The organism is Leptospira perolatii, from assembly GCF_002811875.1.
Lineage (GTDB): Bacteria > Spirochaetota > Leptospiria > Leptospirales > Leptospiraceae > Leptospira_B > Leptospira_B perolatii.
Genome location: NZ_NPDZ01000003.1, coordinates 226,306 through 283,976 on the forward strand (window position 1 = coordinate 226,306; position 57,671 = coordinate 283,976).

At 42.7% G+C, this 57,671-nt stretch carries 55 protein-coding genes and 1 pseudogene (2 of these 56 only partly in view); 13 read left to right on the forward strand and 43 right to left on the reverse strand.

All coding sequences use genetic code 11. The features are described from left to right. Positions 1-910, reverse strand: partial view of an alpha/beta hydrolase gene (locus CH373_RS07185; protein ID WP_100712712.1) — the 5' portion only. It extends 38 nt beyond the left edge of the window; only the first 910 of its 948 coding nucleotides appear in the window; the start codon lies at positions 908-910; its stop codon lies beyond the left edge, outside the window. A 187-nt stretch (positions 911-1,097) separates the two neighbouring features. Between CH373_RS07185 and CH373_RS07190 the strand changes: the two genes are divergently transcribed. Beyond that, complete coding sequence (locus CH373_RS07190) at positions 1,098-2,027, forward strand: MBL fold metallo-hydrolase (RefSeq protein WP_100712713.1); 930 nt, start codon at positions 1,098-1,100, stop codon at positions 2,025-2,027. Positions 2,028-2,034: 7 nt separating this feature from the next. On the opposite strand, the gene CH373_RS07195 is transcribed toward CH373_RS07190, so the two are convergent. From CH373_RS07195 to CH373_RS07215, 4 genes are all read right to left on the reverse strand, one after another. After that, on the reverse strand, positions 2,035-2,838 hold the full coding sequence (locus CH373_RS07195; RefSeq protein WP_100712714.1) for a LamG domain-containing protein: 804 nt from the start codon (positions 2,836-2,838) through the stop codon (positions 2,035-2,037). A gap of 145 nt (positions 2,839-2,983) precedes the next feature. After that, entirely contained in the window at positions 2,984-3,682 is a 699-nt protein-coding gene (locus CH373_RS07200; RefSeq protein ID WP_165778793.1) for a DUF1554 domain-containing protein, read from the reverse strand. A 319-nt stretch (positions 3,683-4,001) separates the two neighbouring features. Further along, a complete protein-coding gene (locus CH373_RS07210; RefSeq protein WP_100712717.1) occupies positions 4,002-4,688 on the reverse strand; it encodes a class I SAM-dependent methyltransferase in 687 nt (228 codons plus the stop codon). After that, positions 4,685-6,016, reverse strand: a complete 1,332-nt coding sequence (locus tag CH373_RS07215) for an MFS transporter (RefSeq protein ID WP_100712718.1) — start codon at positions 6,014-6,016, stop codon at positions 4,685-4,687. Before CH373_RS07215 ends, CH373_RS07210 begins: the two co-directional genes overlap by 4 nt. Positions 6,017-6,133: 117 nt before the next feature. Between CH373_RS07215 and CH373_RS07220 the strand changes: the two genes are divergently transcribed. The 3 genes from CH373_RS07220 (at position 6,134) to CH373_RS07230 (ending at position 10,559) form a co-directional block, all read left to right on the forward strand. Next, on the forward strand, positions 6,134-8,146 hold the full coding sequence (locus CH373_RS07220; RefSeq protein WP_100712936.1) for a protein meaA: 2,013 nt from the start codon (positions 6,134-6,136) through the stop codon (positions 8,144-8,146). 9 nt (positions 8,147-8,155) lie between these two features. Beyond that, positions 8,156-9,118: a P-loop NTPase family protein gene (locus CH373_RS07225; RefSeq protein ID WP_100712937.1), complete on the forward strand. Its 963-nt coding sequence runs from the start codon at positions 8,156-8,158 to the stop codon at positions 9,116-9,118. A gap of 178 nt (positions 9,119-9,296) precedes the next feature. Further along, a complete protein-coding gene (locus CH373_RS07230; protein ID WP_100712719.1) occupies positions 9,297-10,559 on the forward strand; it encodes an ankyrin repeat domain-containing protein in 1,263 nt (420 codons plus the stop codon). Here the strand turns inward: CH373_RS07230 and CH373_RS07235 are convergent. Continuing rightward, the gene (locus tag CH373_RS07235) at positions 10,549-11,019 is read right to left on the reverse strand and encodes a hypothetical protein (RefSeq protein ID WP_100712720.1); all 471 of its coding nucleotides are present in this window, start codon (positions 11,017-11,019) and stop codon (positions 10,549-10,551) included. The genes CH373_RS07230 and CH373_RS07235 overlap by 11 nt on opposite strands. 307 nt (positions 11,020-11,326) lie before the next feature. Between CH373_RS07235 and CH373_RS07240 the strand changes: the two genes are divergently transcribed. Next, complete coding sequence (locus CH373_RS07240) at positions 11,327-12,133, forward strand: acyl-CoA desaturase (RefSeq protein ID WP_100712721.1); 807 nt, start codon at positions 11,327-11,329, stop codon at positions 12,131-12,133. A gap of 58 nt (positions 12,134-12,191) precedes the next feature. Here the strand turns inward: CH373_RS07240 and CH373_RS07245 are convergent, their stop codons facing one another. Together CH373_RS07245 and CH373_RS07250 are read right to left on the reverse strand one after the other, a co-directional pair. Next, the gene (locus tag CH373_RS07245; protein ID WP_100712722.1) at positions 12,192-12,674 is read right to left on the reverse strand and encodes a hypothetical protein; all 483 of its coding nucleotides are present in this window, start codon (positions 12,672-12,674) and stop codon (positions 12,192-12,194) included. Further along, positions 12,671-13,594 carry an ATP-binding protein gene (locus tag CH373_RS07250; RefSeq protein ID WP_100712938.1) on the reverse strand — a complete coding sequence of 308 codons (924 nt, stop codon included), beginning with the start codon at positions 13,592-13,594 and terminating at the stop codon, positions 12,671-12,673. The genes CH373_RS07245 and CH373_RS07250 overlap by 4 nt, the downstream gene beginning before the upstream one ends. Positions 13,595-13,951: 357 nt before the next feature. Here CH373_RS07250 and CH373_RS07255 point away from each other — a divergent pair, with 357 nt between their 5' ends. The 3 genes from CH373_RS07255 to CH373_RS07265 all read left to right on the forward strand — a co-directional run bounded on the left by CH373_RS07255 (position 13,952) and on the right by CH373_RS07265 (position 17,655). Next, complete coding sequence (locus CH373_RS07255) at positions 13,952-16,333, forward strand: SpoIIE family protein phosphatase (protein WP_100712723.1); 2,382 nt, start codon at positions 13,952-13,954, stop codon at positions 16,331-16,333. Between the two features lie 82 nt (positions 16,334-16,415). After that, positions 16,416-17,318, forward strand: a complete 903-nt coding sequence (locus tag CH373_RS07260; RefSeq protein ID WP_100712724.1) for an NAD(+)/NADH kinase — start codon at positions 16,416-16,418, stop codon at positions 17,316-17,318. Further along, positions 17,311-17,655, forward strand: a complete 345-nt coding sequence (locus CH373_RS07265) for an STAS domain-containing protein (RefSeq protein ID WP_100712725.1) — start codon at positions 17,311-17,313, stop codon at positions 17,653-17,655. Before CH373_RS07260 ends, CH373_RS07265 begins: the two co-directional genes overlap by 8 nt. A 131-nt stretch (positions 17,656-17,786) precedes the next feature. On the opposite strand, the gene CH373_RS07270 is transcribed toward CH373_RS07265, so the two are convergent. The 3 genes from CH373_RS07270 to CH373_RS07280 all read right to left on the reverse strand — a co-directional run bounded on the left by CH373_RS07270 (position 17,787) and on the right by CH373_RS07280 (position 20,975). Next, on the reverse strand, positions 17,787-18,557 hold the full coding sequence (locus CH373_RS07270) for a hypothetical protein (RefSeq protein WP_100712726.1): 771 nt from the start codon (positions 18,555-18,557) through the stop codon (positions 17,787-17,789). 210 nt (positions 18,558-18,767) lie between these two features. Next, positions 18,768-19,211 (reverse strand): hypothetical protein, encoded by a 444-nt coding sequence (locus tag CH373_RS07275; RefSeq protein WP_100712727.1) that lies wholly within the window; start codon positions 19,209-19,211, stop codon positions 18,768-18,770. A 99-nt stretch (positions 19,212-19,310) separates the two neighbouring features. After that, entirely contained in the window at positions 19,311-20,975 is a 1,665-nt protein-coding gene (locus tag CH373_RS07280) for a PhoX family protein (RefSeq protein WP_100712728.1), read from the reverse strand. A gap of 111 nt (positions 20,976-21,086) precedes the next feature. On the opposite strand from CH373_RS07280, the gene CH373_RS07285 reads away from it, so the two are divergent. After that, positions 21,087-21,590, forward strand: a complete 504-nt coding sequence (locus tag CH373_RS07285) for a hypothetical protein (RefSeq protein ID WP_100712729.1) — start codon at positions 21,087-21,089, stop codon at positions 21,588-21,590. Here CH373_RS07285 and CH373_RS07290 read toward each other — a convergent pair. The 18 genes and pseudogenes from CH373_RS07290 to CH373_RS07370 all read right to left on the reverse strand — a co-directional run bounded on the left by CH373_RS07290 (position 21,571) and on the right by CH373_RS07370 (position 38,835). After that, positions 21,571-22,089 carry a hypothetical protein gene (locus CH373_RS07290; RefSeq protein WP_100712939.1) on the reverse strand — a complete coding sequence of 173 codons (519 nt, stop codon included), beginning with the start codon at positions 22,087-22,089 and terminating at the stop codon, positions 21,571-21,573. The genes CH373_RS07285 and CH373_RS07290 overlap by 20 nt on opposite strands. Positions 22,090-22,153: 64 nt before the next feature. Continuing rightward, positions 22,154-23,983: a molecular chaperone HtpG gene (gene htpG / locus CH373_RS07295; protein ID WP_100712730.1), complete on the reverse strand. Its 1,830-nt coding sequence runs from the start codon at positions 23,981-23,983 to the stop codon at positions 22,154-22,156. Beyond that, on the reverse strand, positions 23,984-25,594 hold the full coding sequence (locus CH373_RS07300) for a BatD family protein (protein WP_207761437.1): 1,611 nt from the start codon (positions 25,592-25,594) through the stop codon (positions 23,984-23,986). Further along, positions 25,591-26,283 (reverse strand): TPR repeat-containing protein BatC, encoded by a 693-nt coding sequence (batC, locus tag CH373_RS18945; RefSeq protein ID WP_423789757.1) that lies wholly within the window; start codon positions 26,281-26,283, stop codon positions 25,591-25,593. Before batC ends, CH373_RS07300 begins: the two co-directional genes overlap by 4 nt. Positions 26,284-26,331: 48 nt before the next feature. After that, positions 26,332-27,327, reverse strand: a pseudogene (gene batB / locus CH373_RS18950) (VWA domain-containing protein BatB); the annotation flags it as partial. Further along, complete coding sequence (batA, locus tag CH373_RS07310; protein WP_100712941.1) at positions 27,324-28,268, reverse strand: VWA domain-containing protein BatA; 945 nt, start codon at positions 28,266-28,268, stop codon at positions 27,324-27,326. The pseudogene batB and the gene batA, both read right to left, overlap by 4 nt. Further along, the gene (locus CH373_RS07315; protein WP_243393300.1) at positions 28,265-29,140 is read right to left on the reverse strand and encodes an LB_053 family protein; all 876 of its coding nucleotides are present in this window, start codon (positions 29,138-29,140) and stop codon (positions 28,265-28,267) included. The genes batA and CH373_RS07315 overlap by 4 nt, the downstream gene beginning before the upstream one ends. Then, entirely contained in the window at positions 29,137-29,967 is an 831-nt protein-coding gene (locus CH373_RS07320) for a DUF58 domain-containing protein (RefSeq protein WP_100712732.1), read from the reverse strand. Before CH373_RS07320 ends, CH373_RS07315 begins: the two co-directional genes overlap by 4 nt. Before the next feature lies 1 nt (position 29,968). Next, positions 29,969-30,979 carry an AAA family ATPase gene (locus tag CH373_RS07325; RefSeq protein ID WP_100712733.1) on the reverse strand — a complete coding sequence of 337 codons (1,011 nt, stop codon included), beginning with the start codon at positions 30,977-30,979 and terminating at the stop codon, positions 29,969-29,971. Between the two features lie 18 nt (positions 30,980-30,997). Continuing rightward, positions 30,998-31,609: an LIC20036 family protein gene (locus tag CH373_RS07330; protein ID WP_100712734.1), complete on the reverse strand. Its 612-nt coding sequence runs from the start codon at positions 31,607-31,609 to the stop codon at positions 30,998-31,000. A gap of 22 nt (positions 31,610-31,631) precedes the next feature. Then, positions 31,632-32,918: an LIC20035 family adhesin gene (locus CH373_RS07335; RefSeq protein ID WP_100712943.1), complete on the reverse strand. Its 1,287-nt coding sequence runs from the start codon at positions 32,916-32,918 to the stop codon at positions 31,632-31,634. A gap of 96 nt (positions 32,919-33,014) precedes the next feature. Further along, complete coding sequence (locus CH373_RS07340) at positions 33,015-34,109, reverse strand: DUF1574 domain-containing protein (protein ID WP_100712735.1); 1,095 nt, start codon at positions 34,107-34,109, stop codon at positions 33,015-33,017. A gap of 50 nt (positions 34,110-34,159) precedes the next feature. Beyond that, positions 34,160-34,534 carry a PLU-1-like domain protein gene (locus CH373_RS07345; RefSeq protein ID WP_100712736.1) on the reverse strand — a complete coding sequence of 125 codons (375 nt, stop codon included), beginning with the start codon at positions 34,532-34,534 and terminating at the stop codon, positions 34,160-34,162. 378 nt (positions 34,535-34,912) lie between these two features. Further along, complete coding sequence (locus CH373_RS07350) at positions 34,913-35,335, reverse strand: SRPBCC family protein (protein ID WP_100712737.1); 423 nt, start codon at positions 35,333-35,335, stop codon at positions 34,913-34,915. A gap of 13 nt (positions 35,336-35,348) precedes the next feature. After that, positions 35,349-36,161, reverse strand: coding sequence for an SDR family NAD(P)-dependent oxidoreductase (locus CH373_RS07355; RefSeq protein WP_100712738.1), 813 nt, complete (start codon positions 36,159-36,161; stop codon positions 35,349-35,351). Positions 36,162-36,243: 82 nt separating this feature from the next. Further along, entirely contained in the window at positions 36,244-37,545 is a 1,302-nt protein-coding gene (locus CH373_RS07360; protein ID WP_100712739.1) for an NAD(P)/FAD-dependent oxidoreductase, read from the reverse strand. Beyond that, positions 37,546-38,061: a low molecular weight protein-tyrosine-phosphatase gene (locus tag CH373_RS07365; protein WP_100712740.1), complete on the reverse strand. Its 516-nt coding sequence runs from the start codon at positions 38,059-38,061 to the stop codon at positions 37,546-37,548. 9 nt (positions 38,062-38,070) lie between these two features. Then, positions 38,071-38,835 carry an SDR family NAD(P)-dependent oxidoreductase gene (locus tag CH373_RS07370; protein ID WP_100712741.1) on the reverse strand — a complete coding sequence of 255 codons (765 nt, stop codon included), beginning with the start codon at positions 38,833-38,835 and terminating at the stop codon, positions 38,071-38,073. 97 nt (positions 38,836-38,932) lie between these two features. On the opposite strand from CH373_RS07370, the gene CH373_RS07375 reads away from it, so the two are divergent. Next, positions 38,933-39,952 (forward strand): GGDEF domain-containing protein, encoded by a 1,020-nt coding sequence (locus tag CH373_RS07375; RefSeq protein WP_100712944.1) that lies wholly within the window; start codon positions 38,933-38,935, stop codon positions 39,950-39,952. 44 nt (positions 39,953-39,996) lie between these two features. On the opposite strand, the gene CH373_RS07380 is transcribed toward CH373_RS07375, so the two are convergent. Next, positions 39,997-40,398 (reverse strand): Crp/Fnr family transcriptional regulator, encoded by a 402-nt coding sequence (locus CH373_RS07380; RefSeq protein WP_100712742.1) that lies wholly within the window; start codon positions 40,396-40,398, stop codon positions 39,997-39,999. An 89-nt stretch (positions 40,399-40,487) separates the two neighbouring features. On the opposite strand from CH373_RS07380, the gene CH373_RS07385 reads away from it, so the two are divergent. Beyond that, entirely contained in the window at positions 40,488-41,642 is a 1,155-nt protein-coding gene (locus CH373_RS07385; protein WP_100712743.1) for an acyltransferase family protein, read from the forward strand. Positions 41,643-41,698: 56 nt separating this feature from the next. On the opposite strand, the gene CH373_RS07390 is transcribed toward CH373_RS07385, so the two are convergent. Genes CH373_RS07390 through CH373_RS07400 form a run of 3 tightly spaced genes read right to left on the reverse strand, consistent with a single transcriptional unit; the run spans position 41,699 to position 43,962 of the window. After that, positions 41,699-42,301 carry an NADPH-dependent FMN reductase gene (locus CH373_RS07390; protein ID WP_100712744.1) on the reverse strand — a complete coding sequence of 201 codons (603 nt, stop codon included), beginning with the start codon at positions 42,299-42,301 and terminating at the stop codon, positions 41,699-41,701. 49 nt (positions 42,302-42,350) lie between these two features. Next, positions 42,351-43,052, reverse strand: a complete 702-nt coding sequence (locus CH373_RS07395; RefSeq protein WP_100712745.1) for a ParB/RepB/Spo0J family partition protein — start codon at positions 43,050-43,052, stop codon at positions 42,351-42,353. Further along, positions 43,036-43,962, reverse strand: coding sequence for a ParA family protein (locus CH373_RS07400; protein WP_100712746.1), 927 nt, complete (start codon positions 43,960-43,962; stop codon positions 43,036-43,038). The genes CH373_RS07395 and CH373_RS07400 overlap by 17 nt, the downstream gene beginning before the upstream one ends. Positions 43,963-44,147: 185 nt before the next feature. Here CH373_RS07400 and CH373_RS07405 point away from each other — a divergent pair, with 185 nt between their 5' ends. Continuing rightward, on the forward strand, positions 44,148-45,257 hold the full coding sequence (locus tag CH373_RS07405; protein ID WP_100712747.1) for a putative porin: 1,110 nt from the start codon (positions 44,148-44,150) through the stop codon (positions 45,255-45,257). A 121-nt stretch (positions 45,258-45,378) separates the two neighbouring features. Further along, positions 45,379-46,512: a ferrochelatase gene (gene hemH, locus CH373_RS07410; protein ID WP_243393301.1), complete on the forward strand. Its 1,134-nt coding sequence runs from the start codon at positions 45,379-45,381 to the stop codon at positions 46,510-46,512. A 3-nt stretch (positions 46,513-46,515) separates the two neighbouring features. Here the strand turns inward: hemH and hemG are convergent, their stop codons facing one another. From hemG to CH373_RS07460, 10 genes are all read right to left on the reverse strand, one after another. After that, positions 46,516-47,802, reverse strand: coding sequence for a protoporphyrinogen oxidase (gene hemG, locus CH373_RS07415; protein WP_100712748.1), 1,287 nt, complete (start codon positions 47,800-47,802; stop codon positions 46,516-46,518). A gap of 97 nt (positions 47,803-47,899) precedes the next feature. After that, on the reverse strand, positions 47,900-48,886 hold the full coding sequence (locus CH373_RS07420) for an EamA family transporter (protein WP_125169892.1): 987 nt from the start codon (positions 48,884-48,886) through the stop codon (positions 47,900-47,902). 24 nt (positions 48,887-48,910) lie between these two features. Beyond that, positions 48,911-49,861: an LA_0442/LA_0875 N-terminal domain-containing protein gene (locus tag CH373_RS07425; protein WP_100712750.1), complete on the reverse strand. Its 951-nt coding sequence runs from the start codon at positions 49,859-49,861 to the stop codon at positions 48,911-48,913. Between the two features lie 154 nt (positions 49,862-50,015). Next, positions 50,016-51,365, reverse strand: coding sequence for an oxygen-independent coproporphyrinogen III oxidase (gene hemN, locus CH373_RS07430; RefSeq protein WP_100712751.1), 1,350 nt, complete (start codon positions 51,363-51,365; stop codon positions 50,016-50,018). Then, entirely contained in the window at positions 51,362-52,384 is a 1,023-nt protein-coding gene (locus CH373_RS07435) for a uroporphyrinogen decarboxylase family protein (protein WP_100712752.1), read from the reverse strand. Before CH373_RS07435 ends, hemN begins: the two co-directional genes overlap by 4 nt. Next, complete coding sequence (locus tag CH373_RS07440; RefSeq protein WP_100712753.1) at positions 52,374-53,069, reverse strand: response regulator transcription factor; 696 nt, start codon at positions 53,067-53,069, stop codon at positions 52,374-52,376. Before CH373_RS07440 ends, CH373_RS07435 begins: the two co-directional genes overlap by 11 nt. Beyond that, on the reverse strand, positions 53,059-53,997 hold the full coding sequence (locus tag CH373_RS07445) for a sensor histidine kinase (RefSeq protein ID WP_100712754.1): 939 nt from the start codon (positions 53,995-53,997) through the stop codon (positions 53,059-53,061). Before CH373_RS07445 ends, CH373_RS07440 begins: the two co-directional genes overlap by 11 nt. Positions 53,998-54,034: 37 nt before the next feature. Then, positions 54,035-55,336 (reverse strand): glutamate-1-semialdehyde 2,1-aminomutase, encoded by a 1,302-nt coding sequence (gene hemL, locus CH373_RS07450; RefSeq protein WP_100712755.1) that lies wholly within the window; start codon positions 55,334-55,336, stop codon positions 54,035-54,037. Continuing rightward, positions 55,333-56,304 (reverse strand): porphobilinogen synthase, encoded by a 972-nt coding sequence (hemB, locus tag CH373_RS07455; protein WP_100712756.1) that lies wholly within the window; start codon positions 56,302-56,304, stop codon positions 55,333-55,335. Before hemB ends, hemL begins: the two co-directional genes overlap by 4 nt. Continuing rightward, positions 56,301-57,671, reverse strand: partial view of a hydroxymethylbilane synthase gene (locus CH373_RS07460; RefSeq protein ID WP_100712757.1) — the 3' portion only. The gene runs 195 nt beyond the window's last position; 1,371 of the gene's 1,566 nt are visible here — the last part of the coding sequence; its start codon lies off the right edge, out of view — the gene reads right to left on this strand; its stop codon occupies positions 56,301-56,303. Before CH373_RS07460 ends, hemB begins: the two co-directional genes overlap by 4 nt.

Sequence of the window (57,671 nt, forward strand, 5' to 3'; positions counted from 1 at the left end):
GAAATTGATTCATATGTTTTTTGTATTCTTCATAGTTTACATTAAGATCACGAACATGACTAGCTCCCCAATCGTTTAAGAACAAAAGCTTCTTTGTGTGAATTAAACCTTTGTAATTTACCTCTGCGTGATAAACGGGAACGCTTTCGTCGGATTTAGAATGCGAAATAAAGACTGGACTCTGTACATCTTTAGCAACTTTCTTTGGAGAAATCTGGTCGGATTCGAAATCACACCTTAATTCTGCAATCGTCATAGAAACTGCCATCATCACTGCTGTAAGAACTGAACCGAATTTGCGACTGCCTTCGTATTGGAAGGACTCATTCATATCGCTGGGAGTCGAATCGATTGCTACAAAGGCGAGTTCGGGCTCTCTTGCGGCCGCGAGAAACACGATCGTTCCTCCCATAGATTCTCCTAAAAGTCCGATTTTTGATTTCGGAAGTCCAGTCTTTGTAGTCATCCAATAAAGGATCGACTGCATATCTTTACTTTCATGAAAACCGAACGTACCACACTGCCCTCCGGATTCTCCGTGAAATCTAGCGTCCACAGAAAGTATCGAACAACCTCGGTCCCAGAACAACGGCGCATATTTTAGGACTGCCCAACGAGTACTCTTGAATCCGTGTTGTAAAATGACTCCACACTTTGCTTGTTCGAATCTCGGATTCTTAAAAAACCAACCTTTGAGTACTTGTTTTTCCGAACCATGCGCATCCGATTCAATGGCGATAGTCTCAGGTTCAGGTAATCCTACATCGGAAACTTTTTGCAGTTCTACGTGAACTCTGTCTTCCTCTAACGTGCGTTTGCTGAAGTGTATGATATCTTCCGAGAAAAACCATCCCGCGGCGATATACAAACCTATGATCACTAATAGAGCGATAATGCATTTTTTTATCATTGAGCTTCTCTTCAATAAATCTTAACACGGGTTTATGCGAAATTCCCGTTTCGCAGATTGATTCGAAGAAAGTCATAAAATTCAGAACATTATGGATCAAGCACAATCCGATACGTCCGACTAATCTGAAAGGTCTAAGATAGAATTCAAATTGCAAAATATCGCCCACCTGACCAAATTCATCATTATGCGATATTTGTTATTCTTATCTATTCTGCTTTGTGCTTCTTATTGTTCTGTTACGGTTACTACCCACAAGTCTTCTGTAATTTCCAAAGGACAGAGCTCTTCCCTTTTGAAGATAAAACCGAATGAAAAGGGACCGATTCGATTTCAAAAAATTTCGGCTGCAGATTGGGTAGCAGAACGCGATGGGTTGATTGATTTTGGAGATCCAAAGGCTAAATCGGCAAAATTAGACTCCGGTCTTGAACCTATACAAATCTACTACTATATATTAGAACATCCTAAGTTTGGTACTTATTTAATCGATTCCGGAATAGCAGAAGTTTTTAGGAAAGATCCGAAAGAATGGCCACTTTCTAGCTTCGTTCAATCGATCATGAATTTGTCCCATTTGAAAATCAAAGAGACCTTATCTGAAAAGCTCAAAAAAACGCCGACTGAAATTGGGGGAATTTTTCTCACTCACTCTCATCTGGATCATATATTAGGAATTCTTGACATTGCAGAAGGAGTGCCCATTTACGCCGGACCCACGGAGCTTACGCATAAAAGGTTTATCAATCAATTCGTACAAGGGGCCACGGATACGATGCTCGGGAAACAGCCTTCGCTTTTCGAGTTATCCTTCTCAGAAGGTTCTCCCGGGTCGAAGTTTAGAGTCCTAGATTTTTTTGGAGACCAGTCCTTGTTCATTATTCACGTTCCAGGACACACAAGCGGCAGCCTTGCCTTCGTTGTGAATAGCACTGAGGGACTGCAACTAGTTACCGGAGATACTTGTCATACGAGCTGGGGATGGAAGAACAATGTTACGCCTGGAGGTTATACGGATAATATTTCCAATAACAGAGAAAGTCTGAACTTCTTGCAACAAATCGCAGAGACTTTTCCGAAAATCGTAATCCATCCGGGGCACCAACCTTTGAACTAGTTGGAAATTACTGCAAACTTAGGAGCTGAATCTCTGTAGACGATAGCGCCCTGTTATAGATTCGCACTTCATCGATTGCCCCGTCAAAAATATATCCTGAATTGAGTGAGCTGGTAGCAAGTTGAAAGGATGCGAGAGTACCCCAGGGGTAGTTCAAGCCGCCAGATCCGCTTGTAATTTGAGATCCGTTTACATAAAAAGTCGCTCTTTTGGTGGGCAGTTCCCATACAAATGCGATATGGTACCAAGTATTGTTTGAGTAAACTCCACACGCGCTAGAGACATCCACATCTCCGGAGGATCCATCATTCGTAAATCCTCTCAACCTACCAGTGCATACTCCAATATTATAATATTGTAAACCGAATCCATTCCCCTGAGACAAAAAGATCCCGTTGAGCCCAGAAGGTACTGCTGGAAAATTGCCGCTCGCCCAAGCGCTGACAGTAAAGGACGAAATATTTCCGGCCAGGAAGTCTTCTCCATTTTGGGAAGAAGAATGGAAAGCAGTTCCATGGTAGTGAAATGCCCCGGAAGGAACTCCATCGTGTCCAGTCACAGAAGTCATACCAGATCCGAAAGCGCTCAGGTTTAGAGTTCCAACGGAGTCTTGCGCATTTCCATCAAGTGGCCAATGGTGCAATAAACCTTGGCTTAGAGTAGAATTTCCCAATAGCGAGGCCAAGATGAGATAGTTCTGTTTGCTAGAATCTACCTGGAGTAGATCATACAGAATGATAATCGTTCCACAATTTCCGAAAACCAGAGATAGAAATAGAGGAAGAAGAGCTTTAAGTTTGATTCGATTCATCTTCCTTTTTTCATCCGACTTTTTTTAAAATCCCATTCTCTCGACCGAAGGGTTTCGATTTCAGTCGGATTCCAGGTCGGTCTTAGAGAATCATAACCGTTCAGAATAATTTTTATTTCAAGAAAATTTCATACAATGCAGTCGTTTATTGGCTCACACATAATATCGGATATGCGGGACTGGCACATCCAAATAGGCCAGTACTCGCGGAGACGCTCGTGTTAGTCGTAGATATCATGTCCCCTGCACCCGCGGTTCCACCTACTGCAGTCCAGCCGACGCACTCTCCTCCGGAGAGCCAACTTGTAGTCAGACCCGACCAAAAGAAATTCGTAGGGCTTCCGGGTGTAGGACTAAATCCCGCACTTAACGGAAAGTTAAACAACGCAGATGCATTTGTTGTTCCGACAACCGTGGTCTTATTCTGCTGGTAATAGGTGGCGTTCGGTTTTAATACCCAATTTAAATTCTCTGCAATCCCACCGGAACAGTTTGCAGTAGTACATGCATGGCGAGCGGTTCCGATCCCGGAAGTATTATTTAGTAGCGCCCTATATTGGCCAGTCCCAGCAAGACTAGGTGGAATACTGGAATTACAAGTTATATCTGCACCGTCAATTCCGCTCAATCCAGAACCATTGAAGAGCGAACTAGTAACATACACATACCCCACAAAGCCAGGATTGACTAATGGCGGAATGGAAATAATCCCTGAATTCGAAAGTACCTGCGCCTTTAACAAACCTTCCGGCGTAGAAGGATCCAAATCGTTTGGTTCAAATTTCAGACAGTGAATCGTGAATATTATCAAGGAGGAAAAAATTGCAATGTTTGTGAATTTCATAATGATGCCCATTTTTTGGCCCTTTTAAACCTATCCATTTGTCCGTTAATATTGGCCATTAAAAGAATCGGCAAAGATACAAAATTCTTTCTTCCGGATGAAATACAGAGCGAATCGCGGCTTCCGGGCGGTTCGACTAGGAGAGTCCCCGCCCTACTGGGCGGGGGCTGGTGCGGTGGAAGTACCGAGCTCCGATTTCGCCGAGATATCAGAATTGTTCCGAAAATGCAAGCGCGATTCGGAAGACATCCTTGTAGGAGCTCCTACAGAAATATTGAAATAATTCGAGCGCTCTCGTACGAGCCGGGAATCTTAGGCTTCAATCTGTCAGATAAAATTCGTCGCAAAAAGGAGATCCAGTGACCAATCTGCTCTCTAATAAGTTGAATGAAACTCTTCTGAAATATTTTAATATCACTTTTTCATAAAATCTTCTAGAGCGTGCGTGTGCATACGGATCCACAAAAAAGATTTCTTTCTTCATTCTGTCGTAGTCCTTATTTGTCGGGACAGAAAAATACAAATACTTAACGATTTTATGAAGTTTCTCGAATATTGGCTTTATATCCGAGTCTTCCACATATTGAACAACCGAGTTGCAGATTCCCAAGTCAAAAGGTGACCCTATAAAGTATTTCGAATCCAAGTCCTGGATCGTAGAGTGTAAAAAGGAAAGATTATACGAATGAATCCATTTCTGCAAAGCCATTGCGTCTATCATTTCTTCCGAAGGATCGATGGCAAAGACTCTCGAAGGCCTGAGCGCTTTTACAACTTCTTTGAGTAGAATTCCTTTCCCGAATCCGAAATCTGCTACGCTATAAATCTGAAGCTGCATTAGCTCGAAAACGGACTTCATGTAATTTGCATGTTCTTTTGCATTGAACGAAGCATCTACATCGATCCCGGATCCATATATCTCTTTCCAGTAAGACGATTCAAAGGGAAGGCCGTTCGCGCCGTATGCTATGTAATCCGAATCCTCTTTTTTTCTTCTAAGTCTCATGCCTGAGGATTCTTGGATGAAGCAATGAGCTGAATTAAGAATATTCTTAATTTGTCATATGGTTTATCTGTTTCTAATTTGCCCATTGTAATCGCGACTTTTGGATTGAAACTCTTCAAGCTTGGATCCACTTCTATCTGCTTTAAAAGAGCTCCGCTCGATAATATCCTTTCTTCTGATAGAAAAAGATAAGGAGTATTTCTGCCTTTTACGTTTTTCAGCAGAATCTTCTTATCTACCGGCCAAACATCTTCCAATAAAAGATAATCCTTATCTTTGATTGTCTTTGGTGCTCGGAAGGAAAACTTCTGTTTCGTTTTGAAATAGAGATATGCAGCCGTAGGAGCCGGAATATAAACTTTCTCATCTGGATTGATCACGCCCCTGCCCCTTAGCGATAGAATATCCTTAGAGAGAGAGCTGGACCGATTTGCATCGATCTCTGAGAGAGGTCGAACCGTAAAATATCCCGAAACTACGATGAGCAAAAACAACACTACGGAGGCGGCAATTGTACTGAGCTCTTTTTCAGATTTGAGTAGAAAAGTGCTGACTCCCAAAATTGCGATAAGGGATCCAAAACTAATTAGATACAACCACAATTGATATGCGAGATAGTGCAAAGAATTCTCTCCGTAAAAGTCGAGACCAGTAAATAATACGATCGAGAACACAAAAAAAGAGAGATATGCGACTAGGAATAACTTCGGAATATTTCTTCTCTTAAAAAAAACCGATTGCTGTTTTTTCTTTTCCCGAATCCCAACTGTTCCCGCCTTGATTACAAAAATCGTAAATCCAATCCAGAAAAACGTAAAGTGAGACAAGAACCCAAACGCCGTACACGCAACGAGCACCAAGATGTCGAGAACGGTTTCCATTCGGAAGGAGATAAAAAGGATCAGCAAAAAGCACAGACTCACTAGCTCCGGCATGAACTGAATTGCGATCGGATAAACGAGCGGATTGATTGCTGTTAAATAACAGACCAGATAGTGATTTAACTTCCAGGTTTCTCTTTGCATTAAATAAGCGCAAAGGTGGATCGCAAGACTTAAGAAAAAAGCTCCGAAGGAAAGTGCTGCAGGGACATAGTTTAAACCGAAAACAGACTTCCAACCCAGCAATAGCAAGAAGCTGAGAGGTTCATTTGGCGAAAAGAACTTACCGTCCTCTAATAGAGATCTTAATTCTGCTAAAACTCGAACCCCGTTTTCCGTGGACGGTTCACCATGCCACTGATAGAGAAAGCTCAAAAGTGCAGTTAAAAAAATGAGGGAGGCCGTAATAAAGATCGGATTTGCTTTTCTATTGCGTTCTAAGTCCATTCAGCGGGTACTTTAGGCTTTACCGGATTTCGAAGCAATGTTAAAAATTTAGGTGAAATTATACCAACACATTTTGAAGTAAACTTGAAGAGGCAACTCTTCTCGGGGATGATCGAGATGGAAAAAAAAGCACATATCCTATACGACAAAAGTGGAAGTCCTACAAAGGAACCGGCCTGGATCTTCCGGACCTACGCGGGCCACACAAATGCGAGAGAGTCCAACGAACTATTCCGTAAAAATCTCGCAAAAGGCCAAACAGGACTCTCTATCGCTTTCGACCTGCCCACCCAATGCGGATACAGCTCGGATCATTCCATCGCAAAACCGGAAATCGGAAAAGTAGGAGTTCCTATCAACACTCTCGAGGATTTCCGAATTCTATTCGACCAAATCCCGATCGAAGAAATGAACACATCAATGACCATCAATGGAACTTCCATGTGGTTACTCTCTCTCTATGTTGCTTTAGCGGAAGAAAGAGGAGTGGACATTTCTCTTTTGCAAGGAACCACCCAAAACGACATAATCAAAGAATACTTGGCGCGCGGAACCTATATTTTTCCACCGGAGCATTCGATTCGTATCATCGTGGACATGTACGAGTACTGTCTGAAGCATATTCCGAAATGGAATCCTTCGAATATCTGCTCTTACCATCTTCAAGAAGCAGGTGCCACTCCTGTACAGGAGCTCGCATTTGCTCTCGCTACCGCCATGGCGATCTTGGATGCAATCAAAGATCGAAATTGTTTTACGCATGAGGAATTCGAGCAATGCGTAGGAAGGATCTCCTTCTTCGTAAACGCCGGAATTCGTTTCGTGGAAGAAATGAGCAAAATGAGAGCCTTTACCGATATGTGGGATCGCATTACGACAGACACATATTCGGTGAAGAGCGAAAAGTACAGAAGATTCCGCTACGGAGTTCAGGTCAATTCGCTCGGCCTAACCGAAGAGCAACCGGAGAATAACGCCTGGAGGATCTTAATCGAAGCGCTAGGAGTCACATTGAGTCGAGACGCGAGATGCAGAGCGCTGCAATTACCTGCTTGGAACGAAGCACTTTCGCTGCCTAGGCCTTGGGACCAACAATGGTCACTTCGTTTGCAACAAGTTCTAGCGTATGAAACGGATCTTTTAGAATATCCGGATATATTCGAAGGATCTAAAGTAATCGAGAGCAAGGTAAAAGATCTGATCGAATTTGCTAATGTAGAGATCGATAAAATCAAGCAAATGGGCGGAGCAATCAAGGCAATCGATAACGGATATATGAAATCTCAGCTCGTAAAATCCCAAGCAGAGAGGCTCGCAAAAATCAACAATAACGAATTGGTTATCGTCGGTAAGAACAAGTGGAAAGAAGGGATCACCTCCCCTCTCACCAGTGATCCGGACGGAGGTATCTTTAAAGTGGATCCTAAATCCGCGGAAGAAACCTTACGAGTGTTAGCTGAAGTCAAATCCAGACGTGATGCCAAGAAGGTATCGGAGTCATTGACTCGTTTGGAAGAAGACGCAAAAGCTGGTAAAAACCTAATGTATGCTTCGATCCAATGCGCAAAAGCGTTAGTGTCCACTGGAGAATGGGCGGATGTTCTGCGCAAAGTTTTCGGAGAATACAGACCAGCCACAGGAGTCGAAGGACAAAAACTGAATTTAGAAACTGACAAAGTTTCTAAAGTGCGATCCAAAGTGGAAAAATACCTGAAAGAATCCGGTGCTCGCCCGAAAATCGTGGTCGGCAAACCGGGGTTAGACGGCCATTCCAACGGTGCTGAGATGATCGCAGTTTCCGCAAAACATGCCGGCTTTGATGTGATCTATTCCGGAATTCGTCTCACTCCCGAAGAAATCGTACAATCCGCGGTAGAAGAAAACGCGGACGTAATCGGTGTTTCCATTCTCTCCGGTTCTCACGTCGAGTTAGCAGAACAAATCTTCGCGGAACTAAAACACTACAAAGCAGACATACCTGTAGTTTTTGGCGGAATCATTCCGCAACCAGACTTCGAGGTTCTGACTAAAATCGGAGTAAAAGCTATTTTTACACCGAAAGATTATGACCTAATGGACGTAATGGACAGAATTATCGATATCGTTGCGAAAGCTCCGATCGCAGTATAATCTATGGCAGTGAGGTTCGCAGAACCAGAACTAAAAGCCTTAATCCAAGAAGCAGGAGCTGGCGAAAAGTTTCCGTTATCAAAGCTGATCACTGAGTTGGAAAGACCCAACTCTATCGAATTCCGAAGATTATTATTTCGTGAATTAGGAAAACTAGGATATTCCGGAAAAGACTCTCTTACAATCGGATTGACCGGGACTCCGGGTGCCGGCAAGTCTTCTCTACTCGGAGAACTTTCTACCGAATTCTTAAAGATTCCAAATGGTAAGAAAATGGCCGTAGTGGCAATCGATCCATCGAGTCATATCAGCGGAGGATCCTTGTTAGGCGACCGAACCCGCCTGACTCTTCCGACTCGCGAAAAAAGAATCTACTTTCGATCCCAGCCAAGTCAGCTGGAACTAGGAGGAGTCAATCCTTATACCTACCACGTAATTCGGTTATTGAGATGCTTTTTTGATGTCGTCTTTGTGGAAACAGTCGGGATAGGACAAAGCGAAATCGAAGTATCAAAATTTTCTGATATATCCTTTTTGGTTATGGTTCCTTTGGGAGGAGACCAAATCCAATTTATGAAAAGCGGGATCATGGAAGTCCCGGATGCATTTATTTTAAATAAATGCGATGAAGAAACTCTTGCTCAGTCTAGCTATCATACCCTTACTCATACCTTGGAATTCTTAAGAGATCTAACTCCCGGTGGCAAAGTTCCTCCCGTTTTCATGACCAGTGTAAAAACAAAAAGAGGGATCAAAGAGCTTCTTGAATATATGCTCTCTCAAAAACCGGGAGAAAAGAGAGAATCCGAAATGGATCTGCAGATTCGGAAATGGATCAAAAATGAATACGGAAATTTAGGTCTCAGAATTCTGGATCATTCCAAGCTGGATCTTTTGCCAACAGACTCCTTCGAGGATCGAGAACAGAAAATCGTCTCTCAAATTCAGTCCGAAATTCGGAATTCCATTTAGAAAAATTCAAACCCCGTTTTTCGAATTTTACAGAATGAGTTCTGCGAAATTTTTATATTTCTAAAATCCTATTTTTTGCATCGAACTCATTCTATTTCGATTGCGAACGATTCTTAATTTGGACTTACGTTATGATTCCCCTCTTGACAAACATCTTTTCTAGGCTAAGATCCACCGAATGAAATTTCTTTCCGACACTCTCATTTTGCGTTTGTTTATCAGTTTTTCGTTATTTGTCTTTTCCTATGGGGTACTCTCTCAAGAAGGAGAGTTTGTTCACGCCAAGAAACCAGTCGGAGAAAGTCTTTCCGGGATCAAAAAGAGAGCCGATTTGCCTCCTGCAAAAATTTCTGGGACCGGCTTAAAAGCAATCGCGATCGTTGGAGAAGTAGATGGAGAAGACGGTCCTCAAACTAGCACATACGTGAACAATATCAAAGGTGTTTCTAAAGTGCTACGTGATAGAGGAGTTACGGTAATTGAATTCTATCCGCCGGCAAATCGATGGAAGGATATCAAGGATGCTTCCAAAGGAGCAAACTTCATTTTATACGCTGGCCATGGAGTAGGAACAAACTTGGATAAATCTCCGTACGACCAACGAGAAGTAGGAGGCTTTGCATTAGGAAAAGATTTTGTATCTAACGAAATGCTTCGCTCTGATTTGAAACCTGCCGATGGTGCAGTCGTACTCTTTCTAGGTGCTTGTTTTACCGCGGGAAATATGGCTTACGATATGGGGGTCATCCGAGACGAGGAAGTGAAAAAAAGAATTTCCATGTATTCACAACCCTTTATCAAAACAGGCTTTAAAGGATATTTTGCCACTTGGGCACCCTGGACAGCTCAGACTATCATCGCTCAACTATTTGCTGGAAAATCTTACGGAGAAACCTATCTATCCCAAACCTCTGCACCTGAAGTTACCAAGTTATCCCATCCTTCTTTTGAAAATTCAGAGCTCTGGTACCATACAAAGCCCCCCATGACAAAACCGATTTACGATTATGCATTTGTAGGATCTCCTAATATACTAATCCAGAATTCGGCGCCTACGAACAGCGGCACAGATACGGAACCAGAGATAAAGCCTAGCCCAAGCTTGAGCCCTGCAGAGTTGCAAAAGAAAAACAAACAGCTCTTTGTTGCAATTTATTCCAAGCAAGAGGATAAAGCATTACAATTTCTGCAAGAAGGAGCAGACCCAAATGCAGACTACCAAGGCTGGAGGCCTTTGCATCTTTCTATCGTTTTCGATCTTCCGAATTTAGTAAAGGAACTGGTCCGTAGAAAAGCTTCCCTTAACTTCCAAGTAGACGGGTACACTCCCCTATCCTTAGCAACTGTGTATGAGAAACCTGAGCTGGTTGCAATTTTGGAAAACGCGGGCGCGACCAAGAGCAGAGCCGTCTCTAAAAAGCCTACAGCTCCTAAACTGTAACCGAAAACTCTAATACGATATGATCTCCCTCTTTCAATCGATTCCATCGAGAAACGAGATCATCGTATTGGAGGTATAATTCCCATACATCTTCATTGGAAATTTCTAATGGATAAGAGATAGAATAAATTCTGAACTCACTTTGGATCAGTACTTGGAATTCATGATCGGTGCATGCGCCCGACCAAAGCGATTGAAGTGTTCTTGCAAGTAGTTCTGAAACCAAGGACTCAATAGGCAGAGTTCGTATAATTTCTTTGGTAGATAATTCGCTGACTGAATATCCTTGGTAGATATTCCCGAAAAACCCTTGCTTCAAACCGAAATAGCTTTCTACTATAAAGTGAGCAAGATCGTGGATTGGCGTGTTCGGACCTAGATCCGATTTTTCAAAAGAGCCGTCCTGTTTCGTACAAACAAGTAGATTCCGTTTTTCTCTTTTAAAGATTTTGATTTCCATACTAAATTTTTAGTTCTAAGTAGGACTGGTTAAATCTAATTTCTAGATTTTCCTGTTCCACAAGGGACAGTTTGGCTCAAGACAAAATCGGGCTGATACCGAGTACTTGCCATACTTTTGCCTTTTCCTGCTCGATCCATTCTAACCCCTTTTATTTATCCTTTCCCAGTTACTAGTTTTCTTAGAATTTTTCCAAACTTTTTTGCAACCTCCCGGAGAGATTCGACTCAGATCTAATAAATAGAGAGCACCAAGCGAAAGTTGCTTTAAAGACTTTTCTTAGGTGCTGGGTTCAAGGAGCGCTTCAATGGCGATCATTTTAAGTTTTTTTGTAGGACATTGGGTTTTGTCCGCCTTTGCACAGTCCTTCTATTTGCATAGATACTCTGCACACCAGATGTTTAAGTTAAATAAATTCTGGGAAAAGTTTTTCTACTTCTTTACGTTCTTTGCTCAGGGTTCCTCGTTTTTGAATCCGAGAGCTTACGCAATATTGCATAGAAAACACCACGCATATAGCGATACAGAAAAGGACCCGCATTCTCCAGTGGCATCCAAAGGGTTTTTCGATATGATGTGGACTACCGCCGTTGTATATGAAGATATTCTAAATAAAAAAACCGAAGTAGAAAAAGAATTCAAAGGGAACTATCCTGAAATTCCATTCTTCGATAGATTTGCAGATTCTTGGTTTATTCGCCTCTTCTTTGGAACAGGTTATACATTATTCTATATGTATTTTGTTCCTGCAAATGCACTCTGGTTATATGCATTGTTACCTATCCATTATTTAATGGGACCGGTCCATGGAGCTATCGTAAACTGGTGCGGGCATATGTATGGATACAGAAACCACGGAAAGAATCCGGATAATTCCAAGAACACTCTTCCGGTGGATATTCTAGTACTCGGTGAATTATACCAAAACAACCACCACGCTCATCCGAACTCTCCGAACTTCGCGTTCCGTTGGTTCGAATTAGATTTGACTTATCAGGTAATGAGAGTTCTTCACTTTTTAAGGATCATCAAAATCCAAAGAGCTGTCTGGACTGAAAAGGGACGCCAAGAAATTCCAGGAGCATTGAAGTCTCCTCTGGAAAACGTAGCCTAATCAAATAGTCTAATCGAGTGAAACGATAGGATCGCAATCGATCAAAAAGATTGTGGTCCTATTCTTTTTTGTTTCCTAAGTCCAAATCCCCTAACATCTCAGTTTCGTATTCCTTCTTTAGAAAAGAGTAAAATTCAACCGGCAGGACGATTTTATGATTCAGGACCTGCTCGAATAGCTTTCTGACCAGATCTTCGTTTTCAAATCCTGTAAAGATCCATTCAATTAATTCGAGTGCAAAATCTAGTCTGCCGTCTTGGGCAATGATGTTATGAAATACCTCGACTACTTCGGAAGTTTTATCTGCTTGCAGTAAGCCGCGAATTTCTACCGGGACGGTCTGCAGCAAAATCTGTTTTTTTGCGTTCGGAGTGCAGATAAACTCCTTTTGTCCAGGTTTAAGGTTGGAACGAATTGCGGAGTCGATTTCCTCTTTTGGAATACCAAATTTTTCTAATGTTTTGGCAAGGATCTCCCCTAAAATGAAATCCTGCAAAGGATGAAAAGGATATCCAGCTTTTTCAGGTTCGCTATTTGTCATTCATCCTTCTCGACGCTCGCCTGTTTTCTCACTTTATCAAATAGCCTTTCCAGTTCCTCGGAACTGTGCTCCTTGTTCGGTTGAAAAGAGCAAAATACCGCCTTAAAATATCTGTCCTTATGAATCAAATCGAAGCCGGCAGATTGCATCATGGAAGCGATCTTATTTTCTCTTCCAATATGCACTACCAAAGTGACGGAAGACAATTTACTTTTTCTATGATCTAGGTGAAAATAACAGATTGGTTCATCCGGGTCTAGCCGATCGATTTCTTGACGAAGATCGTCAAAACTGGTAACCGCTCGAATTCCTTTGGGGTCCCTGTAGTGGATTAATACTCTCTTAAAATAATAAACCTTATCTCCGTTTTCCCGAATCTCTACACCATTTAAGATTCTTCTTTCATCGGAGAGTTCCTTCATGAGATATTCTCCCCTGCCCCTAGGGCTCTCAATATCGAAAAGATCCGAAGTAACGTCACCTCTTCTCACATTTTCGTTCACTTGAGATAGAGTATATTTCATCCCAGGTTGCATCTCGTGTTTAAACGACATTTTGAAATAAGGATTGGAGGTTTCCGTAAAAATTTCAAATTCCACTTCGGCGTACTTTCCATATCCGTGCTCTACGATATTCTGAATCGCTTCTGTAGTCACAATCCTCATTCTATCCGGATCAATTCCTACAATCGAAGCATATCGAAATGCAAAATTTTTGAGCTCGAACAAAGTGCCCAGGGAGGAATCTACCCTTGCATGAATTTCTTTATTAAGAATTTCCTCTCGAAGCAACGTGGTCTGAAACTTCATATAAGATAAACTTTTTTTCAAATACGGAGATCGATCTGTGTTTTCCAATTGCATTCGCAATTTATGATTTTGCTCTTCCAGATCTTTAAGTTTCTTTTCCAACGTTAGCATAGTTTTTATCGCTCCCTTTCCAAAAGGATCTGCTTTTGAATCTGAGTCGCTTTCAGGCGTGTAATTTCTTCCGCGTGCCTGGATATATCCAGTCCGGAATAAGCATTCAGTATTACAACTAATATCGGGTGACGACTCCCGGAAATTTGCCAATTCGTGCAAATCTTTTTCTAGTTTCTCGGTTTTCTTTTGCCTCCTTAGATGTAACGCATTTTTCACAGATTCTTAGTACATTTTATAATTTCATAGCCTAACATCTAACATATCCATAAGCGAATCACAAAACCCACTCAATTGAAAAGTCCTTAAAAAACCAAATTTCCATAAATTAATAATATATCCGCCGGGGCAAATTTTATGAGCTTTAGACAAAAGATTTTCCTAATATTAGGAGCAAGTCAGTTATTACTCGTAGTCATACTCGCGATCACTTTCATTCAAATGATTGACCGAGTAAAGAACGAACCGCAGGACAAGCGGGCGCAAGACAGATCTTCGGAATTTAGAAGCGAATTAAAGCACAAAGAAGAAGTCATTCGACTCTTGTTAAAAGAAATCGAAAGGAACGCAAAAACGAAATCGATTTTGGAGTCCGGAATAAGATCTAGAAGCATATTAGAAGCCAATCTTGATTATTTCAAAGGAATCATGAGCCAGTACGATCTTTCTATATTCGAAATATTGGATACGAAAGGGAAGGTCTTTTACAGGTTCCATCGACCTAAAGATTTTGGAGACGATAAATCAGGACAAAAGATAGTAATGGAAGCTCTAAACGGAAGAGTCGCATCAACTTTAGAGATCGGGCACAGCGGCTTAGGACTTAGAGTGACTTCTCCCCTAAACAATGGCGGACTGATTTTGGTCGGGCAAGTAGTTGATGAGAAATTTCTTCATTCGATTACCGGCGAAGACGTTCATATGGCTATATTCGAAAAAGGAAAATTAGTTTCCTCGTCCGACAGAACAATCTCCGAATTTTTGAGCGAAATAAACCATTCCAAGGTACAGGACGGCTCGCGACTTAAATTCTCTGGAAAGCATTTTTACATTTCAAAAATCCCTTATGAATCAAAAGGTTTGAGCGAATTAAGATTAGATTTTATTCTAATGATCGACGAAACCGAGTTACATGAATCTACCAGAAACCTTTGGATTTATTGCGGTCTTATTGCCTTGATCGTGTTCAGTGGAATTCTGATCGCTTCCTATCTATTTTCCAGAGACATTATTCATGCGGTCAAAGCATTGAACTTCGCGATGAAAAATCCGGAAGAAGATGAGACGATGATCATTGATCTAAATCGATCCGACGAACTCGGAGAAATGGGAGAAGTGTTTATCCAGATGAAAAAGGATTTGATGGAGCACCAGAGTTCTCTCGAATCTAAAGTAATCGAAAAGACCAAGGAACTACAAGAAACCTTGGGCGAGGTACAGACTTTGAAAGAAAAACAAGACGGTGACTACTATCTCACTTCCTTGCTTTTAAAGCCTTTGGCTTCCCTACTCTACCAAAGCCAAGTTACCAAAATAGAATCTGTTCTGAAGCAAAAGAAGAACTTCAAATTCAGAAACAGATTCTCTGAGATCGGAGGGGATCTAGTTTCCATCCAAGAAATTACTCTTTATGGAAAAAAATATTTAGTACTGATGAACTCCGATGCAATGGGTAAATCCATTCAAGGAGCAGGTGGTGCGCTGGTAATGGGTACAGTATTTAAGGCGATTATCACTCGGACCAATCTCTCTAGAACCAACCAGAAAAAATTCCCAGAGAAGTGGCTCAAAGATTGCTACACCGAACTTCAGAACGTCTTCGTAACCTTTGACGGGACGATGTTAGTTTCCGCCGTTATATGCCTGTTAGATGAAGAACTAGGAGCTCTCTATTATGTGAATGCGGAACATCCTAGCATGGTCCTTTATCGAGATGGAAAGGCTAGCTTCATAGATCAGAACATGACGGAAAGAAAGCTCGGATTTACCGAAAATTCTATCGAGCCTCGAATTGGAGTCTTTAAAATAGAATCTAGGGATTTGATTTTCATAGGTTCCGACGGAAAGGACGACTTACTGATAGAATCTCCTGAGTCCGGCGATACAGTCATGAACGAAGACGAGTATCTATTCTTAAGATTTATAGAAATCTCAAACGGAAATCTTCACGATCTAGAAAGATTGCTCGAAACCAGTGGAGAAATTTCCGACGACTTAAGTTTGATGAGAATTGGATACAAAGAGAATAATGTTCCGGTTGCTCCGAGTGTGCCTGCAGAGTATACTTTACTAGTTCAGGAAGGAATTCGAGAATACAAGAACGGAAATCTTGAAGCGACCAAGTCTTTCTTTCACCAAGCTTTGGAAATAGAAAATTCGGATCCCACTCTCCTCAAACAGTTGGCAAGGATCTCTTTGAATTCGCGGGAGTTCGAGCAAGCTATAGAATACTGTAATGCGTATCTGAATAAATTCCCATTCGACAACGAATACATTTACTATGTTTCTTATGCGTATCGAAAGACCAAGGATTACAATAGGGCGATAGAATTCTCCGAAAAACTCCGTTCTAGAGAACCGGAAAATATTCGAAACTTGAAACATTTGGTGGAACTCTATCGCCTTACAGGAAGTAGATTGAAATTCAAAAACACCATCACTTTCCTCAAAATACTGGTTTCAAAAACGGAGCTCATGGAAGAGGAGAAGAAAACTCCGGAAGGAGCATTGCTTGCTTAGGTTGAAAACCCGATAAGATTTCGAGAAAACGATTTCTTTTTTCCTTTCCGGAGCGTCAAATACCTACCGATATTGGTATTCAATGCTTTCGGAAAGGCTTAAGCACTTAGACTCCGTTTTAGTAGTATTCAAAAGAACCAAGTTCGAATTGGATCTAGACCAGTATGGCTCCCTAGAGGAATTCAAAAGAGTGGCCTCGATTCAGAACGATTCATTCAAACGAGTCTATAATTCCCATATAAGACAATTGGAAAGTAGAGAAGAAGTAATGCGTCTCTTTCCAAAAGGCACTTTCATTTTTAGAGAAGGTTTGGACGAGAGGGATATTTCCCATTTCGATTTGGTCATCTGTCTAGGCGGAGACAATCATTTTACATACGTGGCTCACCACGCAGCAGAGAACCTTGTTCTGGGTTGCAATTCGGATCCGGAGACCTCTGTGGGAGCTCTACTGTCCTTCCATTCGGATGATTTGAGAAAGAGCCTGTCCTCTAATTGGTCAGACTCACATATCGAAGAATGGCCCTTGATCAGTGTCAGAATCGAGTACCCCGATGGTAGGCAGGTTCGGACTTTCCAAGGAATCAGCGAAATCTCGATTCGAAATAATAGCCCGGACCTTACTAGCCGATTCTTAATTTCACATGGAAATGAGAGCGAAGAGCAAAAATGTTCCGGACTTTTAGTTTACACTGGTGCTGGATCCACAGGATGGGTTATGTCTTGCGAAAATCGAGACGTAAGTTTTGACAAGCAAGCGCCTTATTTCAAAGTGTACTGTAGAGAGCTTAGAAAAAAAGAGCATATTAAATATAAACTAGACCACTTTACGGTGACCGATTCCTTTCGTCTAATTTCAGAGATGCGAGGAGGAATTTCGATCGATTCGTTAGCCGAGCGAATCTACGATTTCCCACCTGGAGCCATCGCAGAGTTCTCAGTTTCACCAAAAAGATTACAAGTGGTCGTCAGGAACAATGGATAGTTTGAGAATTATAAAACAAGAAGCAGGACGAGATATCACAGTATATTTATTGTCCGGAAGACTGGACGAATCCACATTCCCTTCTTTTAAGGAAACCATTTTAGATGCAACTCACACTGCTAATACAGTGATGAATCTCTCAGAGTTGAAGTATGTTTCTAGTTCTGGCATCCGAGCAGTATTCGAGCTCAAAAACCGACTCAGTCACGAGGGCAAAAAGCTAATCCTTACCGAGGCCGGAGAAAAAGTGATTCAGATCTTCAATCTACTCGGACTTTGGAAGCCATTCACTCACTTTGAAAAAGAAGAGGACGCAATCGCTTCTTGTCTTAGGTAACTTTTTCTAAGATCGGATTCGATCCCTTGCGAAATTTTGCCGAAGATCAAGCAGGGATTACGTAAGCAAAACCGAAGCACTGCGTTAACGCCGATAGTAATCGGCGTGAGTGTACAGATTCAAACGTTTTTCTAAGGAAGAATCTCTGTTCTATATAATTTGATACTGCCTTCTTTGAGCGACCAAAGAATCAAATTAAAGAAGGTATTAGGTCTTACCTCTTTATCGTACTTTTCAGAATACCAAGGAATCTTTTCCAAGATTCTTAGATGATCAATTTCCTCAGGTTTATCTATAAAAAAGATTATTTCAGTATTAGCTGGTTTGTCCTCTTGATATTTCCTTAACGGCAGTTGCCTATTTTTATCTCTTATCTTTTCTACTACGTCAAAATTTCCAGAATCAGGTGAGTAGATTTGGCAATTATGTATGCTTAGAGGCTGGCAATCTTTCTGAACAAAGAGTAATCGATCAACATCAACATGTCTTTTTTCCCCACCGATCGAAGAATGAAAGCGGAATCTCCAGAAGCTTTTGCCCTTAGTAGGATCGCTTCCAAATGGATTAATAATAATTTCTTTTCCGATATTAGGGTTCAGTACACCCAAACTATCAAAAGAAAGACATTTTCCTAGTACCCATACAGCAGCATCCTCTTTAACTTTAGGAATTATTTCCGAAGCCCTTTCATAAAACTTCTTATAAGCGGCCTCATCATCAAGAAAATTAGGAATTTCTAATCGTTTATCAAAGAAATGTTCTTTATTTTTCCGGAGAAATTCAGCTGTGGATTCATTTGTTGCAAATTCATATATTGAGAATTCCTGTTTATTAATGCTTAAATATATTTTCTTCATTATTAAGTTATTTAAATGACGCCGATTAATAGCGCCTACCTTCATCTGAGTGAATTCTCTCCAAATCTCTGCTGCTTAGGTTTCCGCCTTGCTTCATAAGACCGGATAAGGAAATTCGCAAGGCCCGAGAGTGGGCCAGGGATGGCCAAACGTCCTGGAGCTTGATACAGGATGTATCAGCGGAAGGCGAGGGTTGCGATTTCCGCATCCGACTTAATAAATGTACACAGCAAAGCTGAGCGAAAAGGCTTCTGCCTATTTACCTAAATTCTTTTGAATCGCATTGGTTAAGAGGTCAGGCTGGTCTGTGCCGATTCTAAACTTGCTTCCATTTCGAAGAGATACTTCTACTGCATCCAGACCATAGATATTGAACATCCAACCGTGTGGAGTGTACCTGACTCCCCATCCATACCACCAAGAATTCCGTACAGCCTTCGCGTTTATGATGTCCGGCATCTGAATCCTGCGAAAAATCAGGCCAAGTCCGAAACGAACCAGAACTTGCTTTTGGTCAACAGAAACTCTCAAGTCCCAAAAAAGTACCAAGCAAGCGAAGATCAAAGCAGAAACTGACCACATCGCCCACCGATAGGATTCTGCGTGCGCAGGATTAAAAAATCCGGCAACGCCTGGGAATAGGGTACCTAGTAACAACGGAATTCTAAACCACCAGCTGGATTGAGTGTGTTCGTACATTGTAATCCTTGAATATTCGAAGAAAGACTTGTTCTTTCCGAATAGATCATAAAAAGGAAAAAGAAAGTTACAAGCCAGATTCGGAAAGTCGAACCTTTTTCAGCTTCTTCGAATCGCGACGACTCCGGGTCTTGGGATATCTCCCTTCTTTCTTCTTGGCCAACGACTTGACGGATTGGAATAATCTTTTGTAGTTTCGCCCGGGTGTTGTACTGAAAGAAACAGTACTTTATCCTTCTCCGCGAACCAAGGCCCTGTGAGTTCGGATCCTACTGGAGCAGACGCAAACTGGAATGCTTTTCCTTGGTGCCTTCCTGCAGTCGGTAAATAGAACAGACCATTATTTCCAAATTTTGCATATTGGTGATTTCCGATCAGTTTAGTTGTAATATCGGTGACCATCCAGAGATTGGCTAACCTATCAAATGCTAGATTGTCGGGAGAAGCAAATCCGGATTTTCCACCGCCGGCGGCAAACACTTCGAATTCAAATTCGATTCCTTCGTGGTCATGATCTTTTTCTACGATTCGAACAATTTGTCCGAATAAGTTCCCATGCTTATCGTTGTTGGTAAAGGACACATAAATGCTCTTATCGATCGGATGTATTTCCAGATCCTCAGGTCTGTCCATTGGAGTAGCTCCCACACATTCTGCGGCAAGCCTGCAATGTACTAGTACGTCAGCTTGATTCTTAAAAAGTACGTTTCCGTTTTTGGCTTTGGCATTCCTTAGATCCTGATTCTTTTCATAATCTAAAGCGATCCACTTTCCAAATTCAAAATTAGCGGCAAATAATGTTCCGGAATCTAATAAAGAAGAATTTAATTTTCCACTATCCGGGTCGTACGTGCCGTTCGAAACATACTTGTATACGTACTGATCCTTTGAATCGTCTCCCATGTACACTACAAGCCTTCCGGACTTAGAAAGAGTAAGCGCGGTGTTCTCGTGCTCGAACCTTCCCAAGGCTGTATGTTTGATCGGAGTCGAGTCTGGAGAGAAAGGATCTACCTCTACTACCCAGCCGTACTCTTTCGGATTCGTAAGATAGCAGTCTTCGATCATCCAGCTTACGTTCTCTTCGCAGGAAAGAACCGTATCCCAAAGAGTGATTCCTCCGGAACAATTTCCAAAAGTACCATAGGTTTCCGTTTTTCCGTCTAACGCTTCGGACCCGGATGCTGGTCCTGCAAATCGAATCGGCGTTCTGCCATGAATTCTCCGACCGAATTTCGAGTCCGGATCCAATTTCCAAATACCATTTACTTTTCTAAGATGTGTAACGGAACCGCCGAGATTGTAGAGATAAGTCTCTATTTGGGAGTCGGTTCTTTTTTGAGAAGATGATTTTTTATAATCGAATCCGTTCACATAATATTCAAGATCTCTTAAATACTCATGATTCGTCCAAAGTAGACCGCTATCCTTTTTACCAGGAAAAGGGAGAAAACAATTAAAGTCCGCGTTGAATCCAAAAGTATCGCCTTTGCGATTCACTCTGTCACCGAACAGAGCAATAATATCGTACTGAAATCCTTCCGGCAAAATCAGATCGTCCTCGGTATTAGGTCGGATCGGAGTAAAAGGAAGTCCGTTTTCTAAGGCAGTGGATAAGGAACGACTTCGGCTTCTTGGAGTAGGAATCGGAAAGGATGATGTCAGAATCTCGCTTTTGGATAAGAGAGACCCTGATTTGACCGCGGCGAGAGCAAGCGCCCCCTTGCCTACGTAGCGTAGGAACTCCGACCGAGTGACCTTCATAGTTCAACTTTGAAAAGTGTGATTAGGGCTTCTATTCGTTTTTTAGTCGAATTGAAAAAGGAAACTTAGTTGTAATAATCTGCACTCGGTTCAAGTTGAGAACCTTATAAGATGAAAGCGCCCACGGCACCTTCCACTCCGTTCTTTCGTATCTTATTTGTAATGGGATTTCTTTCCCTCGTGTTCTTTGTCCCACTCTATCTGGTAGTCCGCGGCGAGAATGTACACCAAGCCGAGCTCTACAAATCGTTAACGGGACCTGGGAAAAAAGAATTCGGCGTACTTACAGAAAAAACCAATCTAGAAAAGCTCGGAAGAACAGTACATCTCTACACTTACCTTGTTTCCGACGAATTCGGCAAAAAGCACGAAGTCACAGAAGAGGTCGATGAGCAAACACACTTAAGATTAAGGGTCGGAGATACGGTTAACGTTCGTTGTAAAACGTGGACCTCCTTGGGAAAAAGGAGATTGATTGCCCGAATCCTTGGGAACAAGGCCCCCACACCTAACTTTCATTTTATGGAGATACTGTTTTTGAACGGAATCGCCTACTCCTTGTTAATCATCGGAATCGGTACGTATTACCGAATTTTCAAGGCGGCGGAAGAATAGTCGTAAAAGGATTTTCCTTTTGAAAAATCAATTGTACTTGGTAAGGCTCCTGCACATATTTTGCGGGATTCATCTCGTACGATATATAACAATAGTATTTTTCATACACTACGATGTACATATAGTCTTGGAATTTAATTTCCTGCATCTGATTGCGGATCCCTCTCATCCAGATAGAGTCTTCGTACACTCTTTCGTACCGAATTGTTCCCGGAGTGACTTTTTTGAGTTCCTCGAGAGTCATTTTTTGGGGGTCTCTTTTTCTCAGCTCGAGCTTTAGGGATCGTATAATATTATATTCTAATTTTGCTTTTGCGATGAGCTCGGTATTCGGTAAAGTCTTGAAGTAATACTCGTAGTATTCTTTATCGAGGGCAGACCCCTCTCTGTGAACCTCTCCCTCTTCGGCTGCAACTTTCTCTTTTTCGGAGCCTTGGGCACTAAGCAGGCTCGCGTACATAAATAAAATTGCTAAAATCGAATAGAAGGGTGTCCGCATTCTCGGTACCATTATACGTATCGGTACGAACCCGAAATTTCACCCTCCTTTTTTTATTGCTGGATCAAGCTTCTGTGAGCTCTTCTAGGAGTTCCTTCTGCCTTTTGAGTGAATTTGCGATTTCTTCCTCACCTAACAGTTTTGCCCCGAGCATGGCCATGTCGTACACAGACCGAGCTATTTTTTCGGCCTTTTCCGGTCTTAAGCCCTTGGAAAGGTTGAGAATGTTCCGGACCAGCTTGGACTTTCGATTGACCAAGAGTGTATGATTTCTCAAAAGTTCCGTGGATTTTTGACCGTACCTTTCGCTCATTTCTGCGATTCGACGCAGATGCTCGGGCAAAAGAATCACTGCCGGGACATCCTCTGATTTAAGCGCTTCGGTCCGGATCTCTACACCTTCCCTCGCAATCGCTCTTTGAAAGATTTCCTTAATCCGATCTTCTTCCGTTTTGTTTTCGGAATCCGCTAGTCCAGGACTAGCATCTTTATCCAAAATCGGATCTGCTAGTTCGGAATCTACTCTTTGGAATTTCCACTCTGGGTGTTTGGTTTCTAAGAATTGCAAAAAGTGAGAATCAATCTTTGAGTCCACTAAGATCGCCTCCAATCCGTGAGACTTCAACAGATCCATGTACACGGAAGACATTTCGCTTTCTCCGGCGTAATAGATCTTTTCTCCGTTCTTTTCCTTATTTCTAGAAATATAATCTTCCAAGCGGATCAATTCTCCGTTCGAAGATTTGAAAAATACGAGATCCCTTGCGGCTTCGTAGAATTTCTCGTCCGTCATCAGTCCGTATTTCAAGAACAAGGCGATTTCATCCCAGTTTTTTCGAAAGGATTCCTCGTTGGATTTGAATTCCTCGAGTAGCTTGTCGGAGACTTTCTTTACGATATGTGCTGAGATTTTCTTTACCAAAGGATCGTTCTGGAGAGAAGATCTGGATACGTTCAAAGGTAAATCCGGAATATCCAGAGTACCTTGCAAAACCGTCAAGAATTGCGGTACCAACTCCTTGGCATCGTCGGAAACGAACACATGATTGCAGTAGAGTTTGATTCCCATTCTGCTGATATCCAGTTCGTGACGAAGTTTCGGAAAATATAATATACCTTGGAGTTTAAAAGGATAATCTACATTCAAGTGAATGTGAAACAGAGGTTCTCCCGCGAAAGGGAACAGATAGTTATAGAATTCCTCATACTGCTCTTTCTTTACAGAAGCAGGTGTTTCGCTCCACAGTGGTGTTTGTTTGTTCGCCTTTTCTTCTTTTACGTAAATTGGTACTGGAAGAAAATCACAGTATCTACGAATCAGCTCCTTTAATTTCCAGGCATCCAGGTATTCTCCCGAATCCGAATCTAAGAATAAAGTTATCTTAGTGCCTCGATCCTTTAAGTCGTTAGGCTTGAGTGAAAATTCGGTTCCGGATTCGCTCTCCCAAGTAACTCCTACGGTATCTTTTCGAAAAGATTTGGTTTCTATTCTTACCTTAGAAGAAACCATAAAACAGGAGTAAAAGCCGAGCCCGAAATGGCCGATGATTTCGGGCATATCTCCTTCTTTTTGGTATTTTTTTACGAATTCCTCCGCACCTGAAAAAGCGATCTGATTGATATACTTTTGCACTTCCTCTCCGGTCATTCCGATTCCGTTGTCCTTGATCGTGAGAGTGCGCTCTTTTTGGTCAAAATCTAGATCGATCCTGTAATCCGTTCCACCTTCAAATTCTTCTCTGAGAGAAACCTTTTTTAGTTTGGCGACCGCATCACAAGCATTAGATACCAATTCCCTTAAGAATATATCTTTTTCAGAATATAACCATTTTTTAATAATCGGAAATATATTCTCGGTCTCGACCGAAATCCTACCTTTGGTTTCTTCGTTCATTCAGATCAAATCCTCCCGTATTTTGTCCAGAATCCTATAACTAGACTTTAAAAGTTCTGATTTATTTTTGGAATCAAATCCTCGATACGCCTCGTAAAGAGATTTCGTACCGGACTTGGATTGAGAAAGCAAACTCGCGTCCTCCTCAGACCCGCCCTTCGCAAGGATAGCATGCTTCAATACCAAACCTCTTTTGGAACCGATCCACTCGTCAAGTCGATTCAAATTTCTAGACACCTTGGTTTCGGCGCGCATCCGAATCGTAATCCAGAAGAATCCGGCACCTATACCTAAAATTCCAAGTCCGATCAGCACAGAAATATAGAATTTGGAAGTCTTCACAAAACTACTTGCATCGAGGTCTTGAGATTGCTTTGGCCTAGGAGGTTCGATTTTCATAGCCGGCAAAAATATTTCTGCGATCGCGTATTTTCCAGATTCCGGATCGAAGTAATGAAAACTATGTTTCGCTGGATTCCACTTACCCGCTTTTTTCGGAACCACAGAGTAGAGATACGTGTAAGCAATATGAAATCCATATTCTCCAGGGTCCAACTCTCTAAATTCTCTTTGTGGTAAGACCTGGACGAGAGTCGCCTCGGGAAAACAATCCTCCGAAGCACATCCTTCCTTGAGCGGATCTCTGACTGGAGAAAGATTTCCTTTTCCCTTGACCACGATCCTTAGAGCAAACGGCTCCCCTTCCCATCCGGTGTTTTGCGGATTGTCCGCATAGGCCTCGAATTTTCCGACCGCCCCTTGAAATCCAGAAGGAGAAGGTCGTGGGAGATCCTTCACGATCACATTACTCGGAACTGTACGAATTGTCCTCATATGAAAATAGGACTGCAACTGACCTTCCAAGTGGAATGTGGTAGAGCCGAGGGAAAATTCTCCCGCCTTCAAAGGAGTTAACACGTAGAACTCCTTGTTGTACGGCGCGGCTTCATACGGAGAACCGTTGTATACTACCGATTCAGGAATGCTAAGACTCATCCCGGAGAGAATCTCACTTCGAAAGTAAGGGAATTCAATCGAATTAGAAGGATCCCGATCAAAGTATGGGCGAATTACATTTCTATAATATAGAGCGAAAAAGCCCAGAACAGGTTGTCCCACCCAAATCTGCTTTTTGTCCATTTGAAAGACTACTTTCAGATCTTCGTCCGAAGGCCCCATGTCCTCTTCGGTGGAAAAAAATCGATTCCACAATGAACCGGGAGAATTGCTATTGGCCTTTGCCTTTCTTGCCCCAAATTCCACTATCAGTTTTCCTGAATGGATTTCTTTTCCGTCGGACTCTAGTACAATTTCGGGGACCTCATACTTTCCCGGATTTGCTGCCACCAATCTATATTTCAGCAATTTCCTTCGTAAAACTTTATAGTTCAGTATGCTTGTATTGTCCTCCATTCCCCAATATACTGCCTTGATCCCTTGTCCTATAAATTCTTTTTCTAATATTCTAACCTGGGATTTTCCTTCTAATTCGCATACTGCAAAAACTGGATCTCCCAAATCTGCGTAGGATTGTGTTAGATAGAACCTAGGATCCGCCGCGAGTAAAGGAGACGCGCTCAAAAAAAGAAAGAATGCAAGTCTGAATTTCACCAGAACACCTCTCTGTTTCTGGAGCCCTGGCTTTTTCGTTTCACGGATTCCAAATCTAAAGCATCCATCATTCGATCTAACTCCGCCTCTGATTTAGACCTACTTTTGGACTTGGATTCTTTTCCGATTCCGGATTTATCGTTACCTCTTTGCTCCAAATTTCCGGACTGGTTTTTTTCTTGAGATGAGCCTTGCTGACCTTCTTTGCCTTGTTCCTCCTCCTGGTTTTGGGAGCTTCCGGAAGGCGGAGGAGGCGGAGGCATTTTTCTAAGCCATTCCAGGTTTTTGCGAGCAGCCTCCATATTAGGATTTTCTTTCAAGGAACGTAGATAGTGTTCCGCTGCCCGTTTTCTATCGCCTAATCTCAAATAGGTGTTTCCTAAATTAAAATGGGCTTTGGATCTTAGCTCGGCGTCCTTGGACTCTAGCGATTTTTCAAAATGACGAAGTGCTTTGTCGAGTCCGCCCGATTTGTATTCTGCACTTCCACGGTTGAATTCCATCCTCGGATCTCCGGGAAAATAAGGCTCGGCTTCTTTATATTTTTCCAAGGATCCCGAAAAATTCCCATCTTCATAAGCGGATCTTCCTTCCTTGACCCGATTTCCACCCGGATCCAACTCAAATGCGCTCAAATTAGAGAATGTCGGCAAAAGCAGAAAGGTCAGAAATAAGACAGAACCGACCACCGGCAGCTTCCATTTCCCAAAGCGAAATCCTTTCTTAAGCTTTCCAATAAATTCTAATATTAGAAAATCAAAAAGTAAGAATAAAAATCCTGGTAGAAGCGTATTTCTGTAACCTTCCGCCCTTCTCAAATTCTTGATTCTCTGTGCGGTATTCTTATCCAATCCGCTAACCCACCGGAGTATCTCTTTTGCTGTAATAGATTCTCTATCTAAGGAAATAAATTTCCCACTGTTTTCTGCGGCGATCGAGTGCAGAAATGCCTCATTCGCTTTCGAATGAATTACACCGGGAGAATTTTCATACGGAGCCAAAGACCCATCCGTACTCAAAAAGCCGCTATTTCCGAGTCCCTCGTCTCGATACGCGATCGGACCTCCTTGCGTAGTTCCTACCGACCAAACCATCACTTCCGCAGGAAATTGAAATACTCCAGGATTTTCTACATCCTCCCCATCCGAAATCAGAATCAAAACTCGGTTTCGAAACACTTTATTCGACTCTAAAACCTCTTCTGACTTCCGAAAAGCTGCAGCTAAATCCGTGCCCCTATCCCCTACCATGTCCACATCCAGTCCGCGGACATAGTCGGAAAAAGCTCCCACATCGGAGGTCATCGGGCAGTACATGAAGGGGGAAGCCGCAAAAACGATCATTCCAAAACGATTTCCGGTCAATCCAGGCAAAAGTCTAAGCAGAGTTTCTTTGACTCTGACCAATCGATTCGGGGGAGTATCTACCGCATGCATGGAAAGACTTACATCTACAAGGAAAAGGAAGTCCACTCCGTGTATGGATTGTTCTTCTTTGGAAGGAACACCCTCCGGTTCTCTAAAACTCATCAGGCAAAGAAGGATTCCGGCTCCAAGGCAGAGGAATCTGGTCAGGAAAAAAAGGGTGGAAGGAACACCTGCCTCGCTCTCCAATCCCGGATAACCAGACTTCCAATTTCTCCAGTAAATAAGGAATCCAGTCCTGGAGAATAGATACACCAAGTAAGAAAGCGCGCAGACAAGAAATAGCAGCTTTAAAAAATCAAAACTCATACATAGTACCGAGTTAGAAAAACCCTAAAAATCAGGTCTAGAGAGATCAGAAGCAACCCTAGGATCAAATATATTAGAGCATCCGTCTCCCGAATCTCTTCCGGCGGTAAAGAAAGCGGGTCCCTTTCCAAGGAATCAATCGAAGCCAAAACTTCCCGGAGCTGCCCTGTATCCTCCGCTCGATAGAAAACTCCACCGGTCTTTTCGGAAAGCTGCGCGAGAATATCAAAATTGATTTCATACGACTGATCCTCTTTCCCGATTCCAATACAATAGATCTTAATTCCAATTCCGTCAGCTATTTCCGTAGCGGTTACTGGATCTATTCGACCCGTATTCGACACTCCGTCGGTGATCAAAACAATCACTCTGGATCTTGCCGGAGAACGTCGCAATCTATAGGAAGATAGGATCACCGCGTCCCCGATTGCGGTTCCTTGTTCCGGAACAGTTTCTTCTTCTACGACCGCGAGAATTTCTTCTAAAGTGGATCGATCAGAAGTCAAGGGAGATTGCAGATACGCTCCTCCTGCAAATACCACGAGCCCGATTCTATCCCTTTCTCTCTTTCTGATGAATTCTCTTAACAATTTCTTGGAAACTCCGAGTCTCGTTTCCGGTAAAAAATCCCGACTTCTTGACATCGATCCCGAAACGTCCAAAGCAATCATGATATCCACGCCCTCTGTTTCCCTAGGTAAAAAACGATATGTTTTACCTGGGCCAGAGAGAGAGACCACGATCAAGCTCAATGCAATGGGTCTGAGTAAAGGCACTGCATATTGAAAGAATTCAAAAATTCGATCTTTACTCTCTGGTTTCGCGCCAGGAAATCGAATTCGAAAAGAAAGCGAGGGTTCTCCCTTCCAATAGGAATACGCTGTCCAGAGCCATATTGGAATCAGAATGAATAAGTAACCTGGTGCCTCCCAATCTCTCATCTTTTGAGTAGTTCCTTCCAATAATCCAAAGCCATTTCCGCTGCCTCTTTCGGAATTTCGGATTCCTTGGACGCATACTGGGATACTCTTAGCAGCTCTTCCCATCTTTCTGCATCCTGTTGGGAAACAGGAAAAGAATTGTAGAGTCTATCAAACAACTCTGCTTCCGTTAGGTGAGAAGTAGGAGCTCCTATTTTCTTGGACATTGCTTCTCGAATATAGCCGGAAAGAGCTCTATAAAATTCCCGCGAACGAATTGGAGCAGCCGAAAGCAAATTCTCCAATCGATTTTCGTAAAGTTGGATCCTTTCAATCAATGGATCCAGTTGTACAATTGCGTCCACCGGATTTCTGTATTTGGTTTTGTATAAATAATAAACGTAAGCACCTCCGAGCAAAAGCGAAAGAACTCCTGCAATCATCGCAGTCAACTTCCAGCCATAGGGGCCTGAAAATTCTAGAGGTGGTTGTATGTCCTCAGGTGTCTTGTCGGAATCTTTTAAGGAGGATTCAACGACGATAGATTTAGAGGATCGGACCAACACTCCCGAACTATTTTTCCAGTCCAAGGGTAAAGTTTGTATTCCAGATTCATAATATATAACTCTTACTTCGATTTTTTGCTCTTCGTGCTTGATCGAAAGAATCTCCATCCAAGGCAAATCGGGGGCCTTTGGATCGGGATGCACTCCTTTTGCTGGGATTTCTGGGTCATTCACTTCACCGATTTGAAATTCTAGTGTATAGATCGATTCCTGTCCGATCAAAACTTTTTCGGGATTCCAGGATTCGGTCACTCCGAAAAGATCGCAAAAAGCTCCCGACAAAAAAGCAAATAGAAAGAAGAATTTAGTCCGGTTCGAACTACTCATCTGGTTTTCCGCCAGTATGCAAAAATTTTAGAAGGATCATCTTCGCTTCCTTCCAAATCCAAAATGCGGTCCTTGAATAGATTTTCCAAATTTCGACGCGCATTTACCTGCGCGGATGGTTCTAGGTGAGTTTTTCCTATTTCAGGATCGGAGGTTAGGAAAAAGGAAAAAAGCCACTTAGGAGCTCCTTCTTCCAATGGATCTATAAATCGAATCGCATGAAGATTATGAACTTTTCTTAATATGGATAACTTTTTCAAGGAGCGAGTTCCGATAAAATCGGACAGGATATAAGTATCTGTGTATCTGCGCACACGATTCTTCAAAATAGAAAAAGGTAGTTCCGGATTCGTCTTTTTACCGGAATGCGAAAACATTCTTACTTTTTCCAGCGCGGGAAGCGCCTCCGGTACCGTTCTCAAAAATCCTGTTTCGTATTCCAACTCATCCGAATACAATAAAATCTTAGCAGGGTTTCCGTTCCTTACATAAAGAAGTACTAATAAAGCCAATACTTGAAATGCATTCTCCGATTTTTTCCATTTTCCGGAACCCCAGTCCATAGATTCGGAGACATCTAAGAAAAAAATTCCCAGCCTTTCTTTTTCTTCGTAAAATTCTCGGACGTGCAGTTCTCCGAGTCTGGAGGTAACATTCCAATCGATTAGACGTGTGTCGTCACCGACCGTATAAGGCCGTACGTCTTTGAAGTCCAGCCCCCTCCCCTTTTTGGTGCTGGTCGCCCAACCTTGCTTTTCTCTTACCGAAAACCCTTTCTCCTTAAATTCTAGAAGTCGAATTAGGTTTTGGTACTCTTTGCGAAGCATACTAGAGGACCTGCGTGGCCTCCGAAACGGTTTGTATCACCGAATCGATGCTGACTTCTTCCGAAATCGCTTCAAAGGAAAGTAAGATTCTGTGCCTCAGAATTTCAGGTAAGCAGGCCTTGACGTCTTCTGGAGCGACGTAGTTCCTTCCTTCCCATAATGCCAAAGCCTTGGCTGCCTTCAATAGACTCAAACTCGCCCTAGGAGACGCGCCGTGTTTTACGTAAGGTTGTAAATCCGGAATCGCTGCCTCTTCCGGACGAGTGTTCCGAACCAGTCGAATGATATAACTTTTCAACTTTGGTTCCACGTGAATCTTGTCCACTAAGGAAGAAAGTTTTAGAATTTCACGACCTGAGGAAACTTTTCGGATTCTTTTTTGCGTATCTGATAATTGTCCGTGCTGGTCCAAGATCGCGAGTTCTTCCTGGTAGTCTGGATATTCTACGAGTACCTTCATAAAGAAACGATCCATCTGTGCTTCTGGCAATGGATAGGTCCCGTCTTGATCGATCGGATTCTCGGTTGCTAAAACCAAAAAGGGTCGATCCAAAGAAAAAGTATTTTCTCCAATCGTTACTGTCCTTTCTTCCATACATTCCAGAAGGGCAGATTGCACTTTTGCAGGAGCTCGGTTGATCTCATCTGCAAGAAGTACGCTCGTAAAGATCGGACCTTTTCTAGTATTGAACTCTCCGTTCTTCGGATTAAAGACTACAGTACCGACCAAATCCGCAGGGAGCAAGTCGGGTGTAAATTGGATACGTTTGAAATCTAGTTCTAAAGTAGACGCCAAGGATTTTGCCAATAAGGTTTTTGCAAGACCTGGCATCCCCTCTAATAGCACGTGTCCTTGGCAAGCCAAGGAAATCAAAAGGTTGCGAATCACTGCATCTTGGCCGGTTATTTCCTGAGCTAATTCGTTTCTAATCTTTTGAAAAGTTTGTTTAGCAAAAATCAGATCCTCTTCTGAAAGAGCTCCTGATTCCGTTCGCGAGATTTTAGATTCCATTTGGATCCCTGTCTTCCATTAACGTTCTGCGATCCATCTTCCGGAACTATTCGTTCCTTGATATGCACCTTGAATTTTTCTACTCTCCAGTTCTCCCGAATACGTTTGCTGGAAAGGAACCGTGCTGCCTATCTCCGCACACCTTTGCCCGGAGCACGAGCGAATAAATCGAATTTGTTTTCCGGAAATTCTCAATCCGGAAAGTATTTCGTTTGCCCCCTTCCCCCAATTCGTAAACCGAATTGTACCTCCAATTCCTCCGGATTTTCTCGGAAACAAAATTAGAATTCCTTTATGCGATCCAACTTGAAGTTTATAAGTTCCTACAAAGGCCTTTTCTTGATCGGACAATTGAACTTCCGTCGATGTCTCATCTGGCAAAAATTCGATTTTCTCAACGGAGGATAGGGAAATCGTACGATCCGGATCTTTTAGAACTACGCTTTCCTTGTCTATCGAAACTAGAGTGCCGTCTGTAAAGGAACCGCTAAAAGTTACTTTAGCCTGCCTCCCAATGTTTTCACATCCTTTCAACCACCACCCGAGTAGAAAAAATATCGGTGCAGTAAGAAGGACCGCAAATGCGGTCCCTTTTTGTAATTTGAGATTTAGCTTTAGTTTTTCGGACATACCTGTCCTGCATCCTTATGGATTATTTGCAACCTTGCATTTCTCCCATTTTTTTGTTCTCTTTACCATTGATATAGTAAGTCTTACCTTGGGTAGTAGTCCAGCATCCGTTCTTAGTATTCGGACCTACCATGATTGGACCTTCTCCAATTTTAGCTCCTGAGTTTTCGTCATACTCGATCGCCTTATTTTCGTTGATAATCTCGAAGGTCTTTTTTCCGTTCTTGAAGAATGTAAAAGGAATATCCGGCTTGAACTTTGCTTTTAACTCGTCCGCCTTATCGTCTATCAAGAGTAAGTCGAAACTCATTTTCCCCTTACCTATGATCGAACCTTCCTTATCATAAACTTCTGCGGAAGACATCATGAATTCGTTCGCCATTGCACCCTTGTAGGCAAGATTTCCGTTACTCCAGTAGAACTTCCAGTCACCCTTTCTAGTGTGTTCTCTCGGACCTTCGGCGAACATTTTTCCATTTTTATAATATTCTTTCCAGTATCCGGAGCGGAGAGCCTTTCTCTCTGTACCTGAGCCCTTAGGACTATAAGCTCCTTCTGCCTGCATACCACCATTGTCATAGAATGATTTCCAGTTTCCGGTCTTTAAATCTTCAGAGTAATTTCCTTCTGAAGAAACGGTTTTTCCGTCTTTATGATAGTTGACTTCGTGGCCGCTCTTTTGACCGTTTTTGAATTCAGTTACGGATTTTGGAACTCCATCTTCCGCGTAGTATTCTTTCCAAGTGCCTACCTTTTTGTCATCGGTGTAAGCACCTTCTTCTTCCAAAATTCCTTTATCTGTCTTTTTCCAGTACGGCCCGTTCTTTTTGTCTGCCTTGTACTGAGTGCTCTCGGTCTGTGTTGTATCCTTTAAGAGTTTCTTTTCTTCTCCTTCCTTCATCCCATTCGTATAAGGAGTTTCTCTCAAAGTTTCTCCCGTTTCATACAAGGTCTTCCAAATTCCTTCTTTTTTATCGTCCTTGTAATCGCCTACGCGCACCAATACGCTGAACTTTCCTTTACCTGGATCTTCTTTCTCGGCGTATTCTTTCCACGGTCCGTTTTTCTTAAATTTCTTGATTTGATCGGGTTTTAATGCAGCGAGCTGATCAGCGGAGCAAGGTTTGCCGCTACAATCAATCGTTACCGGACCTTCTGCTTTCATATTGAATGTATCTTTAAATTTCTCCACACGAATGTTCGGAGGAATAATTTGCAGTTCTTGGTTTTTTCCTTTGTCAGTCACACCTGCAGAGGCGCACTCGATAAAAAAGGATAAAGTGAGGCCGAAAAAAATGAGACGTTTCATGAATTCCCTAGGTTCCTTAGAAAAAATGTCCACCCAAGGCTAATGATTTAGTTCAAACCCGTCAACCTCCTTTCCCACCGGAATCGGACTTCGAGATTAGGGATTCGGGTATCTCATCCGCAAAAATCGCAGAAAAGGTCTGTAGCAATCCACCGCCATATGCCCGCTGTCTGCAAATGTATTGCAATCGTAGTCCGGAGTCTCTGCCATATCCACGATCGGAATCGAGTAGGATTCATTGATCGGACGGATTTTTTCCCACCAAGGTTTCGGGATATCTAAGTCCGAAAGCAGATCTTCCAAGGGACTTGAAACCTCCGGTCTGACCACCAAAGTGGAGATTTGCTCTTGTTTGATTAATTTTAGAATTTTCTCATAAAAGTTAAATTGCATGGGGGACATTACATAATTCGGATAAATCCATCCGATGGTTCGGATCGAACTGTCTTCCAATTTGCCAAAGTCTTTCTCTACGAATCCTCCAGCAGGAGACAAAGCATTCCCCTTATTCGAAAATAGAGTACTCACAGTCAATTGCTTGATAAGTTCGGCTGTTTCGTACTTGCTAGTATTCGTAATTCGATTGATTACATTTGCTATATAAGGCTTATTCCTGCTTACACCGAAAAACTTGTTTGCCAAGAAATAAGTAACATTATCCTTTCCTAATGCCCATGAATGAGACAAGATGAATCTTAGATCGAAACTATTTGCTAAATTCGATTTTTTGAATGTAGTGCTGTTTAAGTTGAACTGAAAAGGGTCTGCTTCTAGCACCAAAAAGTCTGGTTTGACTCCCCCTTCGATCATTCTTTCCAGAAAATAAAGATAATAGGCAGGCGTAGTGACCGCAGAAGAAAAGTTATAAACTTCCCAGTCCGGATAGTAATCTTGAATTTCGTCGTACTTGAAATAAAGAAGGCGAGAAGAACCGAGTAAAACCACTAGTTTCTTTTCCGGCTTGTTTTTGGAAGCAGATCCAAACTTTTCGATTAGGTCTTCTAACAGTTGTTGTTTTACGTCGTAGTAAATATACGTATACTCGGCTTTTACGTAATCCCGGACTTTGTCTAAGAAAAAGATTTTATCGAATAAAAAAACGAAAAGAAAAAGAATAACTGGATAAAAAAGAAAAGGCTTGGTTCTGAAATTTAGAATCTCAGGGGAGGACGACGATTCCCGGTTTGACACCGATTCAGGCTCTCGGACTTCCTCCCCCTTGTCAATCCTAAACGATTTGCTTAGGCAGTAGGAGCCAGCGAAGTGTCCGGAATTGATTTTCTACGCTTTTTCATTTCCGCTAACCACTCTTCGGCGTTTTTAAGATAACCAACCAATCTTTTTACGTAGCCTCTACGTTCGGGGTGAAGGATCTCCCTCGCTTCGCGAATGATCTCTTCCACAATCTTCGCATGAAAAGAAAAGTGACTAGTAAATAGATCGAAAAATTCCCTATCCTTTGACAACCAATCCTTAGATTGAATATCTCTAAAAAACTCGTCCATGCGATCTATATCCGAATCAAAATCCCCATCATACGGAGAATTCAATACTGCAATTGTATCCGTAAGATCCGTGAGACTTTGGAAGTAGGCTTCTAGTTCTGCAATCTCCATTAGCGTTACCACCTCGAAAAACAATCCAAAGCGATTGATCCGTTATTTCGTAACTTCTCAGAATCGGATCAGATCGCCGCCGACGCTAAGTCGCCAGCCTTAAAACCATTTTTTTTTAGGGGCCTAAGGGATCAATCGGAAATCGGCATTCAGAAAGAAATTGCTTGTGACAGGTTTTTTGAGACTTTTTTTGGGGGCCCCACCCTGCTCTGGGTGGGGGGATGGGTGGTGGGACCAACGCAGGTCGCAATTCGTCCCTGTTTCACAAATTCGATTGACTGACGATCACTTTTTAGAGAAGCCTTTTTGTAGGAGCTCCTACAAAAAGGCTTCGATTGACTAACGCTACCCGGCTTGATATATAATCTTTTTAGAATATTACCTTTTTTGCAAGTAGTCCAAAAGATGGCTGCTCTCCTCGTCCCAGCCTTCTGAGGCTGCCTCTATCCAAAAATCATATTTCTCGCCTATAGGGTACCCTGAATTTGTTAAACGAAGCAAAGAAGAACTCTTCCCATTTTCTTCAAATTCCAGTCGAAGCTCTATCGCGCCCGCAGGGTGATCTTGCCACTCCAAAATCAATTCTTTGAACGGAACTATTTTTTTATAAATTCCGGTGGAGGTCAGCTCTCCTTCAGGTCCCAAGTTCCAAGTCCATGAGAAGGTCCCACCTACCTTTGGCCGACCAGTCACTTTGTCCACGAGCCAATGTATCAGTTCCTCATTTACCGTGACTGCACTCCAAACTCTTTCTAACGGATGATCGAATTTATATTCTTTTACGATACTTCTTGTTTCCATACCAGAAGGTCCTCTAGTGAAAATCCTTATAAAGTTTCTTAAAAAGTATTCTTTCTAATAACGCCGGCCAAACCGTACGCAGCCATTTTAGCAAGAACCCGCTCGAGTCTATAAGGACCAGTCTTGAATTCTTATTTTCGACTGATTCTATCATCTTTCGCGCTACATCTTCAGGACTTCGGCTTTTTCCTTGGTACTGCCCTTCTCTTAACAAATTTCCGTCCCCATCTATTCCGTGGGATCTTAAATTCGTTTTTGTATAAGGCGGACAAAATGTAATAAATCTTAGTCCCTGCTCAGATAACTCGATCCTGGCAGAATCCATAGCAGCGTGTAAAGCAGCTTTTGAAGAAGAATAGACCGACCTTCCTGGTATTCCATACAACCCACTTACAGTAGAAGTCACTAAAACGACTCCCTTTGCCTTTTTTAGATATGGCAATAACCTTAAGTTTAAATGGATTGGACCAAAAAAGTTGATCGCAAATGCTTTATGGAAAGTTTCAACTCTGGTCTCGTCAAAACGGGAATGCGTAGTAATTCCTGCGTTATTAAATAGGACATTCACTTCATCCGTAATCTTTGCAATCTTACTTACAGCTTTATCAATATCTTTCTCAGAAGAAAGATCTGTCGTAATATGAAAAATTTCTGCGGATCGTTTTTCTTTCTTCTTACCGATCTTAGTGACCAGCTCTGGTTCCGTTCTAGATAAATTGATGATCCTACATTGAATCCGAGAAAGCAGCTCTAAAAGTGCTTCTCCAATACCAGAAGATCCACCTGTGAGAACAATCGTCTTACCCGCCCAAGCTTCTGCGTGCATCAAAACGAATTCTTAATCGGATAAGCCAAGGTTCAAGGACTTTTTCGATTTGGCGAGAATGCTAAAATTGCAGCCGGATTTTTTATTTAAGGAGACCTGCAGATTCATTTTCCGAACTTACTTCATCTTGTATCAATCGAGCCTCTGCGCGAAAAGTCGTAAACGACCAAACCCACGTAATCAAAATGGAAATTTTATTCTTGAAGCCAACTTGATAAAACAAGTGCACGAATAACCATGCAAGCCAACCCAAAAAGCCTTTCATCTTTAAGGGACCAACTTGTGCCACCGCATCTTTTCTACCTATCGTCGCCATGCTTCCTTTATCAATATAATGAAAAGGTTTCCGCTGTTTGCCTTTAAGATCGGACTTGATCATAGAGGCAACATATCTGCCTTGTTGCATCGCCACTGGAGAAACTCCTGGCAAAGATCTTTCTAATCCTTTAGAAAACGAGGCGATATCTCCAATCACAAATACTTCAGGATGTCCCTCTACTGTGCAGAATTCGTCAACAATGACCCTGCCCATCTTATCCACAGGAACTCCTAATGCGCCAGCAACTGGATTGGCTTGCACTCCTGCAGCCCAAATTATATTAGAAGAACGTATTATTCTTCCTTCTAGATGAACTCCTTGTTCGTCTATATCCACAACTCTTGTGTTGGTTAATACTTCTACTCCCCTTTTCTCTAGTCTCTTCTTGGTAAATTCCCCGAGTTTTGGGTCAAAAGTCATCAGCAGTCTTGGTGCAGCTTCAATCAAAGTAATTTTAGAGAGAGCGGGATCGATCGTATGAAATTCATTTCGTATAATTTCGTGGGAAAGCTCCGCAATAGAACCGGCTAGTTCGACCCCTGTCGGACCACCTCCGATGATCACATAATTCAATATTGCTTTTGCGGCTTCGACGTCGCCGATCAATTCCGCTTGTTCAAAAGACAAAAGCATTTTTGTTCTGATTTGAAGAGCATCTCTAAGATTTTTGAGCCCCGTAACGTGCTTCTTCCAGTGGTCATTGCCGAAATAGCTAGTCCTTGCTCCTGCAGCTAATATTAAGTAATCATAATCTAATATATGGTCTCTAAAATAGGCTTTTCGGTTTTTAAGATCTATTTTGTCTACCTCTCCCAAAAAAACTGTCACATTATTTTTGTGCCCGATTAGAGATCGAGTCGGTATCGCGATATCTGCAGGGCTAAGGACCGCAGTGGCCACTTGGTAAAGCAAAGGCTGGAAAAGATGGTGATTCTTTTTATCAACCACCGTAATTTCTACTTTATCATAATTTGATAGTTTCTTAATCGCCTGAAGTCCGCCAAACCCTGCTCCGATTACCACTACGTTCTTTTTCACTGCTTTTTGAGCGGATCGATCACTCATTCATTGCTCCGTTTTACTTAATGCAAACTCGATAAAACCTTCGGAAGCTTCGATAACTATTTGGAGTACTTCCTCGAAGTCCTTTAACGTTCCATAATATGGATCTGGGACTTCCGACTCTTTTGGTTGGCCTTTTTGAAATTTCCGAAAAAGATGTACCTTCTTCCTATCCTCTTCTGCGGAAGCAAGGCCAAATAAATCTTTCAAGTTTGATCTATCCATCGCGAGTATGTAATCGAACTCGGAAAAATCTCGTTTGGTAAATTGCCTCGCAGTATGAACCAATTCGAATCCTTTTTTTCTGGCCGCCTGTCTAGCCCTCGGATCCGGGAGCTCTCCGATATGATATCTGGAGGTCCCGCAAGAATCTATCTCGAATAAGTGTTCCAAATTTCTCTTTTTCACTAAATCGAGAAACGCACCCTCAGCGGCAGGAGATCTACAAATATTACCGAGACATACAAATAAAACCCTAATCCTGGAATTGCTTGTATTCTGTTCTTCTAATGAGCTCATGCTTCGATATTACTTATATTGAATTTTCTCCCAAAGAAATTCAGGTACCCTTTTCATAAACCAAACTATAAAAGTCCAGGGAAACCAAGGAACAATCGCTGATCTAACTTTCTTTTCAATTTTTCGAAATATGATGCGTGCCCCTTTCTCCACTGAAATGACGAAGGGCCTAGATTCCATTTTCTGGTTGATCGGAGTATCGATAAACCCCGGAAAAATAGCTGTAACCTTAATTCCAAATCTTCGAACTTCTGCTCTCAAGGCCTCCAAGTACGCAGATAGTCCAGCCTTCGAGGAACTATAACTGGCGGATCCGGGTAACCCTCTAAAGCCAGCCACGGACGAAATACCAACGATCTGTCCGCTCCCCTGCTCTCTGAAAAAAGGGACTACTGCTGCAATTCCTGCGATAGCCCCGATTAAATTTGTCTCAATAACTTTTTGATCTGCTTCAAAACTTTTTCCTCCGAAAGAAGAAGAAGTCGAAATTCCGGCATTTGCGATAAAAAGATCCAGTCCGCCCATCTCTGCAATCAAACCGGAAATAACTTTTAAATTTTGCTCCGACACGGATACATCCAAAGATTGGACATACACCTTTGCACCCGAATTCAATGCTTTGATTTCGGAAGCAAGTTTCTCTAAGCTTTCTTTTCGACGGGACGTAATCGCGATATCGTGCCCTGTTTTTCCGTACAAGAGTGCCAATTCTCTGCCGATTCCAGAACTTGCTCCGGTAATTATGACTTTTTTGCGAGTTTCAGGAGTCGACATGAGATAAACCGTCCGTTGCATCATTTATTTGGTTTACCACCTAAAGCGCAAAGGATTTATTTTACCAGTAAAATCGCAAGGCTGGCTTGGGGCGAGAATGCGCAATTGGGAAGACGAACTAGAAAATAAAAACAGTCAAATCGAAAGACTAAATCAAATCATCGAGTTGTATGACAGAATTTCGAGGCTCTCTGAGATGGAACTACGAGAGGCGGAAAGAACTCTCGAAGCACAAGAGTCTGCTGCGGGTATGGCAAGAAGCGAACTCTTGGAAATGCGAGAGAGATTCAAAGGACTGGGACAAATTTCATCCGAGAGGAAGAATGCTATTCTGGGCCTGGTCAATGACAGAGATGCATCTCTCAACGGTTTGGCACATAAATTCGAAGAGCTAGGAAAGAAAGATGACTTCTTTTTTTCTGACTTTTTCAGGATTACTGCGAATTTGGACCTACCGGAAACCGAGGCAAGAATCCTGTGGAGGGAAGTCTATGCTCACGCTGAGGCATTAAATCACTCAGTAGGAAGGACCACGAACTTCATGGTGGCTCTTCTAGATTACATTTATCTAAAAAACAGATTGATAGAGTACCCCAAGATCGTGGATATCTACTCCTTCGAAGAGATCATTTTGAATACGGTCATAGATGAAACTACCGGGATTTACAACCGCCGTTATTTTAACGTGATTCTAGCAAAGGAGATAACGCGTAGCAAACGATACGGCAGATCCTTTTGTTTATTCCTGTTTGATCTGGACAATTTTAAGAAAATTAATGATACCAAAGGCCACTTGTTCGGAGACGATATCCTGAGACTGATAGCGGGAACTCTACTGTATTCGTTCCGCACCGAAGATGTCAGCTGCAGAGTAGGGGGTGAGGAATTTGCAGTTCTGCTTCCTGAAACGAATCGCCCAAATGCAAAAATTGCAATTGAAAGGTTTAGGACCCACCTTAAAAACTCGTCAAAAAGTGAGTTCGGCTTAGAGGTCACAGTTTCAGGGGGCCTATCCGAGTATCCTACTGATTCTGATGAGCCAAATAGACTTTATTCGATAGCCGACTCTAAACTTTACAAGGCGAAAAATAGCGGAAAAGATCGCATAACGTACTAAAGCAAGACGGTTGAATCGAGCCCCTAACTCGAATCATTCGAAAATCAGGGACTGCCCTCGATCTGATACTCAATTTCCTTAGTAGTTATTTCATTCAATTTTGAGATCAGTAATTCGTTTGTGTTCGCCAAACGATCTGCCAAAATTCTGACCATTTTTGCCGCAAATTCCGAATTACTCAGCAGATATTTCTCGAGCTGCTGCTTGCTCTCGATGATGGCCAATTCGCAATTCAAAACTGCTCTAGCTGTTGCGCTTCGCGGTCTAGCCCTAAATAAAGCCATCTCTCCGAAAAAATCACCCTTTTTCATGAGGGCCAATCTAGTTGCAGTTCCCTTATGTGTAAAAAAGATCTCAACGGTTCCGGAAATAACAATATACATTGCATTGTTGTTATCTCCTTCTCGGAAGATCACTTGTCCGGCCGGAACGGTGATCTTATTCATCTAACCTCCTGAGCAAAGCATAAAAGCTTTCGGTCCCTTTTCGGATTACAAGTTGCAAAGTTTCCAAGTAAAATAGACTATTCAAATTAATGAATTCATTCCTATCTCTTTCACAAGATTCCCTCGGAATCGTATTTTTATTTATCCTTTTCGCCTTCTTTCCAGCTTTTCGAAATCTATTCAATAAGGCAGACCAAGCGTCATTGAAGAAGTCGAGAGGAGAATCGATCGATTTTATTCGCGGAGTCTCAATCACTGGGATCGTCTCCATTCATCTTTCATCATATTATAATTTTTTTAGCCCGGAAAGTCCCTTTTCTACTTTTGCACTAACCGTTTCTAACCTCGCAAGGTTTTCGGTCCCTGCGTTCATAATATCATCGGGAATCTACCTTTCTTACTCGAGTTTTTACTCTTACTGGAAAGGAAAGATATCTGGATTGCTCCTCCCCTACTCTATAGTTTTTGCGATCGGCGCCTGGATAAAATTCGGCTGGAGCATTGATCTTTCGGAGCTATTTTTCTCTTTTGTCTTGGGGAATCTATATGCACCCTACTATTTTGTTCCTTTGTTAATGCAGGCTTATTTCATTTTTCCGGCGCTTAGAATTCTTTCACAGAAACTGCATTGGGGAATTCTTTTTGCTTTTTCTCTAATCATTACATTCGCATCGAATCACATCTTTGATTATGTCGACCTCGAGTTTGGAAAATGGGAATCGATATTGTTGTCTCATTTCTTATTCTTTTTCGTAATTGGACACATATCCTCAACTCAGTTTAAAAACCAAGATGGGATTGGAACTGTCTTTGAACGTGGAGAGAAGAACGGCTTTTTTTGGAGGCTCTTGAGCTTTTTCCTGGTGTCATATATTGCTCTAACTGTTTTTCTTTCCTGGAAGTTTAGAATGGATATTTCGAACCATTTGGTCTTCTATCCATTAGCAGTATTTTTATTCTTAAATCAACAGGGCAGGGGACTCGAGCAAAGGAAACCTTCAAATAAAGTATTTCAGCTTTTTTGTATGTTAGGCAGAGACAGTCTGGGAATTTTTCTACTCCACCCAATCGTGATTCACTTGTTTCACTCAATCAATCCGTATGACTTAGGCTGGGCCCATATTCCATTCTACTTTCTAGTTTGGGGACTAAACCTCGCGATCCCCTGGGCTCTGTGGAAAGCGGCTACAAAAATTCTGAGTTCGCTAAAAGCCAAGCAAACCGCGGCTACAAATCTATCTTAAAAGGATTTGATTCTAATTTGTACGATCATTATTCGAATCGCAAAAAACAGAACGAATTACATTCCGTTCTTAAAGCGCGGGTCATTGGTGACCCCTGTTTCTCGCACTTCGGAGAGAGCTTCTGAATAAGCGATTAGCACCTTTAATGCGAAAATACTTCTAGATCGGATATACTCATCATCCTTAGACGATGGCTCTCCTGCGTTCATCATATGATCTGCGTCCCGCACGATGATATGTTCTGGAATGTAGCAAATCCTAGTATTTTTGTAGCTGCTTTCTCTCAGTTCTGCTACTGGATAAGCACCTCCCCGAGTCGAAGACACGCCTACAATCAGAGCCGGTTTGTGTCCAACGTGGACGGGTCCTAAATATAAAAAAAAGTTCTTCAGCGCCGGGCTCGCCATCCCGGAATACTCGGGAGACACAATAACAAACGAATCACAAGTAAGTAATTCTTGTTCTATCGGTTTCCAGATCTTATCCCAATATTCCCCTCCGTCCCAAAAAGAATCATCCCAAATCGGTAATGGATTTTTTCCTAGATCATAAACCCAGGTCTGCACGGACATATCCTTTAAAACCCCGTTTAGCCAGCCCCCTACCTTTGCCGACTGAGACTCCTTTCTATGAGAGGAGATAATAATTCCTACCTTCACTTTTTCCTTCTTTTCAATTCTAAGATTTGGATTTCTGTTTTTACAGCTTTTAGTTAATTCCGTATTTCTTCTTCAAAGAATTTAATTCTTTGAAAAAAGAATCCTTTGCCTTCCCGGTCAAATTCTTCAAATCCAGGACAACACGATCTGGGAGCTTCCGGGGTGAAATCGTTTCACCCCCCCTACCTTCTTTTTTCTTTAAGAGAGATTCAAGATTCTTGATCGATGGCTCTGCGCCAGATTTTATAAGCTCTGCGACCGAATTCTTATCTAGTCGCGCAATCGAACTAAGCTGCTTTACATATCTTTCCGTGTATCCCAGAAGTTTCGAAACTTCCTCTGCGGTCTTCTTTTTTTCTTTTCGCAAAAATTGAATTGCACGACCTACTTCCCACGGGTTCAGGCTTTTTCTCTTCTCGTTTTCAGCAAGCGCCATCTCATAGCACCGGTCTTCAGAGGCATCGGTTTCTATTGCAGGAATAGACTTCCAGCCCAGCAATTTTGCGGCTTGATACCTCCGCTCCCCAGCAACTATCTGATACCTTTTACCGGAGCGTCTGACCACGATCGGCTCGATCAAACCTAAACGGCGCATTGATTCAACGAGATCGGTTACCTCTTCTTTACCGAAAATCCTGGGTTGCTCCGGATTCGGAAAAATATCGGATAACAGTATCTCCTTATTGGTAGAGTCTTCACTCCCAAATGCGGTCAGAAGATCCAAACCCGCGAATTCAGCTCTCTTTGCCATTTGCCCTCCTTACAACCTCGTCGGCTAATGAATTAAACATTTGCATCGCTTTTGCATCATATTCTGATAACAACTTTCGTTTAGCTTGCGATTGCGGAATCGCTTCGCGCCGGTAAATGACAGTTTCAAAAACCGGAAAATACTTTCTAATCGTGTCTGCCAATCCAGAAAGCGCGCGAGCGTCCTCAAACTGATTTAGCACCGCACCGAGCAAACCGAGATTCGTATTGGCCTTGCGTCGAATTTTTTCGATCGTTCCGTGCAAGTCTTTCAACCCCTGTACGCTAAAGGCTCTAGTCTGAATCGGAACCAGGACCTGGTCTGCAGCTATAAGTGCATTCTCCAATATCAATCCGAGAGAAGGCGGACAATCAATGATGATGTATTCATATGAAGAACGAATCGGAATAAGCGCATCCTTGAGTAGCTCAAAGTCGTCCCTCTCGTACGGAGTAGTGAAGTTTGCTAAATGAATGGATGAAGGAACGAGATCCAAGTTGGGTGCCAAGTTAACAATAATTTCTCGGATCGGAACTGGAGCTCCACCTCTATAGCCGAGCGTATGAAAGACAGATTTTTCGGCTTGCCCGAGATATAACTGAGTTATGTTTGCTTGCGCATCCCAATCCACGAGGAGCACCGGCTTTCCAGATTTAGCCAAGGCCTCAGCCAATGCTATAGATACAGTAGTTTTTCCCTCTCCTCCCTTTTGATTCGAAACGGCAATGACTACTGAATTTGCTAGCTTCTTTCGTCTCTTCTCGAAATACTTTTCGATAACTAGCTGCCTATACTTGCCATCTAGTTCTGCTGGAATCTTCCAGCTCTCCGCCTTTTCTCGAAAAGCTTCCTTCGAAGGAAGGCCATACTCTTCGACAATTTCCTCAACGCCCAACACCCTGTCTTTCATTGACAAATACCTTTAATAGAAGTCCTTTCTTAAACTCAATTTGTCAAGAAAACCTATGTCTCATTGACCTTTAATTGGCGAAAAAACAAGGTTGATACAACCAGATATGCCTAGAATTATAGGCATCCCTTTCCTATAGAAAGGGTGAAACCATTTCACCCCAGAACAATGAGAAACAAGAATAAATGAACAACTACCGCAGACTCTACTCGGGATTTGCATGGGCAATTTTTGTCCTCTTACTCCCCGGTTCCTTATTCCCTCAAGGCTCCACCAATTTTTCGGAAAAAAATCCAGGATCAGTTGAGGAAAAGAAATCATATAGCTCAGGCTTGAACAGCTTTCTATCGAGATCTTCAGCGACGATATTATTCGGGCTCAATGGCGGTGAGCACATTTTCGAATCTGGGACCAAATATCCAAACTTATCCGGGGTAAAAGCTGGGTCCAGAATCAGTTACAACCGGGATTTCACATACGCCGGTCTGGAATTTAAGCACTGGCTGGATCAATGGGAGGTACAAGTTGGGTATAGGTCTACCGGTGGATACAAAAGAGTAGGGGAGGGTAGAGACGAAGATTTTGCTCTCGGAGATCCCACTGTCGAACGGGGTTCGAAGATTGCCTTCCGAGAATTTGCATTCTACGATACGCCATATACTTTCACCGGATCTAGAAATTTTGCCGATGGGAAGGGCAGACTTTCTATGAAGCAAGATCGAATCAGTCTTCAGATCCGAAAGTACTTCGGATCTTCAAACCCAGATAGCAGAAAGAGCGGACATGGCATTTTTTGGGCTGGGGGAATCCATTATACTTTTTTCAAATATTATTTGTATGACGTCATGCAATGGGTCGCATCCGACCCTGTATTTTATGATCGCATCGGACTCGGGTTGAGTTTCTCGAATACTACTTGGGAATTTCCGGTAGGGATCGGTTACCGTTATTCAAATGGAGGCTGGGTCGTTGACACAAGCTTTCTCGGATTATCGTGGTATTCGCATTTTCGAGACTACCATTACCATCGCACTTTAAATTTTATCGGTAACGCCGGGGGTTACGGATTCGAAGCCTCCCTAGGGTTAGGTTACAATTGGAGTCGCTGGCTTGCTTTCCTCAAGCTGACAGAACACAGACTGTATGGCTCGGGAAGTTTTTCCACCAAGGGCGGCTTAAGCAACGAAGATCTTATTTCAGGTTCCGCAGGAAGGTTTCGAAATTATCTGAATACCAAGCAATATAATATAGAACTATCGATGACAAGCTACTTGGATTGGGCTGCTGGGAATTGAATCTTAGTCAAGTCCCAGGTTTCCGCCAAGATTCAGTTTCACTTTCATTAAGAGATTCGTAAATATCAAGGGAAACGACGAGGCCATATTTCCACTTGTAAGCAAATGCTACCGGAGTATTTTGTTAGAATCTGTGCAAAAAGTATCTAAGAACCGACTTCTTTTATTAAATCTGGGCGGACCGAGAGCCGCTTCAGAAATTCCTAAATTCTTAATGGATCTTTTTGAGGATCCACTTGTATTTGATCTGCCGATTCCAGAGGCCCTTCGTTTGTATTTGGCCCGCAAAATCGCAGAATCCAGATCCAAAAAAGTACAAGAAGTCTACGCTTCTATGGGCTTCGGAGGAGGTTCCCCACTAGTTTCCGAAACCGAACGTCAGGCAAAGGAACTACAGAAGCTCCTTGAAAAGAGCGGAGAAAAATGGGAGATCAAAATTGCGATGGCTTGTGGGTATCCGCATATCAGGGAGATCGATCCTGAATGGTTAGACCCAAGAAACGGAGTTATAATTTTACCTTTGTTCCCGCATTTTTCGCGATCAACCGTACTTTCGACGGCAATGATATTAAAGAGCAAACTCGGATTTTGTCCGATCTCTTACGAAGGGTGGATACAACCCTTTTTTGACAAATCAGAATACCTTGAATCGGTGCGCGATCTGATTCTAGATTTCTTTAACGGTCATCTGGAAAATTCCAAATTCCTTCACTTACATAACAAAAAAGTAAAGGACTGGCAGAATATCGATATAGTATTTAGCGCACACGGGATTCCGATGCGGTTAGTCCATAAAGGAGACGACTATGTCCGAGAAATTGAAAGAAATACGAATGAGCTAGTCTCTCTATTGAGAGAGGCCGGCTATCGCGGAAATACTCACCTTGCATTCCAAAGTAGGGTAGGTCCGAGTAAATGGACCACTCCGAATACTTTAAATCTGTTAGAAGAGCTTTCCAAAGCCAAAGTTTCCAGGGTTGCGATTTACCCTATAAGTTTTGTGAGTGATCACTTAGAAACCTTAGAAGAAATCGGCGTACAAATGCGAGACAAAGCAAAGTCATTGGGTTTTCAGGATTATTATAGAATACCAACACCTGGAACCTATCCTCCGTTTATTCGGGCACTTGCTACGATTATAGAAAGAGCAAAGGCCGCCTCGAATAAGGGAACTAACGTTAGGACAGTCTGCACCTGCAAATCATTGGGCGGATTTGACCCAAGCAAAGAAAAAGTTCTTTGCTCTTCGCACTAATTTCTAGAGAGAGTGCTGCGCAAAGGCTCTCTCTATGATTGACTTTAACCCGATTCCGTATCGAAAATTTCCTTCGACTCGCAAATCCTCGGGCAAAATCCGATCTAAATCCCGATTAAAAGAAAGTAATTGCGGGCTATATTCCGGGAGAGCGTCCTTCCAGATCGTTACGTAATGGTTTAAGGGAGAACTGCTTTCAGGAAATATTTTCTTTCTGTCTTCTTCAACAATCGAGATAATTTCTGCCTCTGATTTAGTTGCAATCTCTCGATCTCCGGCTCCTCCGTAGATGTAGGTCTCGGAATTGATCCCGTTCACAGATCTACCGGGAAAGATAAAGTTATTGAATAGGATTCCCCTTACCCGGATCCCCATTTCCGAAGAATATGTTTTGTGGTCCTTGGGGAAAAGGATTCCAAAACCTTTGCCAGTACCCAAAATAGAATCTTTTCCGAAACGAGTGACAGACACGACTGGTAATGTCTGTAACATTCCTTGGTATACTTTGAGTTCAGAAAACTCGGCTCTCAGTAGCTTCAGACTAGAACTTAGATTGGTAGCAAGAGTGATCTTCGCCCTAGGATACTTTCCACGAAGTTGCTTTAAGCTTCCGATCTCTTCTTCGTACTTGATTTTGCCTTCCTTTTTTACTCTTGCTTCGAGAGCGGCCACAAGCGATCCGATCCCTCCGCGAAAACTAACTGTTCCTCTTCTGGTTTTGACAGGTTTGGAAGTATTCTCCGAAGCATAATGTTTTAGGTTTTTCCAAGTCGGTTGATTCAATTGGAAAAACTTTCCTAGTACCAATTCCGCTGACATTGTATCCAAATCTCCTGCGTAAATTCCACCCAAAGCAGGCTCTAACAATTTCTCGGCTGCCGACTCACCTAACACTCGTTTGCCCCAATGTAAAACCGATTCTCCCTCTAATGGCTTGGATGGCACAGTAAATGCTTTATAGGCAAGAGAGACCGCTTCAAAAAAGGTGAGCGGAATTCTCCTAGGTTTGCCACGAGTAAAAATAAAACGTCTTTTGGCCGCAGGATCGGCCACGAGAATATCAAGCCCCAATTTGGATGAAAGCAATTCCAATTCTCGACAGTTCAAAATCCCGTTCGCAGCAGTTTCTACAATTCCGTATTCGGTAGGAACAGATCGAATCAATCCACCACCGCGGTCTGCTTTTTCAAGGACTAATACAGATTCGCCTTTGGAAAGTGCGAGATACGCATGCAACAAGCCAGTAAACCCGGCGCCTATGACAATTCTATCTGGATGTGGAGTTGGCACGGATACAGTTTGCGGGGCCCGGATTGTTTGACAATTCGGATCTTATTATTTTTAGCTCGTTTCCTGCGGTTTGAACTAGCAAGAAATCGAGATCCTACTAATCATCGTTTGTCGCTGTTAGTGGCGAAACTTTTTTCTCTACAGAAATTGGTGAACCCTGCTTTCGAAGCACTTGATTTCCTAAAATAAAGTATACACCGAGTAAAATAGCGAGACTAGCAGGAATTAGTTGCAACTTCAAATTCTCTCCGCCGAGCCAAGCGCCCACTAGAATCGCTATGATCGGATTTATATAAGTGTAGGAATAGACCCGATTGGGGGGTTCCACTCTTACAATAAAAGAGTAAGCGGTGTGCCCGATCGTCGAACCGAAAACAACTAAATAGCAAAGCGCCCACCATGTCCCAGGTGTCATCGCAACAAATGCCTGGGAACTCCATCCTCCCGAAAATAATGAGAACGCCAAAAAAACAAAAGAGGCGCCTAACATCTGAAAGCCGCCCACTGCTAAAGGATCTTTCATCTTAATTTGATTTCTCGTGAAGTAGGAAAATCCTCCGTACAGCATACTACCCAAAAAGGCGAAAAAAATTCCGACCCCAGTTTCTGTAAGCGTAAACCTTTGAAAAATAATTAGGATTTCTTCGTAGGAAAGTATTGCGATCCCGAGAATGCCTAGACCCATACCATAGGCTTCTTGGATAGAAAGGCTCCATTTTTCTCCTGACATTGCTTGCATAATAACAATATAAATAGGAGTTCCCGCGATCACCACAGCCGCCATATGAGAGTCCACATAACGCATAGAAAGCGAAGTCAGTCCCTGGCCGCTCACGATGATCAGTGCGCCGATGATTGCCACTTTGAGGGCTTCCTGCAGATTTTCTCTAGTGAATAAAGGAAATTTATTTCTAATCAATGCATAAGAGATTGCAAAATTTAAGAATGCGGCCAAGAACAATCGAATCCCTAAGAACAGATCGATGGACATCGACTTTTGGCCTTCCTTTAGCGCCAGATAGGTGGATCCCCAGATAATGTACAGAGAAACGTAAGCGAATAGAATTTTCGGATCTCGCGGCATTTCTACCACTGAGTTCAGGATGGCTTAAAATTGGAATCTATATCCTAAGGAGTAACGGATTTCTAAAGAAGTTTGCGAGCCGCTTCCTTGCGCAGTGGAGGAATTCACGTAAGCCGGCGTTGCATTCAATTCAAGTCCAGTATTCTTTTCTAATTTACTAGCCTCCGCAACACTGGGCGCGCTACCGGCAAACAAATACGCATCTAAGAGATTGACCAAATAAATCGCACCGATAACGTATAACGCACCTTGGTACTCATGAAAATCTCGCGCTGCCAGGATCTGCTTGTGTCGAATCGGGCTTATATATTTGTCATAAAGATAAGCATCGGTCGGATTCGAAAAAGAGGGAGGGGTAATGGTCGGAATTCCAACCGCCGATCCTAACATCGCCGACTTTGTATACGGGTTCCCCTCGTTATTGTATAAATTTACAGATACTTGATAGTCTTTAAATTTTTGATAACCGACGTATCCTGCAGCAAGGAGTAGGGCAGGGAATAGAACGCCTTGAAATTTTCTTTCGCTATACCATTGACCCCAACCCGGCAAAATAGCTGATCTCAATAGCGCTTTTTTTGGATCGATCGCTGGAGGTTTTTTCTTTTCGGCGAGTTCTCTTCTTCTCGCTTCCTCTTCTGCGGCAAGTCTCTCCTCTTCTTTCTGTTGCATTTCTCGCTGCTCCGCTTCTATCTTGCTTCTAGCGAGTTTGTTTTCCTCTTCCTTGCGGATTCTGGCTTCTTCGGCTTCATTAACTTCTTTATACAAAACCTTTAAGACTGTATTTTTGCTGATCGATCTACGGCCAGCTTCGGTTTGTAAAACGATTACGGATTGGTTTTGCGTGATAATCTTGCCTTTGACAGCTCCGCCTTGCCTCATCAATACAGTGGCGGAGTCCACACCTGCAATCGGAGATAGAACGATCAGTAAAAATGCGAAGAGCCAAGAAATATGTAAATTCGATCGATTCATTCTAATTCGCAAACAACCTAATCCCTTCCTCAAGATAATAACTGTCATCCTATCATTGGACTTAAAAATTGATTATTTCTAGCGTTTTTAGGCTAATAACTCCTTCTAAAATACAAGGGTTTTACTCCACTTTACCGATTCTAAATTCTGAATTTCAAATCGACTGAGAGAAAACTTTTGCTTCGGGACTTTTCCTACGGAGACGAAGATCCAAACCGGTGCAAACGTTGCGAAGAAAAGGTTTTCCAGCCTCTGTGATTGTCAGAGTTTTCCCTTTCCACTCGATTAGATTATCGTCTTCCATAGTCGCCAAATACAGTTTCACATCTTCGAAAATTTCCTCCGGAAGAGCAGCGCTTCCAGTAGTAGAAAGAGCCAATATTAAGGCCCTCTGACGAAGATCTTCCTCGTTTAATTTATGTCCCCTGAGCAACGCATGACCATCTTCTGAAATCCTTCTCTGGTATTTTTTCAAAATTTTCTCATTCTGATAAAAACAATCCCAGGTATCCGAAATTGCGGACACTCCTAAGCCCAAAAGTAGGTCGGTTGTTCTGGTAGTATAGCCCATAAAATTCCGATGCAACGTACCATCGACCGACGCTAAATACAAGGAGTCGTCGGAAAGGGCAAAATGGTCCATTCCAATTTCCTTATATCCCGCATTGATAAACATTTCTCTACCGATCTCGTATAACTCGCGTTTTTCGGCGCCCTTGGGCAAATCCTCTTCCGTGAATAATCTTTGAGCAGCCTTGATCCAAGGAACATGTGCATAGCTGTAAAAAGCAATTCTATCTGGCCTCAAGGCCAATGTTTTTTGAATTGTTTCTTCGATACTCTTGCTCGTTTGCTTTGGTAATCCGTAGATCAGGTCAAAATTTACAGAATTGTAACCTAGTTTTCTCGCACCTTCAGTGATTCCCGCGGTCAATTCGTAAGGCTGGATTCGATTCACCAACCTTTGCACTTCTGAATCGAAATCCTGGACTCCGAGACTGATTCTCTTAAATCCGAAATCTTTGAGCAAATCTAGTTGGGTCAACCTAGTGCGTCTAGGATCCACTTCGATGGAAAACTCAGGAGACTCTGCAATCGTCAACGCACTCAAAATCGGCTTTAAGATAGACTCCAAGTTTTTCTCGGACAAATAAGTAGGCGAGCCTCCGCCCAAATGCAATTCTCGTAATTCCCTTTTTCCAAGCTCCGGAACAGCCTTTAAATAATTTGAATATTCGGTTAACAAAGATTCGACGTACGGCTCTTCGACGGAGTGATTCTTTGTAATCGATGTATTGCATCCACAAAACGAACATAAAGTTTCGCAAAATGGGATATGCAGATACAAGGCGAGGGAAGAGCCAACTGGTTGAATTCGATTTCGAATAGACGAAATCCATTCTTCGCGAGTAGGATCCGATTCCCAATAAGGCACCGTAGGATAACTAGTGTACCGAGGTGCAGGTACATCATACTTTCCGATTAGGCTCAGTTCCGATTTCATTGGAATACCTCTCTCACTGTTTCTACGAATGTTCTGACGTTTTCTTCCGGTGTTTTTGGAAGCACTCCATGGCCTAGGCCGCAGATCCAACCGGTTCTTCTTTCCGGCGATAGTTCTAGGAAAGGATGTAACCACTTTAGTAAATAATGACGAAATTCTGCGGGCTCTAAGAACAACATCGCCTGATCAAAATTTCCCTGAACAAAATGTTTGCCGTTTCCCAAAAATTGGGGGAGCTCCCACCGGTGATCCAACCCGAATCCGAGCAATCCTTCGACTGAGGTTAAAAGTTCGAGGCTTCCTTTGGGAAGAGCTTTCGCATAATAACCAATTTTTCCCGGAAAAGTTTTAATCAACTCTCGAACGGGAGGTAGAATAAAATCTTTAAAGAAGGAAGGAGAAGCGTCACCTCCGGCAGTGTCGAAGATCATTACGATCTCGGCGCCCCCCTCTAACTGCAGCCGAATATTCTCTTTTAATAAAGGAACTAACTTCTTATAAAAACCTTCTCTGAGGAGGGAGGCAACTTTGGGTTGGACAAGATTTCCATCATGTTTTCCTAAATTCGCATAGCAAAACAGAGTCCACGGTCCTCCGATAAAGCCGATTAAGGAGCGATCGGAAGGAATTTTCTTTCTGGTAAGCTGCATCGCCTCTTTTTGAAATTTCAAAAAATCCACGGCTTCCTCTAAGATATGAAATCGAGCAAGGTCTCCTGGATGTTCCAAGTGCCAGCCCAAGCGAGGTCCATCTTCTCCAAATCTTAAGCCCATTCCCAAAGCTTCTAAAGGGAAAAGTATATCCGAAAATAAAATCGCGGCATCGAAACCAAAATCGTCGACTGGTCCAAAAGCGACCTCAGCCGAAAGCTCAGGCACTTTGCAAAGTTCTTCAAAAGAATATTTCTTTCGCAAGTTTTGATAGTGCGAATGGTATCTTCCGGCTTGGCGCATCATCCAAATCGGAGGAATAGATTGTTTTTTTAAAGCAAGTGCATTGCCGAATCTCTCATTGTGCATTCCTCAGTTCTCCAGTCCATTGGTAGCCTACGCCTCGAACAGAACGAATCGCTTCTTCACCTTTTTCATCGAAGGCCTGGCGTAATCTTACAATGGAATTATCTATAGTTCTATTTGTAGGGAATCGTTCTTCTCCCCATAATTTATCTAGTATTTCGTCTCTGCTAATCGCTCTATCCCTTTCTTCGACGAGCAAACTTAACAGTGCGCAGTCTCTCTTCGACAATCGGATCTCTTCTCCATTCGGCTTACGGATAGAATAGCCGAAAAAGTCCAGAGTATACCCTTCATAAATGAAGCGACTTGATTTCAATTGATGCTTGTGAGATTCGAGTACGTGCTTTACTCTAATTAACAATTCCTTTAAATGAAATGGCTTCGGAATAAACTCTTCAGCTCCAAGCTCAAATCCCCGCAATCTCTCTGGAGCTCCAGAATGTGCAGTTAAAAATAAAAATGGAGGACAATCCTTTCGCTCTTTTAACTCCTGAGCTAACTCGAAACCGTCTCCGTCCGGAAGTCGAACATCTAACAGAATCAAGTCGAGAGCAGAATCTGAGGCTAAAACTTTCGCAGATTGGGCGGATACGGTCCAAACGATCTCGTACCCCTCTTTTTCCAATCTCTCCTTCAGAGTTTCCCCCAGAGATCGATCATCCTCAACTAATAAAAGTTTAGCTTTCACGACCTTCGCCCTCTAGGGTCGTGTCGGAGGAGGGTAGGGTCCACTGAGCCCAAAACCCGCCAGATGGAGAATTTCCGACAGAAAATGTTCCATTCATTTTTTCTAATAATTGCCGAATGATGTAGAGGCCAATTCCTGTGCCACTCGTGCTTGTGTGTCTAAAAAAAGGTCTTCCTAAATTCTGAAGATCTCCGGCAAATCCCTTCCCATTATCCACAAACTCGAATTCTACTCGATTGCCACCTATCATTCTAGAACTAATTTTAACTTCGGTAGCTGAGCCGTGCTGCAGAGAGTTCTCCAGCAAATTCTTAATTACGCTCTCAAGCGCCCTACGATCCGCTCGGACTCTTTTAACCTTCCAATCGGTACGAATCTGTAGTTCTCCCCAGTCTTCTCTCAAACTGCTCTCTAATTCTGACAAATCAGTTTCTTCTAGATACAGACCTTCTGATCTCATCAGACTAGCGAGATACATTGCCTTGTTCATCTGGGATTCAATTCGAACTGAATCCTTCAATAGTCGAACCAAGAGGCGATCTTTTGCCGGATCCAGTCTTTCCTCCAACAAGCTTTCGGCTTGAAGCCTAAGACTCGCAAGAGGGGTTTTCATTTCATGAGTGACAGTAGAGAAAAAATCATGAATCAGCTTGTTCCTTTGGTCTTCCCGAAAGGTGAGCCAGACTAAAGTAACGCCGCCGACGGTTAGAAGCACAAGAAAGAAGGCACCTTCCATCTTGATCATCCTGCTCTGACGATCCAATTTTTCTAATACTTCGGCTTTCACATTCGTTTGCAGATGTCCTGCCAACTCGGAGGCAAACCGATTTTGTTTTAGACCTAGAAAAAACCACCAGACGCCGAGCGAAACTGTGGTAATGAGCCAAAGCACAGGTAGAAGAATTTTTCTCAAATTAGATAACAACATACGATTTGCCTAAATTGAACTTCCTTCTCTTCTAAGTTTAAGCTTTTTTAAAAGAAGCCTCTGCTTTTTCCAAGGTCTGAGCTATAATCTCCGAAGTGTGGGCCAAGCTTAAAAAGCCTACCTCGTAGCCGGATGGCGCCAGATACACTCCTTCCCCCAGAAGCAAATGGAAGACCTTTGCAAAAGCTTCCTTATGACCATTCGGAATCGAATCTACAGTCCGAATTGGGCTTGCACTCTTTCTGTGGAACCAAAACAGGGAGCCTTGAGTCGTGCAGGCCCACTCAGATTCTACATCATATTTTCTGAATATAGAAAGTAACCCTTGAGTCAGCTGAAGTGTCTTTTCCTCCAATGAGGCATAGACATTATCTCGTTCACATTTTTTTAAGGTAGCTAGACCAGCCCTCATCCCAAACGGATTCGCGCTCAAGGTGCCCGCCTGATAGACCGGTCCTTGTGGAGCGACTAAGTCCAGGAATTCCGCCTTACCTGCGTAAGCTCCCACCGGAAATCCACCTCCGATAATTTTTCCATAGGTGACCAAGTCCGGTTCGATTCCTAGCATTCCGCTCATACCGGTTAGACCCATCCTAAAACCGCTAATTACCTCGTCAAAGATCAATAGCGCTCCGTGCTTTTTCGCAACCGATGCAAGCTTTTGTAGGAATTCCTTCCTTTGTACCAAAAGCCCATAATTCGCTGGCAGAGGTTCGATAATAACCGCAGCGATATTCTTTCCTTCTTTGGAAAAAAGCTCTTCGACAAGATTTTCATTATCCAAGGGCAAAACTAAAGTATTTCGAATCATCTCGGATCCAATTCCTGCGCTGTCCGAGGAAGATTCTCCCGCTAACCCAGAACCTGCCTTCACCAAAAGTGCATCCAAGTGCCCGTGATAACATCCATCGAATTTCAAAATCTTATCTCTGCCAGTTGCCGCCTTCGCTACTCTAAGCGCGCTCATCACAGCTTCTGTACCGCTGTTTACAAATCTGATTTTCTCTACCCAGGGAATTTTACTCACAATCCATTCAGCGAGCTCCAAGGAATAAGGCTCCGCGGCTCCGAAGCTCCAAGCAGTTTCCACAGTCTGCTTAACCACTTCTTCAATTTCAGGATCTCTGTGACCCAAAATCAGAGGTCCAAAACTAAGACAATAGTCTAGGTAGCTTTTCCCTTCTACATCGGTGAGAACTGCGCCTTGGGCAGATTTAAAAAAAACAGGATTCCCTCCAACCGAGCGAAAAGACCGAACAGGGGAGTGCACACCTCCCGGGGAAACCTTCTTTGATCTTTCAAAAAGTTCTTTTGATGTAATTGTCTGAGAGACAGTCATGAGAATATTTCCTTTCCTCTTCTTGCGGCGTAGGTGATTAAATAAGAAGCCCCGGCTCGCGAGAATACATTCCAAGTTTCTAATAAACCATCTTCAAATTTACAAAATCCGTTTTGCGCGAGCATCGCTAGAGATGCGTATTCGCCGCTTACTTGATAAGCTCCAACCGGAAGCCCAGTTTTGTCCCGAATCGGCTGAATTAAATCGATAGAAGTAATGCCGGGTTTTACCATCAATAGATCCGCGCCTTCTTGCGCGTCTCGAATCGATGAGAGAATCGAATCTTCCCTATTTCGAACATCTATTTGGTAGGAAGACCTATCTCCGTGCCCCGGAGCAGATTCTGCGGCTTCGCGGAACGGCCCGTAAAAGTTGCTTTTGAATTTCGTAGAATAGCTCATCACCGGAACGTGAGCAAAGCCGTTCTGGTCCAAGATTTTCCTGTGACTAGCAACTCGGCCGTCCATCATATCCGAAGGTGAAATTCCGTCCGCGCCAGATTGCGCATAACAGAGAGCGATATCCGACAAACGCACTACGGAACTTGCATTATCGATCTCGCCCTTCTTGCCCAAAAGCCCGCAATGTCCGTGAGTCGTCAAAGAACAAAGACAAGTATCCAACCAAAGAAAAATCTCCGGAAATCTTTGCTTAATTCCACCGATTGCACTTTCATAAAACGATTTAGGAATCGAATCGTTTGATTTTGTTCCCGGTACTAAAAAAAGAAGAAAATGCTTCACTCCTGATTTCAGGTCGAATTCTATCTGGGCCAGCACCGATTCCTTGGAATCACGGTATACCCCGGGAAGAGATTGCATCTCCTCTCTTTCTTTCAGGGATTCGCTTACAAAAATAGGCTGTATAAGCTTTTTTGCATTTAAAGATTCGGAAGAAAGCAAATCACGGAGCTGAGGAAGCGTCCGATTTCTGCGCAGCTCCAATCCATAAGAAGATTGTAATGTCATTTCGATCCTTGTTTGGAAGAAAATAAAAGTTGCTCTCCCTTGCAGGCATGCACCCAGGACTCGTAATTCGGAAAAGCATAGACCTTAGCTTCATTCCCTAATGTTTTCTTAATGATTTTATAAGTAGACCCTGCACCGCAAGAGTGCACTTTGTCAGAGATACCGGGATTAGATCGCAAAGCTCTTTCAAACTGGGAACCGCTCATCCAAAAGAAATGAGTAAATTTAGAAAGATCCGGCTGCTTTTCGCTAAACTCCACTTTATAGGTAGGGTATCTCTCCCAAACACCTTCCGCTATTTCGCTGTCCTCGTGAGTTAGTTTAACAAATTTCGGAACCCTACCGAGCAGAGTATCAATACTTGTAGCATTTTCTTCGCCGATTCCATCCGTTGAACTGTGAACCCAAAAGTCTCTACTAGCCAACTTCTTCCAGGTTTTTGTACCCGCGACTGACAGTATTGTATCGGGATTCGGAGGAGTCCAAGAGTCCGGAATTGCATCCGCCTTTGATACAAACCATTCCTTAGCTGCCGGAGGGGAAGATGAGAGGGGGACCCTTCGCAGTTCGAAGCCTTGCTTGGGCTGAGGAAAAACATCTTCCCAAGAATTAGGACGCGGAAATGCACTGCGATTTTCCAAGCGAACATTCGAATTCAGCACTTCTCCAGAGTCCGATTTTCCCCTCAGAAAAAGATAGGTTTCTTCCTCGACGTTGATGCAAGCCACACCGATTTTCTGGTGACAACCGCCTCCAAAGTAGGAAAGAATCTTTCTTTCTTCGATCACATTCTTCTCTTCTGAATGCATTCTCAAAGGAGCTAAATAAGAAAGAACTTTAGAATCACCCGACCTATATTCGGCAGCAAGCGCACCTTGAGCAGGAGCATTCGGATTTACCGAAAGCGGAAGGATCATGAATAAATTTTCATCTAAAACTGAACGTAAATAATTTCGTATTTCAGAATATTCTGATTCTTGCGAAAAGGAAAAATTGTCAGCCAGGAGCCTGTCTAATGCCGCCTTCGCGACCACGATGCCCGAGACTCCAGAATCTTCTAACCACTTACGAACCCTAGTCTGGACATTTCCACGCACCGGTCGAAACTCCAACGGCTTCCCTTGCAATCTGGCAGGCAACGCATAAGAGAGAAATCCTGTCAGATTATATTCGCGCCTCGGAGAAGAAGAATGAATTCTCAGAAGCTCCGGAGGTTCCAAAAAAGAGGATTTCTTCCAAAGTAAAACATCTCTTTGGTCCGCTCTAGGAAGCGCCATTACAATCTCAGTTCCAGGATGTCCTTCTAGATCCAGGTCCTTGTAAGAGTGAACCACTAAGTCAACGTTGCCATCGACCAATTCTTTTGT

Coding starts and splice junctions, on each gene's coding strand:
- hemB (WP_100712756.1), bottom strand. CDS start 56,304: ATGACATTACAATCTTCTTATGGATTGGAGCTGCGCAGAAATCGGACG.
- CH373_RS07220 (WP_100712936.1), top strand. CDS start 6,134: ATGGAAAAAAAAGCACATATCCTATACGACAAAAGTGGAAGTCCTACA.
- hemN (WP_100712751.1), bottom strand. CDS start 51,365: ATGAAATCGGAACTGAGCCTAATCGGAAAGTATGATGTACCTGCACCT.
- CH373_RS07400 (WP_100712746.1), bottom strand. CDS start 43,962: ATGAAAGACAGGGTGTTGGGCGTTGAGGAAATTGTCGAAGAGTATGGC.
- CH373_RS07265 (WP_100712725.1), top strand. CDS start 17,311: ATGGATAGTTTGAGAATTATAAAACAAGAAGCAGGACGAGATATCACA.
- CH373_RS07420 (WP_125169892.1), bottom strand. CDS start 48,886: ATGCCGCGAGATCCGAAAATTCTATTCGCTTACGTTTCTCTGTACATT.
- CH373_RS07190 (WP_100712713.1), top strand. CDS start 1,098: ATGCGATATTTGTTATTCTTATCTATTCTGCTTTGTGCTTCTTATTGT.
- CH373_RS07280 (WP_100712728.1), bottom strand. CDS start 20,975: ATGAAGGTCACTCGGTCGGAGTTCCTACGCTACGTAGGCAAGGGGGCG.
- CH373_RS07435 (WP_100712752.1), bottom strand. CDS start 52,384: ATGCACAATGAGAGATTCGGCAATGCACTTGCTTTAAAAAAACAATCT.
- CH373_RS07325 (WP_100712733.1), bottom strand. CDS start 30,979: ATGGAATCTAAAATCTCGCGAACGGAATCAGGAGCTCTTTCAGAAGAG.
- CH373_RS07285 (WP_100712729.1), top strand. CDS start 21,087: ATGAAAGCGCCCACGGCACCTTCCACTCCGTTCTTTCGTATCTTATTT.
- CH373_RS07330 (WP_100712734.1), bottom strand. CDS start 31,609: ATGTCCGAAAAACTAAAGCTAAATCTCAAATTACAAAAAGGGACCGCA.
- CH373_RS07375 (WP_100712944.1), top strand. CDS start 38,933: ATGCGCAATTGGGAAGACGAACTAGAAAATAAAAACAGTCAAATCGAA.
- CH373_RS07320 (WP_100712732.1), bottom strand. CDS start 29,967: ATGCTTCGCAAAGAGTACCAAAACCTAATTCGACTTCTAGAATTTAAG.
- CH373_RS07260 (WP_100712724.1), top strand. CDS start 16,416: ATGCTTTCGGAAAGGCTTAAGCACTTAGACTCCGTTTTAGTAGTATTC.
- CH373_RS07255 (WP_100712723.1), top strand. CDS start 13,952: ATGAGCTTTAGACAAAAGATTTTCCTAATATTAGGAGCAAGTCAGTTA.
- CH373_RS07355 (WP_100712738.1), bottom strand. CDS start 36,161: ATGCACGCAGAAGCTTGGGCGGGTAAGACGATTGTTCTCACAGGTGGA.
- CH373_RS07345 (WP_100712736.1), bottom strand. CDS start 34,534: ATGGAGATTGCAGAACTAGAAGCCTACTTCCAAAGTCTCACGGATCTT.
- CH373_RS07335 (WP_100712943.1), bottom strand. CDS start 32,918: ATGAAACGTCTCATTTTTTTCGGCCTCACTTTATCCTTTTTTATCGAG.
- hemL (WP_100712755.1), bottom strand. CDS start 55,336: ATGACTGTCTCTCAGACAATTACATCAAAAGAACTTTTTGAAAGATCA.
- CH373_RS07270 (WP_100712726.1), bottom strand. CDS start 18,557: ATGAAGGTAGGCGCTATTAATCGGCGTCATTTAAATAACTTAATAATG.
- CH373_RS07385 (WP_100712743.1), top strand. CDS start 40,488: ATGAATTCATTCCTATCTCTTTCACAAGATTCCCTCGGAATCGTATTT.
- CH373_RS07445 (WP_100712754.1), bottom strand. CDS start 53,997: ATGTTGTTATCTAATTTGAGAAAAATTCTTCTACCTGTGCTTTGGCTC.
- CH373_RS07405 (WP_100712747.1), top strand. CDS start 44,148: ATGAACAACTACCGCAGACTCTACTCGGGATTTGCATGGGCAATTTTT.
- CH373_RS07365 (WP_100712740.1), bottom strand. CDS start 38,061: ATGAGCTCATTAGAAGAACAGAATACAAGCAATTCCAGGATTAGGGTT.
- CH373_RS07210 (WP_100712717.1), bottom strand. CDS start 4,688: ATGAGACTTAGAAGAAAAAAAGAGGATTCGGATTACATAGCATACGGC.
- CH373_RS07230 (WP_100712719.1), top strand. CDS start 9,297: ATGAAATTTCTTTCCGACACTCTCATTTTGCGTTTGTTTATCAGTTTT.
- CH373_RS07235 (WP_100712720.1), bottom strand. CDS start 11,019: ATGGAAATCAAAATCTTTAAAAGAGAAAAACGGAATCTACTTGTTTGT.
- CH373_RS07290 (WP_100712939.1), bottom strand. CDS start 22,089: ATGCGGACACCCTTCTATTCGATTTTAGCAATTTTATTTATGTACGCG.
- CH373_RS07425 (WP_100712750.1), bottom strand. CDS start 49,861: ATGAATCGATCGAATTTACATATTTCTTGGCTCTTCGCATTTTTACTG.
- CH373_RS07240 (WP_100712721.1), top strand. CDS start 11,327: ATGGCGATCATTTTAAGTTTTTTTGTAGGACATTGGGTTTTGTCCGCC.
- CH373_RS07360 (WP_100712739.1), bottom strand. CDS start 37,545: ATGAGTGATCGATCCGCTCAAAAAGCAGTGAAAAAGAACGTAGTGGTA.
- CH373_RS07350 (WP_100712737.1), bottom strand. CDS start 35,335: ATGGAAACAAGAAGTATCGTAAAAGAATATAAATTCGATCATCCGTTA.
- CH373_RS07215 (WP_100712718.1), bottom strand. CDS start 6,016: ATGGACTTAGAACGCAATAGAAAAGCAAATCCGATCTTTATTACGGCC.
- CH373_RS07275 (WP_100712727.1), bottom strand. CDS start 19,211: ATGTACGAACACACTCAATCCAGCTGGTGGTTTAGAATTCCGTTGTTA.
- CH373_RS07250 (WP_100712938.1), bottom strand. CDS start 13,594: ATGCTAACGTTGGAAAAGAAACTTAAAGATCTGGAAGAGCAAAATCAT.
- CH373_RS07395 (WP_100712745.1), bottom strand. CDS start 43,052: ATGGCAAAGAGAGCTGAATTCGCGGGTTTGGATCTTCTGACCGCATTT.
- htpG (WP_100712730.1), bottom strand. CDS start 23,983: ATGAACGAAGAAACCAAAGGTAGGATTTCGGTCGAGACCGAGAATATA.
- CH373_RS07315 (WP_243393300.1), bottom strand. CDS start 29,140: ATGAGTAGTTCGAACCGGACTAAATTCTTCTTTCTATTTGCTTTTTTG.
- CH373_RS07195 (WP_100712714.1), bottom strand. CDS start 2,838: ATGAATCGAATCAAACTTAAAGCTCTTCTTCCTCTATTTCTATCTCTG.
- CH373_RS07245 (WP_100712722.1), bottom strand. CDS start 12,674: ATGACAAATAGCGAACCTGAAAAAGCTGGATATCCTTTTCATCCTTTG.
- CH373_RS07370 (WP_100712741.1), bottom strand. CDS start 38,835: ATGTCGACTCCTGAAACTCGCAAAAAAGTCATAATTACCGGAGCAAGT.
- CH373_RS07380 (WP_100712742.1), bottom strand. CDS start 40,398: ATGAATAAGATCACCGTTCCGGCCGGACAAGTGATCTTCCGAGAAGGA.
- batA (WP_100712941.1), bottom strand. CDS start 28,268: ATGAGAGATTGGGAGGCACCAGGTTACTTATTCATTCTGATTCCAATA.
- CH373_RS07200 (WP_165778793.1), bottom strand. CDS start 3,682: ATGAAATTCACAAACATTGCAATTTTTTCCTCCTTGATAATATTCACG.